The organism is Synechococcus sp. CS-1326 (genome assembly GCF_025128115.1).
In the GTDB taxonomy this organism is placed as follows: domain Bacteria; phylum Cyanobacteriota; class Cyanobacteriia; order PCC-6307; family Cyanobiaceae; genus Regnicoccus.
In genome coordinates, this window is record NZ_JAHLYV010000013.1 from 1 (window position 1) to 55,162 (window position 55,162).

Consider the following 55,162-nt stretch of genomic DNA (forward strand, 5'->3'; position numbering starts at 1 on the left):
GGGGCACCACAAAGAGGGGATAATGGGTTCAAAATCAGCGAAATAGGCTGAATTTGTCAAAATTCCGCAACAAGTCGTTTGGTTTGAACATTTTGCCGGCGTAAGGCGCCGCCAAAGGCTTGTTGACCAGAGCTTCCCTAGGCCAAGAATTGCCGGATCTTCACCAATCCTTTCCTGAAGCCACTTCTCATCAAGCTCGGGATGAGCTTTAAGCCAAATCCGTTCTGGCTTGGCGTATTTCAGTGGGGCCATAGGGTCTTAAGGAGATTTCATCCAGTATGCCTAACGTGCCCCTGAGTGGCAGGCAAGAAGCTATCGCTATCGATGCAGACTCGCCGGCGGCCTGTCCACTCTAGGGGCTTGTTCGAAGGTGTCGCTTCTCAACAGGCAGCGTCTGCGGACCTTGGCCTCGCCAGCAGAGCTCAGACAACCACCGCTTGAATTCTCACACTGGCGCCCAGGTTCCGGTTCATAACCGAGACAATCTTGCGGACGGTGTAGAGGCTTGGGCAATGCTCTCCTGGTACTTACTGGAAAAGGCTCTACATGGAAAGGCGTGAGTTCTGGCCGAGTTGGTGATCCCTTGTGACCAGCAGATGTCGTCCATGCTTTCTCACCACAAGCCTCTTGACCGGTGACGTAAATAGGCTTGAAGCCACCGGTTTGCCAGAGAATGAAGCCTCTGACTCAGGTATGAACCATAGGTCGAGACATCTGATCAGGACGCATCTCATAGCAGTGGGAGAACAGCTCTGCATGGCGGACTTCAAACATGCTTCTCCTGTAGCTGCGTAGCCAAGGTCACGCAACGCTGCCTTGCTGGCTCCCATCAACGACGACACATCCCTCGAACGTTGGTCCTGAGTGGCAGGCGGGGAGCTTGGGTGGCGAAGCTGAGATTATTTGGTGGCCTGTTCGCTCAAGGGGCTTGTTCGAAGAGTCGCGTCCCCAAAGGCAACGTCCGCTGACCTCGGCTTCTGGTCGACCATGTACATCGTGATCGACCAGAAGCCGCTCAATGGCGATGTTTGTCCCATAGTGAGGGTCAGCGTGTACTTGTTGGCATTAATGAGCACTTGTTGGCTGGCAGATCACCAAGGGATTGGGGACGTACGGAATCGGTGGTCGCCTCCATGGCCAAGGCGGCCCGTCAGCAGGGGCTGAGCATCGTGACCGGTGACACCAAGGTGGTGGAGCGGGGCAAGGGCGACGGGATCTCCGTGCACACCAGCGGCATCGGCCTGGTGGAGGCGCCCGAGCCGATCGATCCGACGCGCATCGAAGCGGGCGACGTGGTGCTGGTGAGCGGCGACCTGGGCCGCCACGGGCTGGAGCTGCAAAGGCCCCTGGCGAGCGACTGCACCCACTTTTCTGGCCCCTGGTGGAGCGGCGGCTGGCGGAGGGGGTGCGGCCGCACTGCCTGCGGGAGCTCACCCGCGGTGGGCTGGCCATCGCCCTGCACGATCTGGCGAGCACTCGGGGGGGGGGTATGCAGCGGAGAGTGCATCAGTCGAGCATGGTACAGTGGGGTGTTGTGCTCGCATCCATGGCTCCAGAGCACCAGAACGTGCTGCAGACAATGTCGGATCGGGGCAACATCGGTTTGTCGTTCTCGGGTGGCGGCTACCGCGCCACCGCCTTTTCGCTGGGCACAATGGCCCTGCTGCAGGACCTCGACCTGCTCGGGCGGGCCCGGGTGATGTCCAGCGTGTCGGGGGGCTCCCTGGCTTTGGGGGCCTACCTGTGCGCCAAAGCCGGGGCGAATCTCAGCCAGGAGGCGGATTTCCATTTCTATGAGCGCCTTTGGGAGCCGCTGATGGAGGCCTTGGCCACGGAGGATCTGGCCCGGGCCTTAATGCGGCTGCCGCTGCTGCTGGATGGCGGCAAGTTCATCCATGGCGCCGCTGATGAAACCCAACGTTTTCTCAACACCCTGCTGGGGCAGGAGGCTCGCCTGGGCAATCGAGCGATCACACAGATGCTGCGTAACCGTTCGCTGTCGCCGGATTACGTTTTCTTCAACGCCGCTAATATCTCCTCACTCGATCTTTTCCGCTTCGGCATCCAGCGGGGCGGCGAAGCGGAAGAGGCCGAGCCTGTGTATGTGTTGAATCGCTATTTCCTCCCCTCCAGCGGCGGAACCCCGGAGGCCAGAAAGCTGTATGACCATGCGAAGCAGCTGCGTCTTGGCGACTGCGTCGCCGCGTCCTTCGACTTCCCCGGAGGATTCGAGCCGCTGATCTTCCCCGACGACTATTTCCGCTCCGATGGATCGGCCGACGATGACGAGGCGACGGAGGAGGCATGCGCCCATTTCCGCCATTCGCTGATCTGCGATCGCCGTGCCTATGTGGCCCTTCTCGATGGGGGTCTGTACGACAATCTCGGCCTGGCCAGCGTGGAGGACATCCGCCGGTTCCTGGCCAAGCGCTGCGAGGACCTCGAACTGCGGCACCGCTTCCATCACGGCAGGGGGGAGCCTGAGGAGCGTGAGCAGCCGATCCACTACGTGATCGCCACCGACGTGGACAACATCCAGCCAGGGTTGGGCTTCTACGGCGAGCCCAGCCTTGATCAGCGCCTAGGTGTCAACCAGCCCAGCCAGAAGTCCGGCTCACGCGGCGCAGGCCGCCGGGGCCTGCCTTTCTGGATCCCCCCGCTGATCCTGGTGGCGGCGCTGCCGCTGCTGGGCTTCATCGTTGGGCTCGTAGCGACCCGCCTGGCACAACCGCTGGGGATGCTGCTGGTGTGGTTTGGAGTGGTGATCGCGATCGCGATGGTGGTGGGTGGCAAGCTGCTAGTAAGCCTCTCCCGCCCGTGGCTGGAGGGGATCGACCTGCGGCAAACGCTGGGGCTGTCGCCGGAGTTCGAACGCCAGAGCGGCGCGATTGATCTGTGGGTGTCGGTCTCCCGACTGCTGCGGGAGCTGCTGCAGAACCTGCGGCACATGCTGTTGCGCTCTCCCAGGCGCTCCAACAGCCTGGCAAACCTGTGGAGGGCCAGCCAAGAGCGGCGGATCGGGCAGTTGCTGCCCGCATTCAACGGCTATCTCAAACGCACCCGTTCGCTCACGTACGGCTACCTGGAGAAGAGCTACGAACCGGCAGATGGGCGCTTGGCCGAAAGCCAACGCTGCCATCTGATCCGCAACATGATCTTCGAGCTGCAGCCAGGGCCTGATGTGGATCCGGCCGAGGCCGTGGATCTGATTACCCTGCCGGTGCGTGATTATCGGCGGCGTGAAGACGAGATAACAATACAGCCGATTTTCCGCAAGCTGCGCCACGCGGCATATGCCCGGGATCTGCTGTTAGCCCTTGAGGGTGGAAGGGCGACGGCCGCTGTCCCAGAGCCGAAAGACTTTCCCAATTTGGATCTCGCCATGGCACTGCTGCAGCCACGGCAGGCCTCGCAGCGGGATGGTGATCTGGAGAGTAGCTGCTATGACCTGAAACTGGTACGGGCCGCCTGCCTGTGGGACTGGCTCACCAGCAGCCTGGAGATGAGGGCCCGCGATCCGTTGGATCATGGGCCGCTGGCGGACCACCCGAATCGAACGCTGCGGCAGCTGGTGATGGACGTGCGGCAGATGCTCGACCAAGCGATCGACGCAGCCGGCCAGGACAACACCAAGCTGGCGGATGCGCTGCGGGACCATTGCGCCGTCAAAGAGGGGGAGGACGCAGAGAGTTACTCCTGGATCCCGCTGATCTGCGAGATGGCCACCAACCTGAGCACCACGCTGTGGGTGAAGGGGTTTCATTGGTATGAGCCGAACCAGCTGGAGAATCAGCGGATCATCAAAATCGGCCGCTGGCACGTGCAGGAGCCCCCTCATGTGCCGGGTGCCCTGCCGCCGCTCGATCTCTCGATCTCTCGCCAGCCAGCGCCAGCCGCGATGATCACCGCCCTGGCGGGCTACATGAGCAGCTGCTTCAACCTGCTGGAATTCTTCTACGCCAGCTTGGGGGCGTCACGGCCGGTGCGGGCGCAACTGGTGCATCTGCTGGAGAGTCGCCAAGATGACGCGTGGTCGAAAGACAGCCTGAAGCAACTGGCCGACCTCCCCTTCGCCCTGCGCGAGGCGGCCCTGCGGGAGTGGCGGGAGCGGCATCGCCTCGCGCCGGGCGATCCCGCCACCGGCCATCTGGCGCTGCTGGAACCCTGGCTCACATGCCGTGATCGTTACCCGGAGGATTGATCATCCCGTAAAGAGTTTGCTATAGTTAGGGGTTGTGAGTCTGGGATGCATCATTCCATCCTCCGCATTGGGGCTGAGGCCACGGTCACACGGTTGAAGGTAGAACCCACAACAAGGCGGTGGCTGATAGGGATTAGGCGTTCATCCGTGGGCATGGCGGCGATGAAGGGCGCCGAGAGCTTCACGGTTTCCAGGCCATAGGTGGGTAATGAGCCATTGGTGGGTGCTGAGAAGATGAAGGCTGGATTGATATCCAGGGCTGCGATGTAGGGGTGTTGCGATCGGGGATGTACTGGAAGCCAAACTCCACGGGCAGGATCAAGGATGTGCCTGTTTTCAGGGTGTGGTCTGCCTGGATGTCCAGGGTGCGGGTGGATCGGGATATGGACTTGTCTGCACTGCTGATGACGTAGGCACTCTGATCCGCGCGGTTGACCGTGAGCTGGAGGCGCAGGGGCTGAGTGGCGAGATCCTGGTTAGGATTGAAGACAATGAATTTCATATAGGGTATATATTACGTCACGCTCAGACTCAGCTCGCACCCGCGAGAACCCCCGTTTGGACTGATGTCAAAGCCGTATTGGTAGCCGATGAGGCCACGCATATCAGGGTTGGCTTGAATGATGGCGGATAACAAGGGATTTGAACGGGCTTGCCCTTCATTTGGCCATTGGTGGGGTATAGCCGATTGTAGGGATTGATGCTGGATATTGAGCGAGGATACCTCCATTTTCTATGCGTGTAAATGTGGCGTACTACGCATCTTCGCTGTTGGTAGAGAAGGGTTTGATGGTTCTGGCAAAATCAGCGGTTGTGTAGCCGAAGTTGTCATCGGCAATGTAATTCTGTTCAAATTGTTGACGGCTCTGGCGCTGGGTGTCTTGCGTGCTTGGTGTGTTGGCTCGCCAAAATACCCTGTGGCTGAACGTGGATTGGCCAGCATTCACTACAGTGAGAAGGATGCCTTCTTGATCAACCTCAGCAAAAGAGTTTCTCACGCTGGAGTCATCGAGATAGCTGCGAATGGCGTCATAAATGGTGCTTTTTTTGACGATCGCGATCTGGCTGCGAAGGCCTGCTTTGGCTCTCTTCTCCGGCGTGAGCGCTGAGAGGTTTCCCTCCATCAGCCTCAGCACCCCCAACCCCCAGGGTGCCCCAAACCGTTGAGGCTTGCTCCAGCCCCTGCTCGGAGGGTTGGGCCCGGGCTAAAGGAGTGAGGGGGGCGAGGCTGGCTAGTTTGTGCGAGGTCGGCGGCCCCTGCGCATACGATCAGGATCCTTTGTGCTGTTTTCCCGAGATGCCAACGTAAACGCTGGGATGTATGCATTGATTGATAGGGCATCTGAATTGGATTGTGACCTGGGGCAGGGGGTGGATCTAATTGTTATTACTTTTTTACAAAGTGTCTGTTTTTGGCGGGCCGAATGGATTTCGAAACAATGGCCGACGCTCACCGGGCGAGCCAGTCGTGAGGACTCGGAAGCGCCACCAGATGGTCTCTTCTCATAAGACAAGCCACGATCCTTCGAACGCTGCCCCTGAGTGGCAGGCATGGAGCATAAGGCGGAGCTGCAGTCATCTGCTGGTGGCCTGTCCACTCGAGGGGCTTGTTGGGCAACGCTTGCATGTAACTGCTATGTTTCCCCTCTGGATTCATCATAATGTCTAGTCGAATGACGAATCTTGGTGTTGTTCAAGATATTCTCCCAGACAGTTAAAAAAGTCACCCGTGAGGTTCCGAAGCCTGGCCACGTCCTGGCCAAGCCGACGTATCACTTCGGCGTACGAGGACACTAACGATGAGCCCTTTGTAGAGTCAAATAAGCCAAGCAAGTATAGGGCATTACAACCTTCTGCGTTGAAATGTGGACGCCGTTCGGAATCTATACGATATATCGCCATTTCTCTAGGCTGGCCATTTTCATTTGTAAATTCTCGCCAATGTTGAAGTGCATCCAATACCGCAGCATATTCGTTTGGGTGGAACGAATATTTGTTCCGAAGGTGCCTCACCATGTTCATTTCAGGTGTTCCTTCTGCGGGCCGAGAGTGGAACTTCTGAAGTGCACCGACCGCTTCTCGCAGGTGAGTATCCGCTAAAATCTCCTCTCTGAAGTGAGTGCTGACCTTTCCCTTTTTTCTGAAGAACAAGTGTCCCTCTGACACTAGGCCAGCAAGCATCAAGATTGGAGCCGAAGTGTAGCAATTGTGTTCGTGCTCGATCAGAAGCTGGTGTATTTCGTCGAGCTGGTTAACTCTGTGCATCCAAGCAGACAGACACATAAACAGTGCGGTCTTATCGCCCCCCCAAACGCGGAGCAATGCATCAATGTCGGCATGAACAGCCAAACAGGAATTGGTTCTAATGACTCGTATCGGGTAAGCCATGATGCTGGCACTCACCATATTGATGTCGCGTCGACTTATTTAGCTTAGCTGGACGGCCGAATGCGGTTCGTGAATGCTGCTGCCCAACGCTCAAGATCAGAAGCGGGCTGTGGCTTTTGCATAGGCGACAACCTTCGCTCCCGTCTTCTGAATCTTGATGTTAGGCACCCTTCGCATCGCAAGTGGAGTGAGCTTCGACATATTCCTTAAGCACAGCATCCATACGGGCTTGCCAGCCAGCTCCAGAAGCTCTGAAATAGTCAATAACTTCAGGACTATATCGGATTGAAACCAGCTGCTTTTTTCTATGCCAACTTTGGACGGCCGCGCAGCGCTCGCATGGGGACCATCGCGCTCATCTGCTCGTCTGTAAGCGGAAGGGCATCAGGATCTGATTCCGCTGCCGCTGTAATCAACTGATCTTCCTCAAGTGTCGGCATCTTCAGGTTGACCTTCCTTAATGGCTCTGACATAGTGATTGACCTCACGGCGATTGGCTCTGCGTAGGCTAATAATTCTCCTTGCTGGCTCGCGTTCTACAAAGGCTACAAAAAAGAGTATGTCTCCAATTGGAGCCAAGGCAACCATCCTTACTTCTCCATAGTCAGCCCGATCATCAACCCAGACGAGTGCTGCATCCCAGCTGAGCTCAGCTGCAGTCGCCAAGGAGAGGCCGTGCTTACTCAGGTTGGTCGCGTCCTTGCCAGGGTCGAAATCGAACTGCACGCTTTATCGTAGCTACGGAAAGTCCGCCCGTCAACTTCGTCTAAACAAGCAGTCTTCAGGTGGGCCTAACGCTCAAGATCAGCGGCGGTCAGGAGCTTAAGGGTTCATCACACAGTTTTTGTCCCGGCCGCTGGATCTTGATGTTAGACATTCATTGGAAAATTGACGGCCGCATCCTAAGGCTTTCTCTTGAAGTGATTCATCAATGCCATGCTCTTAACGAACCGTTGCATGTACTGGTTATTGATCTGATTCAGATCCTGATGCATGCAGAAATATTCATGCCCTGCTGGCAGATGATTAGTCCCAAAGGCTCTGTAGTCTGGTTCTCTGAGAACAAATAATGCCCTGAGATGTCGAATAGTCAAACGAACGTCAGCAGTGGGAGCCGAATCAAACCATCCGGATGCTCGCCAGATATGACTATTGCGTCCCCGCTGTATTGCAATTGTCGAGTTCAACCACCCCAGGGGAAGGGTAAGCTGGACATTTCCTGATGTAGGTGTGTACCTAGATCTCTTGTCATTGAAGTTTTGAATTGAGACGCAGACCTCAATTGCAATAACATCTATAAACCCACTAGGAATATGAGAATAGATATACATGCCATCAGGACGTGTTGTCTGGGCGACTGCGCCAGCAGGGTGAATAAAAGGCTGCGGGGAATTCGATGGGCAAGCACGCATCCAATAGCCCGTGTATGCGGGGATTGGCCAAGTATTGGTTCTGCGTGGCCAACGCACATCAAGAATCGATTTGGCCTGAGCATCAGAGAGAGTTGTTGGAGTGGCTGTCATAGACATGTCTAACAGTATTTCGGCGGGTCCGGTATCCATCCCCATCCGGGCTCATTGGCCGCATAAGATGCCTCCATGGCCATCGGCCCTTGCGCAGGACGTACACCAGCGTAGGGCTTTTGGAAGATTTGTCTCCTCGGCGTTGGGTTCATGGGCGGGTCCGCGAACCACATGTTCACACCGAACGAAAAAGTCCGCTGGGCTCGTCACCCCACCTGGGTCTTGATCCAGAATGTGCACATTAATCAGTGCGACCTTCCCGTCAAAGTGAGCCAGTAATTCTGGGTATCTGTTCCCGGATCGTGATGGTTCCACTGGAGCCGTCATGTTTCGTTTGTCCCTTTGATGGCAGTATTTTTCCCACTTTGATCACCTGAAGCGATAGCCACCGATGACCAGGCCTCTCGCCTGCACTTCAGATGCGAACTGCATTGAATGCCTCGCCTCTGGGTCGAAGTTGCAGCACCCACCTGCACGACGACGGCATGGGATTTCTGGCATTCATTGGTCAAGTGAATGAACAACAGCACAGCAAAACCCAGTCATCGACGACCCAAGCTTCCTGAGAATCCATTCCCAGAGCCGATTCGCCAGATCAACTCACCCTGCCACCAAGCACTTGGAGAGCAGTTCTGGCTGGTTTCGCGCACGGTGGGGCGCAAGCCCTAAGGGATGTGACGCAGTGGTTCCGCAGGGCGGTCGTCTGCCTAGGTTCCGAATAGGTGAACTCCTTCCAATACCAACAGGAGACGGACGATGACGGCCATCAGCCAGTGCCCTTTCGCAGGCCGCTCCGGGGCCCCCACTACCGCCGGGGACCAATCCAACCGGCACTGGTGGCCCCACCAGCTCAACCTTTCGATCCTTCACCAGCACGCGCCGGCCTCCAATCCGCTCGGGGCTGAGTTCAACTACGCCCATGCGTTCAACGAACTGGATTTCGCTGCCGTGAAGCGTGCTCTGAACGCGCTGATGACCGACTCCCAGGACTGGTGGCCGGCCGACTGGGGCCACTACGGCGGTCTGTTCATCCGCATGGCCTGGCACAGCGCCGGCACCTACCGCACCGGCGATGGCCGCGGCGGTGGCGGCACCGGCAACCAGCGCTTCGCGCCGATCAACAGCTGGCCCGACAACGGCAACCTCGACAAGGCCCGGCGGCTGCTCTGGCCGATCAAGCAGACCTACGGCAACCGGCTCTCCTGGGCCGATCTGATCATTCTGGCCGGCAACTGCGCCCTCGAATCAATGGGCTTTGCCACCTTCGGCTTCGGCGGCGGCCGCGTCGACATCTGGCAGCCGGAGGAAGACATCTACTGGGGCGGCGAAACAACCTGGCTCGGCGATGAGCGCTACAGCGGCGATCGGGAGCTGGAGAACCCCCTCGCCGCCGTGCAGATGGGGTTGATCTACGTAAATCCCGAAGGCCCTAACGGTGAACCAGACCCGGTGGCATCCGGCCGGGACGTGCGCGAAACCTTCGCGCGCATGGCCATGAACGATGAGGAAACGGTGGCCCTGGTGGCCGGCGGCCACACCTTCGGCAAGGCCCACGGGGCCGGCAGTCCGGAGCTGGTGGGACCCGCTCCGGAAGGGGCCAGCCTCGAGCAGCAGGGGCTGGGCTGGCACAACCGTTTCGGCAGCGGCAAGGGCGCCGATGCCACCACCAGCGGCATCGAGGGGGCCTGGAAGCCCAACCCCACCACCTGGGACCGGGGCTACTTCGAGATGCTCTTCGGCTACGAGTGGGAGCTGGAGAAGAGCCCGGCCGGCGCCTGGCAGTGGCGGGCGAAGGATGTACGCGAGGAGCACCTGATCCCCGACGCCCACGACCCCACCAGGCGGCACAGGCCGATGATGACCACAGCGGATCTTTCGCTGCGCTTCGATCCGATCTATGAACCGATCGCTCGCCGCTTCCACCAGGATCAGCAGGCCTTCGCCGATGCCTTTGCCCGCGCCTGGTTCAAGCTCACCCACCGCGACATGGGCCCGAAGGTGCTCTACCTCGGCCCCGAAGTACCGGATGAGGATCTGATCTGGCAGGACCCGATCCCCGCCACGGGCCATCCACTGATCGGCGCCGCTGCCATCGCCGAGCTCAAGGCCCGAGTGCTGGCTTCGGGGTTGACGGTGCCGGAGCTGGTGGCGACGGCCTGGGCATCGGCCTCCACCTATCGCGGCTCCGACAAGCGCGGCGGTGCCAATGGCGCCCGCCTGCGCCTGGCGCCCCAGAAGGACTGGGAGGTGAACCAGCCCGAGCAGCTTGCGCGGGTGCTGGCTGTGCTGGAAGGGATTCAACAAAGCTTCAACGCGGCCCAGGGTGATGGCACCCGGGTGTCGCTGGCGGATCTGATCGTGCTGGCCGGTGGCGCGGCAGTGGAAGCCGCCGCTGCCGCCGCTGGCCACGCCGTTGAGGTGCCCTTCAGCCCTGGCCGCACCGATGCCTCCCAGCAGCAGACCGATGCCGCCTCCTTCGCGGTGCTGGAGCCCCAGGCCGACGGCTTCCGCAACTACCAGAAGCGGGCCTTCAAGGTGCGGGCGGAAGAGCTGCTGATCGACCGGGCCCAGCTGCTGGGGCTGAGCGCGCCGGAGCTGACGGTGCTGGTGGGCGGCCTGAGGGTGCTGGGGGCCAACACCGGCGGCTCAGTCCATGGCGTGTTCACCCACCGCGTCGGCACCCTCAGCACCGACTTCTTCGTGAACCTGCTCGACATGGACACGGTGTGGACGCCCAGCACAGAGTCCGGCGAGAGCTTCGAAGGACGCGACCGCCGCACTGGCGAGCTGCGCTGGAGCGGCACCCGGGTGGATCTGGTGTTCGGCTCCAACTCCCAGCTGCGGGCCCTCGCGGAGGTGTACGCCCAGAACGATGGACCCGCCAGGTTCGTGGCCGATTTCGTTTCGGCCTGGGACAAGGTGATGACGCTCGATCGCTTCTCCTAAGCGTTTGCGGAAAAACCGCCTACCGGAGCGTCGGGTCCTTCACGAGCCGGCACCGGCGGCGCGGAGCGAACGATCGCATCCACCATCCGGGCGGTCTGCACAATCGGCGCCACATCGTGCACCCGCAGCACATCGGCACCCTGGGTGATCGCCTGGGCGCAGACAGCCGCCGTGCCCCACAGCCGCGCGCGGGGTCTGGGTTCGTTGAGCACCGCGCCGATGAAGCGTTTGCGCGAAGGCCCCACCAGCAGGGGGAACCCTTCGCGGCGCAGGTCCGCCAGCCCCCGCAGCAGCGCCAGGTTGTGCTCGGTGGTTTTGGCGAAGCCCAGGCCCGGGTCCCAGATCAGCTGATCAGTCCGGACCCCTGCCAAGTGCGCCGCCTCGCTGGCGCGCAGCAACTCCTCGCGCACCTCGGCCACCACATCGGCGTAGGCGGCCAGCCCATCCATGCTGCGGCTGTCGCCGCGGCTGTGCATCAGCACGTAGGGACAGCCGAACTCCGCCACCACCGAGAGGATCCCGGGGTCGCGGCGACCGCCGCTCACGTCGTTGATCCAGTGGGCGCCGGCCGCCAGAGCAGCCGCGGCCACCGGGGCCCGGAAGGTGTCGATCGAGATCAGTGGGCCGCCGCCTCCCGACCCAGATGAGGCGCGGATCAGCTCCAGCACCGGCAGGACCCGGGCGAGTTCTTTGCTGGCGTTGATCTCCGTCGCCCCGGGGCGGGTGCTCTGGCCGCCGAGATCCAGCAGATCAGCCCCCTGGGCCACCATCTGCCGTGCCTGGCGCAGCGCCGCTGCCGGGGTGGGGTAACGCCCCCCATCGCTGAACGAATCCGGCGTGAGGTTGAGCACTCCCATCACGAAGGTTCGCTCGCCCCAGGGCAGGAGGGCCGCCGGAGCGGGGGGCTTGGGCACGGGCCGGATCATCCGTACATCCCGCAACCCTATGGACCCGGCTGGCTCAGGCAGCTGACTGCCATACGATCCGGGGAATCGTTCGCCTGCCGGGTCAGCTGCCGATGGTCACTGCGCTGATCACAGGAGCGAACCGTGGCATCGGCCTGGAGTACTGCCGGCAGTTGCTCTCCCGGGGCGTCGCGGTGATCGCGGTCTGCCGCCAACCCTCCAGCGCCCTGCTTGATCTCGGTGTGCGGGTCGAAGCGGGCGTGGATGTCACCAGCAGCGGGTCGATCGCCGCTCTGGTCAAGCGGCTGGATGGCCTGCCGCTTGACCTGCTGATCCAGAACGCCGGCATCCTTGAGCCCACCGGCCTGCAGCCCCTGGATTGCGACAGCCTCCGTCGTCAGTACGAGGTGAATGCGATCGCGCCGCTGCAGCTCACTGCCGCCCTGCTCGACCAGCTGCAGCCGGGCGCCAAGCTGATCCTGATGTCCAGCCGGATGGGTTCGATCGCCGATAACGGCTCCGGTGGCTCCTATGGCTATCGGATGTCGAAAGTGGCGCTCTGCATGGCCGGAAAATCCCTGTCCATCGACCTCAGGGGGCGGCAGATCGCCGTGGCGATCCTCCATCCCGGCCTGGTCAGCACCGCGATGACCGGGTTCAGCTCCCAGGGGATCACGGCCATGGAATCGGTGCAGGGCCTGATCGCCCGGATCGATGCGCTCAACCTGGAGAATTCGGGTACGTTCTGGCACGCCAATGGATCGGTGCTGCCCTGGTAGGAGAGCGGTTCGCTGACGAGACGTCGCTGTTGAGCGTGATCATCCCGGTGCTCGATGAGGCCGGCGAGATCGGCCTGCTGCTGCCCCACTGGCGGGCTTTGCGAGAGGCTGGCGCCGAGCTGGTCGTGGTCGATGGTGGCAGCGCCGATGCCACGGTGTCGCTGATCGAGCGGGACGGCTTCGCCGTGCTGACCGCGCCCCGGGGCCGGGCCCGTCAGATGAATGCCGGAGCCGCCTCAGCCAGGGGTGGCTTGCTGATCTTTCTCCATGCCGACACCCGCCTGCCGGCCGCCGGACTCGATCTCGTGCGCCAGGCGCTCCGGGGGTGCCATGGCTGGGGTCGCTTCGATCTGGAGCTGGACGGCGGCGGCTGGCGCCTGCGCCTGGTGGCGGCGTTGATCAACGTCCGCTCCCGGCTCAGTGGCATCGCCACCGGCGATCAGGCCATCTTCGTCAGCCGCCAGTGCTTCGAGGCCATCGGCGGCTTTCCCGATCAACCGCTGATGGAAGACATCGAACTCTCGGCCCGGCTGCGGCGGCGGTCGTCGCCTGTCTGCCTGCGGGCGAAGGTGGTCACCTCCAGTCGCCGCTGGCGGCGTCACGGCATCACCCGCACGATCGTCACGATGTGGTGGCTGCGGCTGGCCTATGCCTGCGGTGTGCCCAGCTCGATGCTGGCCCGCTTCTACCGATGAACCTGGCGCGATGAGCGGCCCCTCCCTCTGCCGGATCGTGATTCTGGCCAAGGCGCCGGTCGCCGGATCCTGCAAGACCCGCCTGATCCCCGCCCTCGGTGCCGAGGGTGCCGCCGCCCTGGCCAGGGCCTTCCTGTTGCGCACGGTGGACGCCGCCCTGGCGGCCGGGATCGGCCCCGTTGAGCTGTGCGTCACCCCGCCGGCTCGGCAGCCGATCTGGGCCACGCTGCCGCTGCCGCCGACCCTGGCCTGGAGCGATCAGGGCCCGGGTGATCTCGGCCGTCGCATGGAGGAGGCAGCGGTTCGCACCCTGGCCGGTGGCGAGCGGGTGATCCTGATCGGCACCGACTGTCCAGCGCTTGGTGCCGCCGTCCTTTGCCAGGCCGCCGCCGATCTGATCCACCACGACGCCTCGATCGTGCCGACCGCCGATGGCGGCTATGCCCTGCTCGCCCTGCGGCGCCAGCATCCGACGCTGTTTCGGGCGATGCCCTGGAGCACCGACGCGGTGCTGGCTGAAACACGCTGCCGCCTGGCCGCCCTGGGCTGGTCGTCGCTCTACCAGCCCCTGCTGCACGACATCGACGTGCCCGCTGATCTGCGCCATCTGCCGATGTCTCTCAGGCAGGAGGCGATCAGGGTCCAGCAGTGTCTTCCCCCGGTCAGCATGATGAACACAGGCGTTGAACCTGATCCTGCGACCGGGGGGCTGCAGGCCTTTCTCGATCCGATCGAGCCCCTCAGCGGTAGTCCATCAAGCGGTTGTGATTCGTGGTCGCCTGGTCAGGAGTGAGCCGATGATCGCCCCGCACTCCCCTTGCGGGGCTGGGCTGCGCTATGGCCTCTGGGCCGCGGGGCCCCTGCTGGTCGCCCTGCTGGCCACCCCCCGGGCAGGGCTCCCGGCCTGGGCTCCGGCCCTGGCGATCACGGTCTGGGCCGTGCTGCTGGCCAGGCGGCCGGAGCAGTCGCTGCCGCTGGCCGCCCGTCGCTCCGCCGTGCTGGTGATCAGCCTGCTGGGCGGGCGCTATCTGATCTGGCGGATCGGCTCCACCCTCAACCTCACCAGTGCCGCCGGCACGGCGCTGAGCCTGACGATGCTGGCGGCTGAACTGATCCTGCTGGTCACCGGCCTCCTGCAGCTCTGGCTCACCTGGGCCCGCCAGCCGCCCGTGGCCGAGGAAGCGGCCGCCGCCGAGCGGGCGCTGCAGCGGCGGATCGCCTGGCAGCCCGCCCAGGTGCCCTCGGTGGATGTGCTGGTGCCGAGCCGGGGTGAGCCGCTGGATCTGATCGAGCGCTGTCTGCGCGGCTGCCTCGGCCTCGATTACCCGCGCCACCTGGTCTGGCTGCTCGATGACAGCGGTCGCGAGTCGCTCCGCCTGCTCTGCCGTCAGCTCGGTTGTCGCTACCTCAGCCGCCCGGACCACAGCCATGCCAAGGCGGGCAACCTCAACCATGCCCTGCCCTGGCTCACCGCTGATCTGCTGGTGGTCTTCGATGCCGACGTCGTTCCCCGCCGCTCCTTTCTCCGTCGCACCGTCGGCCTGTTCGACGATCCCCTGGTGGGTTTCGTGCAGACGCCGCAGTCGTCGATGAACGCGGATCCGGTGATGCGGAACCTGCGGCTCGAGCCCTGGCTGATGCCCGATGAGGAGAGCTTCTACCGCTGGATCGAGCCCACCCGCCAGGCGATGGGGGCGGTGGTCTGCGCCGGCACCTCCTTCGTGATGCGCCGCTCGGCCCTGCTGCAGGTGGGAGGCTTCGAGACCGGCACACCCTCCGAAGACCTGGCCACCGGCATCCGCCTGGCCGCCGCCGGCTACCGCAACCTCTATCTCGACAGCAAGCTCAGCGCCGGCCTGGCACCGCTGTCGATCGCCGCGATGGCCCTCCAGCGCTGCCGCTGGGCCGGCGGCACCCTGCAGACCCTGCGCACCGGCGCCAGTCCGCTCAGCATCCCCGGCCTCACCCCCTGGCAGCGGATCGCCTATCTGGAGGGCATCCTGCACTGGTTCAACGTGGTGCCGCAGCTGGTCCTGCTGCTCATGCCGCTCAGCTTCGGTCTGCTCGGGGTGCTGCCGATCGTGGTGCGGGGATCCGGGCTGCTGAGCATGGCCCTGCCCTTCTACCTGAGCCAGTTGCTGCTGGTGCGCTGGTTCAGCCGTGGCGCCCGCAACGCCCTGCTGCCGGAGCTTTACCGCTGGATCTTCCTGATGCCGCTGGTGACGGCCGTGCTCGGCGCGATCGCCGGCAGGCCGCCGCGCTTCCGGGTGACGCCGAAGACGCTGGCGCCGGCTGGGCAGAGGGCTGTCGATCCCGGCCTGCTGGTCCCCCTGCTGCTGCTGCTCGGCCTGCAGGGGCTCAACCTGGCCTTGCTGATCGTCCGGCCGGGAGCGTTCGGTTTCAGCAGCCAGGCGCTCGGCCTCAACTGGGCGGCCCTGGGCACCGCCAGCCTGCTGCTGGCGCTCCGCACCTGCTGGGACCGTCCCCAGGAGGACGCGATTCCCTGGTTTTCGCTCGATGCCCCGCTGGTGCAGCTGCGTGGCAAGCGGGGGCTGGGGCCCGCCCGGATCCTGGCGATCAGCGAGCAGGGGGTGGAGCTGGTGATGACAGCCGAAGCCGAGCTGGGTGCGCCCGCTGCCCTGCTCTGGCCGGGCCTCGACCTGCCCCCCCTTCCCCTGCATCTGGAGCGGATCCAGCCAGGCCGCCGCGGCTGCCGAATCGGTCGCCGGCTCGGTTGTCGCTGGGCTCCGTTGAGCCACTCCCAGAGCGAAGCGCTGGATCGATTGCTCTACCGGGGGGAGGGCACCTGGCCCCGGCGTCAGGCCCCGTTCGAACCGTTCGCTCTGGTGGCGGTGCTGGCCCAGCTGCTCAGGCCCGTGCCGCCCCAGGGCTGGTTTCGACGCAGTGTGCTCCCAGGGGTTGCAAGATGAAGGACCTCGCCGGATTTGCACCATGGAAGCCCGCTGGAACGATGCCGTCCTGGCTGTCAGTGATGACATCGTCAAGCTGGAAGGCAATGCGTACTTCCCCGCCGAAGCCCTCGTCCAGGACCATTTCCGCCCTTCCAGTCACCGCAGCGTCTGCGGCTGGAAGGGGGAGGCCCACTACTACGACGTGGTGGTGGGCGAGAAAGTGAATGCCAACGCCGCCTGGTTCTATCCCGAGCCCAAGGAAGCCGCCGCCGAAATCAAGGGCCGCATCGCCTTCTGGAAAGGTGTTCAGGTGCGCGGCTGAGCCTCCGCCTGCTCCGGCCAGCCCACGATCATCCCGGCGATCGGGATGGCCAGAAACACCCCCAGCAACCCCGCCACCCGTTCGCCGATGAACAGGGCAAAAAACACCACCACCGGGCTGATGTTCAGGGCTTTCCCCATCACTCTTGGATGGATCAGGTTGTCTTGAATCTGCTGCAGGATGATCGAGGCAACCACCACAGAAAGGGCCATCCATGGCCCCTGGGTGAGCAACACGAGGCTGGTGATCGTGATCACACCCAGGATGGCGCCGATGCCGGGAATGGCATCGAGAACCCCCACTACCAGTGCAAGCACCAGGGAGAACTTCACACCAAGCAGGGCGAAAATCAAAAAGCTGGTTACCGATAGAAACAGCACCAGGGTCATCTGGCCGCGCAGAAAGCCGAGCACATTTTTCTGCACGCTCCGGTCGAAACCCTCACGATGATCAATCGGCACCAGTCCCAGCAATGAGGTCCATAACCTGGTGCCATCGGCGAGCATGTAGATCGTGATCACCGGCAGGATGATGGCCGTGAACAGGTTGGCAACTGCACCTCCAAGCACGCCAAAGCCGGTGCCGAAGCTGGTCCTGATCACGGTGATGATCTGATCGATATTGAGCTGCTTGAAGTAGCTGTGAAAGGGAAAGTCCGAATCTTTCAGACTGGCCAGAAGATCATTGATCAAACTGCTGCCCTGGTTGAGCAGTTGAAACCCAAGGATCGTGATGGATCCAGTCAGGACGCTGACCACTCCAATGCAGACGATCACGATGGCCAGCCAGCGTGGCAGCCAGGCGGTGAGGAAACGAACGGGGTAATCCATCAACACGGCCAGAATTGCCGCCAGGATGAAGATCGAAAGAACAGGATAGAAAAAGGCGATCAGGGCCACTCCTGCCCAGCCACAGGCAAACAGCAACAGGAAACGAACGAGATTGGAATTGTTGATTGAGGCCCAGGGGGCGGACTCTTCCCGATTCATGGCGTTCAGCTGGCTGGCAGCAGCGTAAGCCCGCCTGGCCTGAGCGAAGCCTGATGGGGCGGTTCAGCGGCTGCTCGAATCGAGGCGAAGGCCGGTTTTCAGGCCGTTGCAGGTTCTGCGCTGATGGCTATGCCGCACTCTGTCATGAAAGGCTTGTGGAGAGGATCCCGGAGGCGCCCCTGAATTGCCTGCCAAACGCTAGACTAACTACGTGGATAGTTCACATAAACCCTGTCACCCACCAAACCGCCGGTTTTTGAGTTGAATCTCTGAGCCATTGGTGGAGCCAAGCTCCCCGTTGCTTTCGTTCCCCACTCCTTGTTTCCGTCACCCCCCTTGGCGAATCCCAGCGATCAATCCGTAGCCCTGGCCGAGCCAATCGCCAGCCAGAACAGTGAATCTGGTGGCAGCAGATCGGTGCAGCGGGCTGATTTCGTTCTGGCTCCCTATGTGAGGAGCAACAACCTCTGGGCCACCTGGCAGATCGCCAACACCCTGGTTCCCTATGCCTTGCTCTGGTATCTGCTGGTGCAGGCGGCGCAATTCTCCCCATGGCTGGTGCCGCCGTTGCTGGTGCTGACGGTGTTGTTCTCGGGGCGTTGTTTCTCCCTGATGCATGACTGCGGTCACCAGTCCCTGTTCCGTTCCAAGGCCGTGAATCGTGGAGTGGGTTTTCTGTTGGGAGTGGTCAATGCGATTCCTCAGTATCCCTGGTCCCGCGGCCACGCTTTCCATCACAAGCACAATGGAAATTGGGATCTCTATCGCGGTCCCTCGGCTTTGGTGAGCTCCGAAACTTTCCTGGCGATGGGGCCATTTCAGCAGGGATTTTATCAGTTTCTACGCCACCCCCTGATGCTCTTTCCAGGTGGCTTTTTCTATCTGGTGATCAAGCCAAGGCTTGCCCTCCTGCTCGGCAGCGTTGATTTTGCCGGCCATGCCATTCGTTGCTGGCGCAGTGATCTGGGCATCGGCTTCAAGCAGATTCGCAGCACCTACAAGCCGAAGTATTGGTACACCGATCTGGAATTTCAGGATCTTCTTCTCAACAACATCTGCGTGGTGGGGAGTTGGATCCTCCTCAGCCAGCTGATCGGAACTGCTCTGTTCTGGACTCTTTATTCGATTGTGATGGCCTGCTCGGCCGCTCTGTTCATCTGCATCTTCTTTGTGCAGCACAATTTCGAAGGGTCCTATGCCCATCGCACTGAGGGTTGGAGCTCACTCACCGGTGCGATTGAAGGCACCAGCCTTTTGAAGCTTCCCGCCATTTTTAACTGGTTCACCGCCGATATCGGCTACCACAACATTCATCACCTCTGCTCAAGGATCCCGAATTACCATCTCCAGGCTTGCCATCAGCGCAATGCCTCCCTGCTCAGCAGCGCCACCACACTCACGATCCGGCAGATCCCCGAATGCTTCAAATTCATTCTTTGGGATCGAGACACCGACAGTCTGCAGTCGGTGGCTCAGGTGCAGCAGGCTGCCCAGGCCGCTGGGGCCTGAGCCCCGCGGCCCTGGTGCCGGGCTGAATGCAACAGCTTCTGTTCAGCGTTCACCCAGCAGCTCTGCCCAGGTGGGGGCTGTGCTGATCGGCGTGAAATCGTCGCTGGCTTTGGCTTTGACAGGCTTGCTCAGCGAGGTCCGGCTGAATGGACTGGCCACTGCGCCCGGGCGTTGGCGGCGGTGCCGGCGACCGGGAGCGGCTTGCTGATCTGGGTGGATGAACTTGGTTTTCATGGGTTGAGAAGGGGGTATGGATCAACATCCGCTGGCTGGTGCTCCCAGGCTCTGGCCTGGTTTCAGAACATGATCAAAAGAGAAACCCGGTCAGGGGTTTGGCCTGTCGCTGAAGCGCTGCGATCAGGGGATCTGACTGGTGTCCGCTGGCTCGCTGGTGCCTGGAAGGCGGGCGCGGGCTTGAGAGTGACTGTTGGCTGAACGTGACTGCTGGCTGAACCGGAATGTTGGCTGAACGTGATCGGCCCCTCGCGGAGCTTCGGCCGATTCCATTGACCATAGTCCGTGGCAAGGCCTTTGCAACACGAACAGCAACTGGATCAGATCAGATCAGATCAGATCAGTTCTGGATGGAGGGGGTCCCCTTTGAACGGTCCGGCCACATGGGAGGTGATCCAGCCGCCGTAGAAGCCGCCCTGCTGGGGACGCACCGCCTCGCCATCCACCCAGCAGCCCTCCATCCGGCCCGGGTAGAGGGCAAACCAGCCGGCCAGGGGCGCGTAGGCCGGCGTTGGTGCCGGGTAGTTCCAGACGGCCCGCTGGATTCGCCGTTGGCCCACCACCAGATCGAAGTAGCAGGCCACCCCCTTCCATTCGCAGAAGCTCCCGCCCGCCACCGGCTGCAGCAACTCCAGCCGCAGGTGGTCCGGGGGCAGGTAGTAGGTGGGGGGGTGGAAGGTTTCCAGCACCCGCAGCGAACGGCGGGTGTCACAGAACAGTTCGCCCAGGGCGCGCACCACCACATGGGAGTCGCAGGCCACCAGGGCCGGAGGGCGCGGATAGTCGGCGGCCCGCTCCACATCCCCCGCCTGGCTGGAATGCCGTTGTTCAGCCCGGTCCATCAGCCCAATCCCCCTGAATTCCGTGCCACCGGAGCGCCTCATCGGCAACCATCCTTGACCACAATGTCGTGAGCATGGCCTTCCCTCCTTCCGATCGGCTGTCGATCCGCCTCGACCGGGCCCTGGCCCGGCTGGGGGGCACCGCCCTGATTCCCTTGATTCCGCTTGGCTTGGCCTGGGGTCAGGAGCTGGCCGATCAACTCCTCTTCGGCGGCCGGTGGAACCTGCCGATGCTGCCGGGGGGGAGCTTTCTCGGTGTTCTCACCGCGCCGTTCAGCCACAGCGGCTTCGATCATCTGATCGGCAACAGCTTCTGGTTCCTGCCGCTCTCCTGGCTGGTGCTGCTCAAGAGTCGGCGCGACTACCTGGCCGTCTGGCTGGGGACCTACCTGCTGGCGATTCCGGTCTGGCTGTTCTGGCCCGCTGGCAGCCACGGGCTCTCCGGGGTGGTGTTCGGCCTGCTGGGCTATCTGGTTGTGATCGGCTTCCTGGAGAGGCGGCCCCTGGCGCTCGCTCTCTCCGTGTTCAGCCTGATCAGCTACGGCGGCTTCCTGCCTGGCCTGCTGCCCTTCTTCTCCCCACCGGGAATCAGCTGGATCGGTCATGCCTCCGGCTTTGCCGGTGGCGTGCTCGCCGCCCTGGCTGTCTACCGTGAGCCGAGCCGGCCCAGTCGATCCTGAGTGGTCTCGGCCACGTCCTCCACCTTTCTGTCGCGCTTCCTGCCGCTGTTGCCGATGTCCTGTCCCCGCTGTGGCAGCTGGAATGTTCGCCGGGATCGCAGCCTGGCCGGTCGCATGGTCTGCGGAAACTGCAGCATGCCCCTGGGCAAGGGCCAGGCAACCTCGCTGGGCGGCCGGCGTCGCCGCCTCTCGGGGATCGGCGCCGGACGTGGAAGGATCTGGCGCTGGGCCTTGCCGCTCGGCCTGCTGCTGCTGGTGGGCGCCCATCTCGCCCAGCTGAGCGGGCGGGATCAGCCGTCCTGGCCCCCGGCCCCTCAGACGCTTCGCTGAGCCCGGAGCACTGGGAACTGCGCCCGTTCAGCCGTGGATGAAGCTGCGCAGACGCCGGGCCTCGGCGCCGGCCCGCTGTTGCAGCTCGGCGGCCGTGCGCTGGGCCTCATCCCGTTCCCTGGCCTGAAGCAGGTCGGCTTCTTCGACCTCAAACCCCTCCCGCCGGGCCAGGGCCAGGAAGCTGGCCAGATCGAGCGGTTCAGCGAGCTCGGCCGAGATGGCTGGGCTGAGCTGGGCGTGGCGCAGGAAGGCATCGAGTTGGGGCAGGCCCATGGATCTTCCGCTTTCACACGACCCGTTTTAGCGGATCGGCTCACGGCGTTCCGGCGGGTCTTCGCCGGAGCCCTCCCGGACCTCCTGCATGGTGAAGCGGCTGATCAGCAGACCCATCACCATCGCCATGTAGATCGGTCCGATCACGCTGAGGGCGATGCTCGTCATCTGGGCCATGGGGGTGCGGGGCAGCACATCGCCGAACCCCACGGTGGTGAGGCTCACGAAGGCGAAGTAGTTGAGGTACACGAAATCCAGCTCCCACACCTTCGTCTGCGGGTAGCCAGTCGCTCCGGCGGCCTGCAGCAGGCCCTGCGGATTGCTCAGGCTGGAGAAGCTGCCGGGCTGAACTGTTTCCAGCGCTGTGACCAGCAGTCCGGCCGTGAGCCCCAGCAGCAGATAGCCGGCCGTCGCACCCATCAGCACCTGTCCGTTCACGGTGCGTTCCTCGGCCAGGAACCCCACCAGCCGCACCAGGCTCAGTCCAATGAACAGGGTGATCAGCACCAGCAGGGGCAGGCCGCTCTGCCGGTTCGCCACCGGCGTGACGTACCAGAACCACTGGGAGATGATCGCCGCGGCGCCGAGCAGCCGGTAGGGCAGATCCCAGCGCTTCGCTTCGGCTGCCTGGCGCGACCGCCCTCCCAGTTCGACAACCAGCAGAAAGCAGATCAGGTTGTAGCCGATCGCCCCGAGCACCCGCAGGCTGGACGGCACCGCCAGGCTGATCATCACCAGCAGGGTGAGAACCAGCAGGGTTCTGTAGAAGCGGTGGCGGCGGCGCAGCCGCGCTCCAGCAGGAAGGCTCTGGTCGTAAGGAAGCGGCACCGATGGGGGTGTGCAGACGTGGCCCCATTCTCGGAGCGCGCCGCTGCCGTTCAGTCGAACAGGTCCCGTTGGCGAGGCGGGGCGAGTCCCCGGGGCAGCGCTTCCCATTCCCGGGGGTCCCAGCCCACCATCAGCGGTTCGAGTGCCCGCAGCCCCGCGCCGTCGGTCTGGGCCAGCCAGGCCTCCTCCAGGCCATCGGGAAGGATCACCGGCATCCGGTTGTGGATCGGGGCGACCAGGGTGTTCGGGGCCGTGGTCAGCACGCAGCAGCTCTCCACCTCACTGCCGTCCGGTCCGATCCAGCGATCCCAGAGGCCGGCCAGCCAGAAAAGCTGCCGGTCGCGTCGCTGAATCAGCCAGGGTTGTCTGCCCAGTCGGCCGCGGGGGGATGTCCACTCGTAGAAGCCATCGGCGGGCAGCAGGCAGCGACGATGCCGCCAGGCCCCTTTGAAGGTGGCTTTCTCGGCCACCGTTTCACGGCGGGCATTGATCGGTCGTGCTGCCGCCAGGGGATCCCGGGCCCATTCAGGCAGCAGGCCCCAGAGCAGCAGGGCGCTGCCGATCACCCCGTGTTCCTGGCGCAGGGCCAGCACCGGCTGGCCCGGGCTGACCTGCGCAACCGGGGCGTAATGGGCGGCGAGCTCGCCTGGAAGGCTGCCCCTCAGGCGGGGCAGAAGCCGATCGAGTTCGGTGCTGAGGGAATAGCGACCGCACATGGCAGCAGAAGATCACGTTCGGTTCTCACTCCCCGGGTCAGGGGCCGGGGCCCGGGCAGCTCGGCCTAGCTTGGCCCCAGTGAGCAGCGGCAATTCATGGCCATCCGCCAGGACGACAATCCCCCGAACAGGCGATCCGGCATCATCAACCTTGTGCTGATCGGCTTCGGCGTCCTGTTGCTGCTCAGCAACTTCCTGCCGAACCAGTCCGCCCAGGTGCCGCGGGTTCCCTATTCCCTGTTCATCAACCAGGTCGACGACGGCAACGTCAAGCGGGCCTTCATCACCCAGGACCAGATCCGTTACGAGCTGAGCAACGCACCGGAAGGCAGCCCCTCGGTGCTGGCCACCACGCCGATCTTCGACATGGGTCTGCCCCAGCGCCTGGAGCAGAAGGGGGTGGAGTTCGCCGCCGCACCGCCGAAGCGGCCCAATTTCTTCTCCACCCTGTTGAGCTGGGTGGTGCCGCCGCTGATCTTCATCCTGGTGCTGCAGTTCTTCGCCCGCCGCAGCGGCCTGGGCGGGGGCGGTGCCCAGGGGGCCCTGAGCTTCACCAAGAGCAAGGCCAAGGTTTATGTGCCCGATGAGGAATCCCGGGTCACCTTCGCCGATGTGGCCGGCGTGGATGAGGCCAAGACCGAACTCAACGAGATCGTCGATTTCCTCAAAACCCCCGAGCGCTATACCGCCATCGGCGCCCGCATCCCCAAGGGTGTGCTGCTGGTGGGGCCTCCGGGAACGGGCAAAACCCTGCTGGCCAAGGCCGTGGCCGGTGAAGCCAGCGTGGCCTTCTTCATTATTTCCGGCTCGGAGTTTGTCGAGCTGTTCGTCGGCGCCGGCGCCGCCCGCGTCCGCGACCTGTTCGAAGAGGCCAAGAAAAAAGCGCCCTGCATCATTTTCATCGACGAACTGGATGCGATCGGCAAGAGCCGCTCCGGCTCAATGGGCGTGGTGGGCGGCAACGACGAGCGGGAGCAGACCCTCAACCAGCTGCTCACCGAGATGGATGGCTTCACCGGCCAGGACAAACCGGTGATCGTGCTGGCGGCCACCAACCAGCCCGAAACCCTCGATGCCGCGCTGTTGCGGCCCGGTCGCTTCGACCGGCAGGTGCTGGTGGATCGCCCCGACCTCTCCGGCCGCCGCAAGATCCTCGACATCTACGCCAAGAAGGTGAAGCTGTCCTCGAGCATCGACATCGACAAGATCGCCCAGGCCACCAGCGGCTTCGCCGGCGCTGATCTGGCCAACCTGGTGAACGAGGCGGCCCTGCTGGCGGCCCGCGCCTACCGCACCGAAGTGGAGCAAGCCGATCTCAATGAGGCGATCGAGCGGGTGGTGGCAGGTCTTGAGAAGAAGAGCCGCGTGCTCCAGGACGACGAGAAGCGTGTGGTGGCCTTCCACGAAGTGGGCCACGCCATCGTCGGGCACCTGATGCCTGGCGGCAGCAAGGTGGCCAAGATCTCGATCGTGCCCCGGGGCATGAGCGCCCTCGGCTACACCCTGCAGCTCCCCCAGGAGGAGCGGTTCCTCAGTTCCAAGGAAGACCTCGAAGGCCAGATCGCCACCCTGCTCGGTGGTCGCTCGGCTGAGGAGATCGTGTTCGGAGAAGTCACCACCGGCGCGGCCAACGATCTGCAGCGAGCCACCGACATCGCCGAGCAGATGGTGGGCACCTATGGCATGAGCGACACGCTCGGCCCGCTCGCCTACGACAAACAGGGCGGCAACCGTTTCCTCGGCAACGGCTCCAACCCGCGCCGCTCGGTGAGTGATGCCACCGCCCAGGCGATTGACAAGGAGGTCCGCGGCCTGGTCGACCGGGCCCACGATCGTGCTCTGGCGATTCTGCAGAGCAACCGGGGCCTGCTCGATGACATCGCCAGCAAGATCCTTGAGAAGGAGGTGATCGAGGGCGATGAACTCAAGGCCCTGCTCTCATCCAGCAACCTGCCTGAATCCGCCGTCCTGGCTGAACCGGTGCCGGTCGGGGCCTGAGCGCTGCGGCCCCTCCCCTTGACGGAGGGGCCCCTGATCCCGGATAAGGGTTGTTTGGTGAAGGGGTCATGAACCCTCCGTTCTCCAGCCCCGATCCAGCCCTGGCGCCCCTCAAGGGTCGCGACCTGCTCTCCAGCGCTGATTTCAGCCGTGACGAAACCCTCGCTCTGCTGCAGCTCGCGGCCGATCTGAAGAGCGGCCAGCGCCGCATCGATCTACAGGGCAAGGTGCTGGGCCTGATCTTCACCAAGGCCTCCACCCGCACCCGGGTGAGCTTCTCGGTGGCGATGGCCCGGCTCGGCGGCCAGACCCTCGACCTCAACCCCGCCGTCACCCAGGTGGGGCGCGGCGAACCGATCGCCGATACGGCCCGGGTGCTGAGCCGCTATGTGGATGCGTTGGCGATCCGCACCTTCGCGCAGCAGGATCTGGCTGATTACGCCCACTGGGCCTCCATCCCGGTGATCAACGCCCTCACCGATCTGGAGCACCCCTGCCAGGCCCTGGCCGATTACCTCACCGTGCAGGAAGCCTTTGGAAGCCTGGCCGGCCTGAACCTGGCCTATGTGGGCGACGGCAACAACGTGGCCCACTCCCTGTTGCTCTGCGGCGCCTTGCTGGCGGTGAATGTGCGGATCGCCTGCCCAGCTGGATTCGAGCCGGAGCCGGCCGTGCTGGCTGTGGCCCGGCAGCTGGCGGCGGGGCGCTGCAGCATCACGGTGACGCAAGACCCGCTGGCCGCCGTGCGCGGTGCCCAGGCCCTCTACACCGATGTCTGGGCGTCGATGGGGCAGGAGGAGGAGCAACGGGAGCGGCAGCAGGCCTTCGAGGGGTTCTGCCTCGATGAGGCCCTGCTGGCCGAAGCCGATCCCCGCGCCATTGTTCTGCACTGCCTGCCGGCCCACCGCGGCGAGGAGATCAGCGCCGGTGTGATCGAGGGATCCGCCAGTCGCGTCTTCGATCAGGCCGAGAACCGCCTGCACGTCCAGCAGGCCCTGCTGGCCGCCTTGCTGGGCGGCCTCTGAACCCCCGGCCAGCCGGCGGGGCTGGAGCGGGGCTGGACAAATCAGTCGATCAATGGCACAAATGTACTGACGGCGCCTGAACCCAGACGGTGATCTCTCTGAATGCTCAGGCCCCTGAGCCCCACACCAGCCTCACACCCGCCCAGCAGGAGCTCTACGACTGGTTGACCGGTTACATCGGCAGCCACCGCCACAGCCCCTCGATCCGCCAGATGATGGAGGCGATGGGGCTGCGCTCGCCGGCACCGATCCAGAGCCGGCTCCGCCACCTCCAGCAGAAGGGCTGGATCACCTGGCAGGAGGGTCAGGCCCGCACCCTGCAATTGCTCGGCGGCCAGCTCCAGGGCATCCCGGTGCTCGGAGCCGTAGCGGCCGGCGGCCTGGTGGAGCCCTACGACGACATCCAGGAGCGGCTCGATCTGAAGCCGCTGCTCGACACCCGGGGCCTGTTCGCCCTCACCGTCAACGGCGACAGCATGGTGGATGCCCACATCGACGACGGCGATGTGGTGCTGATGCAGCCGGTGCCGGAGCCGAGCCGGCTGAAGCCCGGCACGATCGTGGCCGCCCTGGTGGAAGGCAGCGGCACCACCCTCAAGCACTTCCATCGCCAGGGCTCCCAGGTGCGGCTGGAGGCCGCCAATCCCGCCTATGCGCCCATCCTGGTGGAGGCCGATCAGGTGTCGGTGCAGGGCCGGCTGGTGGCGGTCTGGCGCCAGGTCTGAGCTGCCCGCCGGCATGTATGTTGGCGAATGAAGGGGCCATAGCTCAGCTGGTAGAGCACCTGCATGGCATGCAGGGGGTCAGCGGTTCGAATCCGCTTGGCTCCATTCAAGAAAGGCAGTCGTTGCCAGTGGTTTCGGGTTCACACTCGAAACCTTGTGCGGCATGAAATGGCCTGCTCGCGCATTCCTGCGCCCGCTTCTGCGCTCCCTTCTGCGCTGCCGTGGACCACCCCTCAACCCAGCGGCGGCCCCGACCCAGCAGCGGCCCCGACCCAGCGGCGAAAAGTCTGACAACTGGAGAGTTCCGGCTGATCCAGAAACTGGCCCTACAAGGACTGCTCAACCCAGGGTGGGAAGGCAAGCGAGAGGTTTTCGAGGCTTGCAAGGATCTCCCCAGGCGCCTTCCCGAACATTGATCAGGTGGAGCGGTGTGGCGGCAGGATGCATGCCTTCACTCCGAGCAGACGCCCGCATGGCACAGACGCTCTCCGGCATCGGCGGCCTGGCCCACATCGGCATCCGCGTTCACGACATGGAGCGATCAGCGGCGTTCTACGCCAGGCTCGGCTTCCAGTTTGTGGCCGGGCCGATCGGGCCGGAACCGGTCGCGATCCTCAGCCACCCCAGTGGCGTGGAAATCAATCTGATCCTCAATGCCCCCACGGCCGCTGAACCAACGTTCTGATGGACGGCCCGGAGAAGCCCGCGGGTATCACCCACTTCGCCCTGCTCTGCAACGACCTCGACACCGCGATCAAGGAATTGCGGGCCCTGGGCCTGGAGCCGAGCGCCGGGCCGGTGGACTTCGGTGGCAAGGCCCAAGGCCTGTTCCTGCGGGATCCCGACCGCAACGTGATCGAACTGCACCAGCGGCTCTGACTTCGCCGCCGAGGCGGGGCCATCGGCGCCGGACATTCGGGGGAGGTGTTTTGCTTACTGCTCTGTGGATTGAAAGTTGGCCGATATATTTTAAATGTTTTGGATGACTTGGCTCAAGTGTCGCTCCGATCCCATTTCTCTTCGATGGCGGTGACACTAATCTCACATCCGTCTCCAAAACTGTAGACGGCCTTACACTCACCTTCATCAACTTTTAGCCGACTGCCACAACCATTGCCGATGATGATGGCCTGTGCCTCACTTTTTCAGGAGTCGGCCTGGCCTTCTGACCCTGATTAATCAGTTCTCAGTTGGCCTTTTCGGCGCCTGTCCAGCTGATCTCCTACGAAGTGGGTTTCATTTCGGAAGGTGCCAGTGGGCAGGTGTTCACCTTAAGCCAGGCTGGTGACACCTCGATCGAATCAAACTTTGTGATTTTGCCACAACGAGTTTGAGCAGCCAATTTGTTGCAGAAGCGGGTACACCGATCTCCGTAGCACGCACCACTCACCAATCGACGATTTTGTATGCCTTCAGTTCCGCCGGCTCACCGTGGAGAGCAGCCATGGTCCTGTTCAGGGGCTACTGCCGGTTCTGGGCGGAGCTGCCGCCATTGCTGCCAGCCGTAATCTCAGGGACCGAATCCGATCGGCCCTACCTTTCGCCAGCCGTACCCTCGGCTTATCGATCGTTATCTGTCCTGCTGGTGATTCCGGCCCATCACTCCCCGATCAACACGGTTCCGCAATCGAGGTTGTAGAAGCCTCCAACGATCTTCAGCTGTTCGGTTGCAAGCCTTTCGGCCACAGGCGCCGCGCTTTTCAGTTGTTCCACCACCAGTTCAATGTTGGCGCGAACGGCATTGTCGAGCAGATCTCCCGGTTGATCCCTGGCCCGATCAACGGCTGGCTGGATCGCCCTGAGCAGGGTGCTCACGTGGCCGGGGATCTCGGCGTGTTTGAGGGTGGCGGCCACGGCGCCACAGCGCTCATGGCCCAGCACCACCACCAGGGAGGTGCCGAATTCCTCTGCCGCATATTCGATGCTGCCAAGAATTGCATCATCAAGGATGTTGCCCGCCACCCGGATCACGAAGAGGTCACCGAGGCCCTGATCAAAGATGATCTCGGGTGGTACCCGCGAATCGGCGCAACCGAGGATGATCGCGAACGGGTGCTGGCCTGCTGCGATCACCCGCATCCGGCTGCCTGATTGATGGTGGTGGGAGGCATCCCCGCTCACGTAGCGATGATTGCCCGCCTTGAGCCGCTCAAGGGCGTGGTTGGGGTTCATGAACAACCGATCCCAGGCATGGCCGATCCTGCTGACCCAATGGTGAGGGCTTCGCGGCGAACCTACCGTTCCTGGCTGCGACCAACGGTGTTGATCGCAGCCGCCACCACCTTTCCCTCCATGGCCATCGGGCAAGACTCCGTGGGCTCGGCGTAGAGGCCCCGCAGGCCCGCCTCACTCGCCGGTGCCACCCCCCGCTCGGTGATCAGGGCCGTGACCAGCCGGGCGGGGGTCACGTCAAAGGCGGGGTTGAAGCCGGCGCTGCCATCGGGGGTGAGTTGCACCGTGGTGGCGGCGGATTGGGCGGCGGCAGGGTCTGCGGAGCTCCCCGCCGGCTTGCCGCTGATGTGGGTCACCTCCTCGGCTGAGCGCGCCTCGATCGGGATCAGGGCGATCCCGTCGTCGATTGTCCAGTCGATCGTGGAGGACGGCAGGGCGACATAGAAGGGCACGCCGTTGTCGTGGGCGGCGAGGGCCTTGAGATAGGTGCCGATCTTGTTGCACACATCGCCGCTGCGGGTGGTGCGATCGGTGCCCACGATCACGGCATCCACCTCGCCGTGCTGCATCAGGTGGCCGCCGGCGTTGTCGACGATCACGGTGTGGGGCACCCCTTCCCGCCCCAGCTCGAAGGCCGTGAGGCTGGCTCCCTGGTTGCGGGGGCGGGTTTCATCCACCCACACATGGATCGGCATCCCGCTGCGGTGCGCCTTGTAGATCGGCGCCAGGGCCGTGCCCCAGTCGACGGTGGCCAGCCAGCCGGCATTGCAGTGGGTGAGCACGTTGAGAGGCTCGTGCTGCCGCTCGCTCGGCCGTGCCGTGGCGATGGCGCGAAGCAGCGCCAGGCCGTGGTCGCCGATCGCCTCACACATCTGCACGTCTTGCTCGGCGATTGCGGCGGCTTCGGCGCGGGCAGCCTCAGCCCGCTGCTCCAGCGGCAGCGGCAGCACGCGCGTCCGCACCCTCTCCAGCGCCCAGCGCAGGTTGATCGCCGTGGGCCGGGTGGCGTTGAGCTGCTCGAAGGCAGCCGCCAACGCCGCATCGCTGGGATCGTGCTGCAGGGCAAGCATCAGCCCGTAGGCCCCGGTGACACCGATCAGCGGCGCCCCCCGCACCACCATGGTGGCGATCGCTGTCGCCGCCTGATCGAGCGTGGCGAGCGAGCGGGTTTCGAAGCGGTGCGGCAGCAGGGTCTGATCGATCACACCGACTGAGCGCCCCCCCTCCTCCAACCAGATCGTGCGCCAGGGCCGGCCTTCGATGTTCATGCGGGAAGCGGGGGGTGCGGGCATCGGCTTCATTCTTCCGCCCAGCCGCTCCCGCCCAGCCGCTCCTGCTGCCCGGTGGGCGCTGGGAGGTAGGCCAGAACACCGGCCGGCAAGACTGATCAGCGGCCGAAGATACAATCCGAACTGCCCCACTGCCGCCCCGGCCATGGCACCCAACCCGGTCACCTGGTTCGAGCTGAACGTGTCCGACATGGAGCGCGCCAAGGCGTTCTATGCAGCCGTGTTCGAGGTGGAGTTCGAGGACATGTCAAGTCCGGAGATGGCCTACTGGTGCTTCCCGATGGATGACAGTCGGGTGGGGGCCGGTGGCGCACTGATGCAGATGGCGGGCTGTGAACCGGGCCAGGGCGGCACGATGGTGTATTTCAGCTGTGAGGATTGCGCCGTGGAGGAAGGCCGTGTCGTTCCCGCCGGCGGCCAGGTCTGCCGCCCCAAGATGGCGATCGGTAAGTTCGGCTTCATCTCGGTGGTGATCGACACCGAGGGCAACCCGATCGGCCTGCACTCCTTGGGCTGAACTCGTCATGGCGGCAGGCAGCAGAGCTTTGCCAAGCCTTTCCTGTTCAGGCAGTCCCAGGTTTTGATTGGTAGAGATAGCGCTGAAAACCCGTAAACAACAGGCCGATCTCCTGGGGCTGGCCAAGCTCGGCAACGGCATCGGCGATCGAATTCTGGTAGCGCAGCAGCAGAAGCGGTTGGAGCTTCTCGCTGGCCAGTTCCTGCACGCCCACGGTCACGTAGTGCTGGAGCACGAAATCCAGAAAAAGCTGCTGCTTGCTGGTGAATTTCGAATGGATGTAGAGGCGGGCCTGCTTGGCGCGCTCCTGGCGGGGGATCGGCGGCAGGGCGTAGGCCACATGGGCGAGTACATCGAACAGATCGCTGTTCTCGGCTGCGATGATCCTCTGCATCTCGGCCAGCTGCTCGGCCCCAAAGCCCTTCTCCGCCAGCCCCTGCAGCAGCTTGAGGCGTGTGTCAGGCAGGCTCCAGAGGGTGCGCAGTTCGGCCTCATCTTTCACAAACTCCGGCAACTGGCCGTAGAGCAAGGTGATGAACTGCTGAGCGCTCATCGGCGCCCCGTCGGGATGCCAGAAGCTGGTGACCAGCATGTGCTGGATCGAGCGTTCTTTGCCATCGCCCAGCTTGATCCGAACCCGCTTCCTGCAGATGCAAGGAAGCTGATGGCATTTCGGGCAGGGCTGCGAAGGGCAGATGCAAGGGTCTTGCCTGCAGACCGAGCACGGCTTGGGAGGTTTCACACAGATGCATAGGGCCTGGCCGCATTGTTGGCAGATGTCTGGTTCCTCGGGTGGAAGGGGATCGCCATCCCACTCCGGATCACTGAAGTGATGATGCGCCTTCACGAAGTCGTAGATCGTGAAGTAGTCCTTGCCGTCGTAGAGGCGGGTGCCACGGCCGATGATCTGCTTGAACTCGATCATCGAGTTCACCGGCCGCAGCAGCACGATGTTGCGTACGTTGCGGGCGTCCACGCCGGTGGAGAGCTTCTGGGAGGTGGTGAGGATGGTGGGGATGGTTTTTTCGTTGTCCTGGAAGGCACGCAGGGCCTGGTTGCCCAGTTCGCCGTCGTTCGCCGTCACGCGCTGGCAGTAGTTGGGATCGGGGCTGGCCTTGAGCTGGTTGATCAGATCGCGGATCGCCAGGGCGTGGTCCTGGGTGGCGCAGAACACCAGGGTTTTCTGGCGTTGATCGATCTGAGCCATGAAGATCTCCACCCGCTGCTGCTCGCGCTGTTTGATCTCGATGATCCTGTTGAAGTCGGCTTCCTTGTAGAGCTTGCCGGCTTCGATCTCACCTTCCACCACCGTGTCATCGGGGGTGTAGACGTAGTCATCGAGGGTGGTCGTGACCTGCTTGACCCGAAAGGGGGTGAGGAAGCCGTCGTTGATGCCCTCCCTGAGGGAATAGGTGAACACCGGTTCGCCGAAGTAGGCGTAGGTGTCGGTGTTGTCCTTGCGGCGTGGGGTGGCGGTGAGGCCGAGTTGCACGGCGGGGGCGAAATACTCGAGGATGCCGCGCCAGGTGGATTCGTTGTTGGCGCCGCCGCGGTGGCATTCATCGATCACGATGAAGTCGAAGAAATCCGGCGGGTACTGGCCGAACCAGGGGGAGGGCTTGCCATCCAGCGGCGGCCCGCTCATGAAGGTCTGGAAGATGGTGAGGAAGACGCTGGCGTTGGTGGGCACCCGGCCCTTCTTGCGCAGGGCATCCGGCTCCAGGCGGGCGAGGGCCCCCTCTTCGAAGGCGGCAAAGGCGGTGAAGTCGTTGAAGGCCTGATCGGCGAGGTTGTTGCGATCAGCCAGAAACAGGAGGCGGGGCCGGCGGCTGGGTTGGCCGGAGAGATTCCAGCGGGCCTGGAACAGTTTCCAGATGATCTGAAAAGCGATCGAAGTTTTGCCGGTGCCGGTGGCCAGGGTGAGCAGGATGCGGTTCTGGCCGGAGGCGATCGCCTCCAGCACCCGGGTCACGGCGATGTCTTGGTAGAAGCGGATCTGCCAGCTGCCGCCCTTGTCGGGATAGGGGATGGCAGCGAAGCGATCACGCCAGGCGTTGTCCTCGGCAAAGGTTCGGACCCACAACTCCTCAGGGCCCGGAAAGGCTGCCACCGGGCCCTCCTCACCGCTGGCCATATCGATGGCGTAGACGCCTTTGCCATTACTGGCGTAGGTGAAGCGGATCTGCAGTTTGGTGGCGTAATCCTTGGCCTGGGCCACCCCTTCGGTGAGTGGCAGGCTGTCGGCCTTGGCCTCCACCACCGCCAGCTGGGTGTTGCGGTAGGTGAGCACGTAGTCGGCGATCAGTGGCTTGCCGCGGCGGCCACCGCCCTCGATCCGGCCCGGGGTGATCGAGTATTCGCGGCGGATGCGGCTGCCCTCCACCACGCCCCAGCCGGCCGCCGCCAGCAGCGGATCAATCAGCTCGGCGCGGGTTTCGGCCTCGTTCATGCGATCAGCGCGACCACGTCACGATGGTGAGCCGGCATGGAGTTCTCTGCCGTGGCGATAGGCCTTCGTCACCACGTGCTGCCTGTACTGATGAAGCCGATCCTGTACTTCCTGGTGCGAATACAGAAGGAGATCGATGGGTATGCGGTGATTGGCCAGCTTCCAGCCCAGATCACCCGTCTCTTCGAAGCGCGAGTGCGTGGCGAGCCAGTCGTCAGGCACCGTCACCAGCAGGTCGATGTCGGAGTCGGGCCGGGCGGTGCCGCTGGCGCGGGAGCCAAACAGGCGCACCTCGGCGCCGGGGATCGCCGCCTGGATCTCGGCCGCGATGGTGGCCAGCAGCGGTTCATCCACCACGTAGCGGTACGAACTCTGTGGGGCCGTGGGCGTCATGGGGCCAGTTTGGCTCGCTCTGGTTGGATTTGCCTGCTGCCTGATCACGGCCCCAACGCCCCCACCGGCACCACGGCGACGCCATCCGCCCGCCGGTAGCCGTAGCCGCTGCCGCACACCACCGCCAGAAAGGCAGGTTCGCCAGTGCGGCGGCAATCGATCTGCTGGCGAAAGCGCAGCAGGCCGGCGGCGGCGGCCTCCACCTGGCCCGGGCCAAGCTTGATCTCGATCGCACCCCAGCGGCCATCGCGCAGCTGCACGATCGCGTCCACCTCAACGCCGTAGTCATCGCGGTAATGAAACACCTCGCCATCGAGCGCCTGGGCCAGCACCCGCAGGTCGCGGATCACCAGCGACTCGAACAGAAACCCCAGCCATTCCAGGTCGTTGAGAAGTCGATCGGGGCTGCCGCCCAGGGCCGCCACCGCCAGGGAGGGGTCGCAGAAATGGCGCCGTGGCGCCTGGCGCAGGGCCGCCTTGGAACGCAGATGGGGCCGCCAGGCGGGCTGGTTGTCCAGCACCATCAGGCGCTCCAGGGCCTGCAGGTGGTCGGCCACGGTGCGCGGGTCGAGCGGGCCATCCACGCCACCGGCATCGGCCGCCAGGGTGGAGAGCTTCACTTCAGTGGCCACGTTGCGGGCGAGGGAGCGCAGCAGGGCCCCCAGCCGCTGGGGATCCCGCCGCCGCCCATCCACCCGCTGCACGTCCACCTGGCGCACCTGCTCCAGGTAATCGCGGGCGGCCCGACAGGCCGCCGCCAGGGGACGCTCCAGCTGGGCCGGCCAGCCACCGCGGCACACCAGCTCGGCCAGATCCGCCACCGCCAGCCCTGGATCGGTACAGCTCACCGGCTCCCCTTCCAGCAACGCCGCCAGCGAGACACCGCCCTGGCCGGCGCCACTTTCGACCAGGCTCATCGGCCGCAGCCGCAGAAATGAAAAGCGCCCCGCTCCGGTGTGACGGTCGGCGTCATCGGCTGGAACCGCCGAACCGGTGAGCAGAAATTGCCCAGGCGCCTCAGCGGCATCCACGGCCCGCCGCACCTGGTTCCAGAGCGCCGGCTCCACCTGCCACTCATCCAGCAGGCGCGGCCGAGGCCCCGCCAGCACCAGAGCGGGATCCACCGCCAGCGCCTGGCGGGCGGCGATGTCCACATCCAGCAGCACCGTGGAGGCGGCCAGCTGCTGGGCCAGGCGGGTTTTGCCGCAGGCTTTGGGTCCCTCGATCACCACCGCGCCGGCGGAGCCCAGGCAGGCGCGCAACTCGGCATCGGCGATGCGGGGACGGTAGCCGGAGGCCATGGGGCGGCAGCCAATGCAGTGGATACCGGGATCCTAATGCAGGAAAAACGGAACTTCTGATGCAGATCAAACGGACTTTCTGATGCAGGAAAAACCGAGCATGGCTCACAACCCCTTCAGGTTGCTCAGGGCCGATCCCCACGCCGGTAAAACACCACCCCCGCTCGCTGGATGTGATCGATCAGCTCGGGGGACTGGAGCGCGGCCAGGAGCGAGAGGTCGAAGCGCCAGGGCAACAGCAGATCGTCGAGGGCGACATCGAGGCGGGCAAGGGTGCGCTGATCGAGGTCGACGCCGGAGAGGGTGAGGTCGATGTCGGAGCCGGGACGGTGGCGCCCGAGGGCCCTTGAGCCATAGAGGGTGGCTTGCTCGATGGCAGGAAAGGCGGCGAGGGTGGCCTGGATCCTGGCCACGGCGGCGATGGGCAATCCGTAGCGGGTGGCGGAAGCCTGGGAGGTCATGGCCGGGCCTCCTCTGCCTGGAGCCGTGATTTCAGCACCGTCGCCTCGTCGTAGGTGTGGGCGCTGAGGTTGCGATGGCGGATCATCTCCATCCAGATTTCGCCATCGTTGATCAACCCCTGGGCAAAGGCTTCACGGGTGGTGTCGCGGGAACCGAAGAGGTCGGACACACCGCGGGAGACCAGGAAATCCTTGAGGGTTTTCCAGCTGAGTTCATGGGTGAACTCGAAGGCCTTGATCAACCCCTGCCGTTCCAGGTCACTGAGGCTGCGCTGCTGGGAGAGCTCCACCGCTTCCCTCAAACGCGCCAGTGCCTGGCGGAAGTTGCCGAAGCGTTGCTGCCAGCGGATGTCGACACCTGTCATGGGTTCAAGGTAGGGAATGGCGCCCGTTCATGCCCTTTCGGCACCACGATCCAGCCCGTCTGCGGCTCCCCGTAGCCAACGCACGCGCCACCGATCGCCAGCTGCTGGGCGGCGACGGCACAGAGGGCCGCATCGATCCAGTCGATGTTGGTGAGCTGGCGGCCATCGAGGCCGAGCCGTTTCAGCAGAGCCCGGCGCTCCTGGACTTTGCGGCGCGCCTGGGGAGGGGGAAGCCCGAGGGCCTGGTGCAGGTGCCAGGTGATGGCGTGGGGAAAGGTTTCGAAGCAGCAGCGCGTTCCGGCTGCGGGCAGGGATGTGAGCAGGTGATGGCTGGGCTCCAGGGCTTGGTAAAGCGCTTCGCCGCGCAGCATCCAGCCGAAGTAGTTCGTTGGGTGCTCGAGGGCCGTCTGGCGGCTGGGGCTTGAGAAGCACTGGATCCGCTCGGCCATCAGCTGGCGTTCGGCGGGGCGGCTGCGGCCATCCGCGCTCCAGCGGCAGGGGGCATCCACGGCCACCACCTGGGCGCCGATGGTGTCAACGCACCACTGGGCCAGGGCCGCTGCATCGGTGCTGGTGCAACGGGAGTGATAGGCACCACCGCAGAGGGCCACGGCATGGAAGCCCTTGCGGGCGCCGCCCACATCAATGCCGACGGTGATCAGAGGCGGCAACGTTTGAGAGTGATGAGCGGCCAACGGCTTTGGATTGATTTCAAGAATCCTTAGACCAGTCGTTGAGCTGTTGCGAGAGAACTGGAAGATCGCTTTGCACGATGGCCCAGATCACCGAAAGGCTGAGACCGAAGTATTCATGAACGATGCGGTTCCGTAAGCCCTTGATGGCGGCCCAATCGATCTCAGGCTTCAGTAGCTTCTCCTCGTCTGGGATGCCATTGGATGCTTCTCCAATGATTTCAAGATTGCGAACAACGGCATCGACCGTTCGTGGATCAGCCTGGAAGTCTTCGAGTCCCATCCCTGTGACATAGCCGCTGATCTTGTTGCATGCCTCTTTCATGTCGGCGACGAACAGGCTCCAGTCACGGCGCGACATGGACCAGGCTGCTCAAGATGAACGGGCGACGGTTCTCCTTGATCCCGTCGGCAGCCACCAGATCAACCTTGCGACCCAACAGGCCTTCCAGGCGATCGGCCAGGTGCATGAAGCCGAAGCCGATGGGCTCGACAAAGCTCACAAGGATGTCCACGTCGCTGCTGGCCGTCTGCTCATCGCGGGCAAAGGAGCCAAACAGGGCCAGCGTGCTGAGGCTGAACTCTCTGGCCAGATCTGGGTAATGCTCACGCAGTACCGCCACGACCTCATCGCGGCTGGAGCAGGGGTTGATGACCTGGGCGACCATAGGAGAACGCAGCTCAGAAGCTCACTGTAGGAACGGAGGCCAGGAAGCCAACCCGCATGGCTCAGAGCGCGCCGCTGAAGGCCTGGTGCAGCAGCGACTTTTTCAGGGCCTCCAGCGCGGCGAGTTTGCGTTCATAAACACGGGCGAGGCGTTTGGTTTCTTCGCGGAGGTCTTCGACCATCGCGACGATGATGCCCTGCTCTGGAATTGGTGGAACATGGAGCATCACTTCCTTGGCCGCTGTAATGTTGAAATGCTTCTGCGCCGCTCCGACAATTTTACCTAAGACAAGCTGCTTTCCGAAAGCGGAGTTGAAAAATGCAGCTAGGAAATGTGGATTAATTTCCTGGCTCGGGCGGACGATCACCAAGTCGCTACAATTTGAATCCGGCAAATCTGGCGGAATGACGGCAGCAGTTCCCGGATAGCCAGTTCTCACAATAGCGAGGTCGCCGGGGCGTAGTTGAGATTTCTTGAGAGCACGATGGAATGCCTCGTCAATGTACATCGCGTTCTCCATCGAAACCTCAAACGGGCGGATGTTCTGCGAACGAAGAAAGGGGGTGCCGCTATCCTTGTATTCCTCCTTCATCGAACCGACGTGGCCCACGGTTATCTCGACGCAGAGTGAGGAAAGCTGCCGATCCACCCACCCTGGGCCTTGCTGAGTGAACACGGATTGGAGGTGGCTTTCGAAGAGGGCGCGGGCGTTTTGGAGGTTCTGTTCGGCGTTGGCTTTGGCAGCGGCGAGGCCCTCAAACGCTTCGTCGAGTAGGCCGACGATCCGCTGCTGTTCAGCCAGCGGGGGAAGGACAAAGTCTATTGCCCGAATCTGCTCGGTCATCAGCCTGTGAACTGTCGCGCCGCGACTGACCATTGAGAGAAGCGCGTCCATCTTCCAGTTGAGCAGATGGTAAAGAAACCGAGTGTCTATAGCTCCGCTGGGACAAAGTGCTTTCAAATCCTGATTAATGGTGAGGTCACACCCGGTGATGGCGATGGGAACGATCCTCGCGAGGATGCCAGACCGAACAACCATCAAAACTGAGTCTTTCGGAATAAGTGAGGTGGCACTGTCTTCAATCGATTCCTGCGAGATGTGGTCGATTGAATCGGATATAATGTCGAACTTCATGTCCTTCGGCGAAACCCAAGGAATGTCGCCACGCCAATATTGCTCGACTGATTTTGATGGCGTGCCCCCGCCTCGGAACTGGCAGACTTCACCAAGAGTTTTTCTTGGCCAACCCTCCCTCATAACAGCGCTTTGATCTTGCCCAACACTTCCGCACTCTCAGCATCCAGCGCCGCAATCTCCTCCATGATCTCTTGAGGGCTGCGGTGCGCGATCTCCTCGCTGCCGTTGGGGTTCTTCACCGACAGATCAAAGCTGTTCGGGTCGATGGCCGCCACGTCCACGCTCCAGCTCTTGGGCGAGTCGGCTTTGGTCTTCTGAAGCGCGATGAACTCGGCGAGGTCGGCGTCGTTGAGCGGGTTGGTCTTGCCCAGGTTGCGGCCGGGGTCGAGCTGGTAGAACCACACCTTGCGGGTGGGCGAGCCTTTTTCGAAGAACAGCACCACGGTCTTCACGCCCGCCCCTTGAAAGGTGCCGCCGGGGCAATCGAGCACGGTGTGGAGGTTGCACTCCTCGAGCAGCTTCTGGCGCAGGGCCACAGAGGCGTTGTCGGTGTTGGAGAGGAAGGTGTTCTTGATCACGATGCCGGCGCGGCCGCCCGCCTTGAGCACGCGGATGAAGTGCTGAAGGAAGAGGAAGGCGGTTTCGCCGGTGCGGATCGGGAAGTTCTGCTGCACTTCCTTGCGCTCCTTGCCGCCGAAGGGCGGATTGGCGACGATCACATCGAAACGATCCTTTTCCTCCACATCGGCCAGATTCTCGGCAAGGGTGTTGGTGTGAAGGATGTTCGGCGCTTCGATGCCATGCAGGATCATGTTCATGATCGCGATCACATAAGCCAGGCTCTTCTTCTCCTTGCCGATGAAGGTGCGGGTCTGAAGGGTTTCGAGATCGGCGGTGGAGAGATCCCCGCGGCTACGCATGAAATCAAAGGCCTCACACAGAAACCCGGCTGAGCCCACCGCTGGATCGCAGACCGTTTCCCCGATCAGTGGATTCACCACCTGGATCACGGCGCGGATCAGCGGCCTTGGGGTGTAGTACTCCCCGCCGTTGCGGCCGGCATTGCCCATCCGCTTGATCTTTTCCTCATAGAGCATCGAGAGCTCATGCTTCTCGGCCTGGGAGCGAAAACGCAGGCCATCGATCACATCGATGATTTCGCGCAGGTTGTAGCCGCTGCTGATCTTGTTGCGCAGTTCCCCGAAGATCTCGCCGATCTTGTACTCGATCGTGTTCGGCCCGCTGGCGCTCTGCTTGAAGCGCTCCAGGTAGGGGAACAGGCGCTGGTTCACGAAGTCGCGCAGGTCGTCGCCCGTGAGGGCGGCGTGGTGGTCGAGCTGGCCGCTGGCGTTCTTCGGTGCTGCCCAGCTGTTCCAGCGGTAGGGCTCATCGAGGATCGGCGTGGTGCTGCGGCCCTCCAGGGCGGCCACGGCGGCCTTGTCGTCTTCGAGCCCGTCGAGGTATTTGAGGAACAGCAGCCAGGAGGTCTGCTCGGTGTAGTCGAGCTCGGTGCCGCAGCCGGCCTCCTTGCGCAGGCAGTCGTCGATGGCGCGGAACGCCTGCTCAAAGGAGCTGGGGGCGGCGGCGCGGGCACCGCTCGGGGAAAGGGTGCGGCTGGAGGGGGCAGAGTTGGCGGCCTGGCCATTGGTGGAGACCTCTCCCGCAGACCAATCCGCCAGGGCCACCGAGCCACCCCTGCCACGGCCGGGCACGATCAGCCTTCGGCTCAGCAGGTCGGCCTTCACTGCTTCGTAGCTGGCTTCGTCCCACTCCAGCGTTTCCCGCAGGCGGCCGTTGCCCGCTGATCCGCCCAGGGCTTCCAGGGCGCCGAGGAACTCGTCGTGGAGGTCATCGTTGGTGCCGGCGTCGCTCTGCGGGCTTTCAGCGGCGTAGGTCAACGGGTGGGGGAGTTTTGTCCCCTCAGGATGCCAGCAGGCTCACGAGCTGGGCAAGGCTGAGCGGAGCTCGGCTCCGGCCAGGACGGGCGCCTGACGCTCACCGTGAAGCCCGGCGCTCGCGGCGATCTCTACGCCGTGCTGCAGATTGTCACCCCCAGCGTGATCAGCGAGAAGGAGAAGCAGCTGTTCGAGGAGCTCGCTATCAGCGCCAGCTTCGATCCCCGCGCCCACCTCACCGGAGAACCCAGCCATGTCTGACCTTCCCCTGAACCCCACCGGGCCCGAGGAGGTGATCGAGCAGCTGGAGCAGCGCCTGCGGGTGCTTGAAGCCAGCCCCACCGCTCCCTGTGAACCACACGGTATCGAGCAGGTTCTGGAGCTGCTACGAGGCCTTGCCTGCTGTTGTTCGGGATCTTGCCGACAAGAACTTCAGGCTGCTCAAGCCCGGCGCACAAAGTGCCACGGGCTGTGGCCCCAGGCCCAGCTGCGGATAAGAACGATGGAAGGCCAGCATCCGCTTGATGTTGCGCTCGGAGAAAGCCTTTTCCTCCGGCAGCTCGTTGTGCAGGTCGCGGGCCAGGCGAGGGATCACCCCCGCGCCCCAGCCCTCCTGCTTTGGGAGCGAGTCGATGAGGGAGCGGACCTCTCAGCAGAGCTGGATCAATTCCGCGTTGACGGCCATCACCGCGTGGGTCTGCGCCCGGCTTACCTGCTGCCGGATGTCAGTCAGCAGGCTGACGTAGTTGCCTGGGTGCGAAGTCATGGACAACCCAGCCATTCCTGGGCGATCTGGGCCAACGGCCTGAATTCCGGGTCCTTGTGCACCAGCACGGCGTCCTGCTGCTGGGCGGCGGCGGCGATCCAGGCGTCGGCCACAGAGAGGGGATGGCAGGCCTTGATGGCGGACGCCAGCTCGAGCAGCGCATCGCTGCAGGGCACCCAGTGGATCGGGAGAGATTGCACCTGGGCATCGGCGAGGCGGGCGTGGCGTTCGCCTTCGTCTTTCCAGACGCGGTAGAGCACCTCCATGCGGCTCATGAAGCAGACAAAACAGACTGCCTGGCCGCTCTGGGCGGCCTGGAGCAACTGGGCCACCCGCTCGGCACCGTCCTCGTCGTCGCGCAGGGCGAGAAGGGCGGACGTGTCGAGCAGCCAGCTGGCGGCCATCAGCCCTCCTGCTGCCGGTCGCTCCGTCGTTCCGCCAGCAGCCGTGCGGTGCTACCGCTGGTGCCGGAGCCACGGAAGGCACGGATGGAGTCAAGGTCCACAGGCACCACGCGGATAGACCCGTCGGTATCAACGATCCACTCCAGGCGGGTGGAGGGCCCGAGGCCGAATCGCTCGCGGATCGGTGCGGGCACCACGGTCTGGCCGCGGGCGGTGATCGTGCTGCGCATAGCGTGAATTACCCCAATGCCTCAATAGTAATTCGCCCTGAAGGATCCGGCTTCAAAGAAATCAGCGGTGCGGTAGCGGGCAGCCACCTCCTGCCGCAGGCGGGTGTCAGTGTCCTGGTCGACCGGCTCGAACGGCAGCCGCGGGAAGGTGGCATTGGCGTCAAAGCGGGCCAGTGCCCCTAGTCCAACAAAGCTACGCCGAAGGCAGGCACAAACAAGTCAAACAGGTTGGTGCAGCTCAGATCCACAGTTGGATCCAGGTGTTTGCCGTTGATATCGCTTTTCCCAGGCTCTGCTCGTCGATGGCTTCGGCCTGCAGGCAGCAACTACCCAGCCATTGGCTTTGATGCGCTTAATGCGGCTATGCTCATAGCAGTTGGTGAATGAACCTGTCCATGGCCGTCGCTGCTGCGCCCTTGCTCTCCCTGGCCGCCGCCGCCGGCGGCGCGCCGCTGCTGTTCCGCCAGCTCTTCGATGCCGACACCGGCACCTTCACCTACCTGCTGGCCGATGTGCCCAGCCGCCAGGGGGTGATCATCGATTCCGTGTTCGAGCAGCACGGCCGTGATCTCTCCCTGATCCGCGAGCTGGGCCTCGATCTGGTGGCCTCGATCGACACCCACGCCCATGCCGACCACGTGACCGGGAGCTGGCTGCTGCACGAGGCCACCGGCTGTGCCATCGGCCTGGCCGCCGCCGCCGGTGCCGACAACGTCACCCGCCCGCTGAGCCATGGCGATCAGATCGCCTTCGGCGGGCGGTACCTGGAAGTGCGCGCCACCCCGGGCCACACCAATGGCTGCCTCAGCTTCGTGCTCGACGACCACGCCCTGGCCTTCACCGGTGATGCCCTGCTGGTTCGCGGATGCGGCCGCTGCGATTTCCAGCAGGGCAATGCCCACACCCTCTGGGCCTCGATCACCGGGCAGATCCTCAGCCTGCCCGACACCTGCCTGCTCTATCCCGGCCACGACTACACCGGCCGCAGCGTCACCTCGGTGGCAGAAGAGAAAGCCTTCAACGCCAGGCTGGGCGGCAACGCCACCGAGCGGGATTTCGTGGGGCACATGGAGGCCATGAAGCTCCCCCATCCCCACAGGATCGCCGAAGCCTTGCCCGGCAACATGCGCTCCGGCAAGCCCCGCCAGGCGGCAGCCGCGCCCGCCTGGGCGCCGGTGGCCCGCAGCTATGCCGGCCTGCCGGAACTCAACCCCGCCTGGGTGGTCGCCCATCAGAGCGATCTCACCGTGCTCGATGTGCGCTCCACCGAGGAATTCAACGGGCCGGACGGCCGGGTGGCCGGCAGCCTGCTGATCCCCCTGCCGGAGCTGGAAGGCCGCTTCGGCGAAATCCCAGTCGATCGCCCGCTGGTGGTGGTCTGCCACTCCGGCAGCCGCTCAGCCCTGGCCACCCAGCAACTGCTCAAGGCCGGCCGGCAGCAGGTGGCCAACCTCCACGGTGGCCTCAGCCGCTGGGCGGCCGAGGGTTTCCCGCTTTCCCACTCCCCCTATCAGCCATGACCACCACGGCAACTCCAACCCGCATCAGTGCCCACGACCTCGCCGACCAGCTGGCGGCACGAGGCGTCACCGTGATCGATGTGCGCGAACCGATGGAATATGCCTCCGGCCACATCAGCGGCAGCCTCAATGTGCCACTGGCGCGCATCACCCAGGCCGATCTGCCGCGGGGCCCGCTGGTGCTGGTCTGCCAGAGCGGCAACCGCAGCACCAAGGCGATCGGCCAGCTGCTGCGTGATGGTCATTCCCAACCCGTGGCCGACCTGATCGGTGGCGTGCCCGCCTGGCAGCAGGCCGGTTTTCCAGTCCGCAAACTCAGGGGCGCCCCCCTGCCGCTGATGCGCCAGGTGCAGATCGCCGCCGGCAGCCTGGTGCTGCTGGGGGTGATCCTCAGCCAGAACGTGGCCCCAGGCTGGATCTGGCTGAGTGGCTTCGTGGGCGCCGGCCTCACCTTCGCGGGAATCAGCGGCTTCTGCGGCATGGCCCGGCTGCTGGCCGCGATGCCCTGGAACCGGATCGATGCCGCCTCCTCCCTGCAGGAACCTAGGAAGGTCTGACCTGTCTCCTTCGGCTGCCCCATGAGCGAACCCTTCGATCTGATCGTGCTCGGTGCCGGCTCCGGCGGCCTGGCAGCCGCCAAGCGGGCCGCCTCCCACGGCGCCCGCGTCGCCATCGTGGAGGGAGACCGGGTGGGAGGCACCTGCGTGATTCGCGGCTGCGTCCCCAAGAAGCTGCTGGTCTACGGCTCGGCCTATCGCCACCTGCTGGCCGATGCAGCCAGCTATGGCTGGCAGCTGGGCTCCAGCCGCCCCGATCCGGCCATCCTGCTGGCCAACGTCCGCGCCGAGGTGGATCGGCTCAACACCCTGCACATCGGCTTCCTGGAAACAGCTGGCGTTGAGCTGGTGAGCGGCTGGGGGCGCTTCTGCGGACCCAGTGCCATCGAGGTGACCCTCTCCGGTGGCGGGTCGCGCCAGCTCACCGCCGAGCGCATCCTGATCGCCGTCGGCGGTCGCCCCCATCGTCCCGCCATCCCCGGCAGCGAACTGGGCTGGGTGTCCGACGACATGTTCCTGCTGGAATCACTCCCAGCCACCGTGGTGGTGGTGGGTGCCGGCTTCATTGCCTGCGAGTTCGCCTGCATCCTCAACGGCCTGGGGGTGAGGGTGGTCCAGCTGGTGCGCGGTGATCACCTGCTGCGCGGGTTCGACCGGGAAGCCGGCAAGGCGGTCGAGGAGGCGATGGCGGCGGCTGGAATCGACCTTCGCTTCTGCCACAGTCCGGCAGCCATCACCGCCACCGCCTCCGGCGAGCGGGTCGTCACCACCCAGAGCGGTGAGACCATCGCCTGCGGTGGTGTGCTGCTGGCCACGGGCCGCCGCCCCTTCCTGCAGGGACTGAACCTTGAAGCCGCCGGGATCGCCACGGCTGGCCATCGCATCCCGGTCGATGCCGATCAGACCACCAACCTCCCCCATGTCTTCGCGGTGGGAGACGTGACCGACAGGATCTGCCTCACCCCTGTGGCGGTGGATGAGGGACGGGCGTTCGCGGACACGGTGTACGGCGGCAGGCCGCGCCGGGTGGATCACGCTCTGGTGGCGAGCGCCGTGTTCTCCCAGCCGGAGCTTTCGGGCGTCGGCCTCAGTGAGGAGCAGGCGATCGAGCGCTGCGGAGCCGACGGCATCCGGGTGCACCGGGCCCGTTTCCGTCCGATGAGCCAGGCGTTGCCCGGCCGTGGCCCTCGGGTTCTGCTCAAGCTGATCGTCGAGCAGGCCACCGACCGGGTGCTCGGCGTCCACATGGTGGGCGAGCATGCCGCCGAGATCATCCAGATGGCCGCCATCGCGATCGGCATGGGCGCCACCAAGGCCGACTTCGATCGCACCATGGCCCTGCACCCTTCGGTGGCCGAGGAGTTCGTCACCATGGCCGGCTGACAACGGCCTGGCGTGCATCACCCCCGCGGCGTTCAGCTCTGGTCGCTGCGCCGCGGCACCGAGCCCATCGCGTGGAGTTCCATCACCTGCTCGGGACTGAGATCAAAGTTCAGGATCGCCTTCGTGCCGGTGACCGTCAGGTGGAGTGGCAGGGCTTCACTGGGCCGTGGCATCAGGGCATCGAGATCGAACTGGGCTGATCCGCTCGGAACCGCCGAGCCATCCCTTGGCACGATCTCTTCGCTGCGGTTGGGCAGGCTCCACTCCTGGCCGATCGAATCGCTCAGCAGCAGGTCGGCGCTGTGGTCCAGGCTTGTCTGGGTGTCGATGGCGTTGAGGCGGATGCGCAGGCCGGAGGCGTAGTCCGGGAAGGGCTGCTCGAAGATCTGGGCGCTGAGGCGATGGCCGGCCTGGTCCTTGAGCGACCAGCCATCCGCCGCCTGAGCTGGAGCTGCCCCCAGCAGAACGGCCATCAACAGCGGCAGAACGCCGAGCACTCCCCGCTTCAGCAGCGCCCCAAAGCGATTGTTCAATGCCATGATTTTAACGACATAATGACTTATCAATAGTAGCGCGATTCCCAGGGTGGGGCGGTTCGTCTTCTGGGCTCGGATCGGCTCGGCGGCCTGCTTGCGTTTGCGCCCTTTATGTTGCTAGCGTCATAATTGTCAGCGAGTGCTTGATGGCCTTCTCTGTTGCTCACCGGAATCCCCTGCGGCCCGGGAGCTCCGACCGCTCTCCAGGCCGGTTCAGGCTCCGCCTGCCCATCACCAGGGCGGATTTCTCCAGCTGGCGACAGCCTCCCCCGGGCCGGATGGTCTGGAGCAGGGTGTCGATGTGATCACCTCCGTTCTGGTTCTGCTCGGCGTCGGGGGGGCCGTAATCGGTTTCCTGCTCGCCGTGCTCGGTGCCGGCGGCTCGATCCTGCTGATGCCGTTGCTGATCAGTGGCGCGGCGCTGCCCACCCGGGAGGCCGTTCCCCTGTCGCTGCTGGTGGTCACGTTGATGGCCCTTGGCAATCTCGGGCCCTACCTGCGGCGCCGCCAGGTGGCCCCGAAACCGGCCCTGATCCTCGGGGTTCCGGCCCTGGTGGGCAGCTGGATCGGCGGCAGCTTCGTGAAGGCCGGCCAGGTGAGTGAACCGGTTCAGCTGGGGGTGTTCGCTGCGGCGGCGCTGCTGGCCGCCTGGTTGCTCACCCGGCGCAGGGCCACCGGTCAGGTGGCGGCGAGGCGTGAGGTGGGTTCCCTCCTGCTTCTGGGCAGCCAAGGTGTGCTGATCGGCCTGCTCACCGGTATCGCCGGGGTGGGTGGTGGCTTTGCGATCGTGCCTGCCCTCGTGCTCCTGGCTGGCCTGCCGATGCCGCTGGCCAGCGGCACCAGCCTGCTGCTGATCGCCATCAACAGCCTGGTGGCCATGGCCGCCCTGGGCCACTGGCCCGCTGCCAGCCTGCCGCTGATGCTCCCGCTGCTGCTGGGTGGCTTCGTCGGTGCTGTGATCGGCCAGCGGCTGGCGCCCCACCTCCCCGACCGCCAGCTGCGCCGTGGCTTTGCCGCCCTGCTGATCGGCTCCGCCCTGCTCACCGGCGGGGAGGCCTGGCGGCGGCAGTCCAGGACCGGTCATCAGGCGCTGCTGATCAGCGATGGCGTCGCCGAGAGCAGGCAGCTTGCCGTCACGAGCCCCTACAGCTGAAGGGCATCAGAAATTCCGGCTACAGAAACGTGCCTGACGCAGATGTGGCGATTCAGCTGAGCTGGGTGGTTTTGGCTGTCGACATGTGCTTGCGCAGGCGGCGGCTCCAACTGAAGGCTGCTCCCAGCTGGTGATCGTGGCCGGTGTGGCCCTCGGCACCGCCAGGTTGTCGTGATCGGCGAGCCGATCGATCAAAGCACTCCCGCACCAGCATCGCTCAGGGATGCAGGCATCCGGGACTGGTGCGCTGACGGCCATCAGCCCCACAATCGACTGAGCCAGATCGTCAGCCATGACGACTTCAGGCCATCAAGTGCTCCAATTCGTCAGTTGCGGCGGCCCAAGCAGCAGGCCAGGCCTGGTCAGGGCTGAAGGAGGGTTAAGCGGTGGCTGCTCTGAATCTCGCTCCAGGTGGCCTCAGGCACTCCCGCTTCCGCCGCAAAGCGGGGCCAAGCTCGCACCGCGGTGATGACCTGCTCGGCAATGGTTTCGGCGCGGCCACGCTTGAGCTGGGCCGTGCGGCCAACGGCTTCAAGATCGGCGCGGTTGAATTGATCGCGCTTGCCATTGACAGACATCTGATGGGTGGCCGTCCAATCGCCCTGGGGATTGAAGCTCCAGGTGACATCAAAAGCCGGTGAAAGCGACCACTGGCCTTGGCGATCCATCAGAAAGGCGATGTTCTTGACGTGATCATCCTGGTTGCGGGCGGCAAGATTGAACACCATGCGGCGGAACTGCTCTTCGGTGGCCTGCATAGGCAGGCGCAGCTGGCGCTTCACGAGAAAGGCCTGCTCGTAGCTGGAGCTGCCCGGTTCGTTGTAGTCAAGATGGGCCATGGCGCCAAGCGATTGCATGTGGAGCCTGGCTCCAGCGGCATCACGATCAAAGCGTCGCGTCATGAAATGGCGGCGGTTCTTTTCCTCCAGCAGGCGACATTCACTCATCGTGATCCCGGCAGCCTCAGCCATCTGGTTGTAGGCGAACTCGATCACCCCATAGCCCTGGGGATCCTCCAGCTCCTTGTCTTTGTTGCCGCTCACACCATCCAATTTCAGCAACCAATGGCCGACTCCTGGAGGTTGACCGTGATCGAAACCCCGGAAGTGATGGAGGCCTACCTGCTGCGGGCCCAGGTCCAGGACGACCTCAAACGCCGTGCCAAGCGCTCCGTCGTGGCGGTCCAGGAAGCGGGCCGGCTGGCCAGGATCCGGGGCTGGCTGACTCAGGCATAAAGGCCTATTGCCCCAGCCAGCCGGCTGGCCGATTGTGAGTTCATCGGCAACCGGGAGGCTCCAGACCATGGAAGACACCCCACCTGAGCATCACCCAGGAGCGAGCTGACGATCCGGTCCCTGCTCCAACACGCTCGACGGATCGCTGACTTCCCTGGTGTGTCGCGGCTGTCTGATCAGCCTCGGCATCGTCCATTGCACCGTTAACGGCTCTGCCTCAGGTGCCCCGGGCCCAACGGGAGGTCCCACTTGTCAACTGGCCCCAGGCGCCAGCGTCAGCAGCTCCGCCCCCACCAACCAAACTGCTTCAGAGCCCGGTGCCCTTGTCGCCGGGCTCTTTTCATGACTGTCCACCCTGCCCTCAGCGATGGCCAGGCCGTCTTCCAGCAGCGCCAGGTTGATGCTCACCCCTCAATGGTCTCCTGCTGATTGTCGGACGAACGAGAACGGCTCTGTCGACTGGCGACCATCACAGCAGGGATGACTACGCCTGTGCGTTGAGGCCTGTGTGTTGAGACCTGTGTGTTGAGGCCTGTGCGTTTAGTCCTGTGTTTTGAGTTTGTTGCCTGGCAACGCCATGGCCCTCTCCTTTCATTGCGTCGGTTTCACTGCGTCTGATCTGGTGATCCGGCTTGTCGCTGGGATGGCAGAGACATCGGCAACTGCGGGGGAGACGTCTGGCCGGCAGGATCAGCCTTTGCGTCGAAAGACCTGATGGCCTGGTCGATCGCTGATCCGGGAGGCGTGGGATTGGGCTTGGCAGGGGCGCCACTCAGCCTTTCCAGCACACCCAGAATGTTGGGGGAACTGAGCGGCTGGCCGCCTCCGGCCCCGGGCTTGACGTAGTTGTCGTAGATCTCACCCTCTCTTGGGGTGGTCCCGAAGGTCTGGCCGTAGCCCTTCTGCTGGGCCCAGCCAGGATCGCAGGCCAAAACGGTGATCAGGCTCACGCCAAGCTGGGCGGAGATGGTCTGAACGGATGGTCGCGCCATGGCCAGAAGTCAGATGCCGGATGTCAGTAAGCAGCGAAATGGTAATCAGCTGTTCCACGCAGCAGCTGATCGAGTCAAGAGCCCCTGTCAACTTCCCCGCCAACCGCAGGCAACAGCAGCAGCCCAGCACCGTCAGCCTGATGCCGTCAGCCTGGCCTGGCCCCTGCCTTGGAGCCGGTGGTTTGGTTGCTCAGCAACAATGCAGGCCGACCCTTGTCGGGCGCCCATCTGCTGTACAGAAGCCATCTGCTGCACAGAAGCAAAGGGCTCGGACCGGTTGCAGGGTCTGGGCTCGCTCTCCGCCCTGGTTGTTCCTCCTGATTCATGGATCGTGCCGTTTGGCCGTTGTGTCAGTACGGCAACCCTCACTCCTGGGCCACACCCCATCACCACTGGTGCTCAGAGCGCCCCCAGCCCCGCCTTCAACCCCTCGGTGACAGACGCCAGGAAGGGCAGATCAAGGGTGTCGATGGTGTCGCTCATCTGGTGGTAGTGCGGGTTGCGCAGGAAGGAGGTGTCGGTGACCATCACGGCGTCGTAGCCCGCATCCCAGAAGGGGCTGTGGTCGCTGAGGCGTACATCGGGCAGCGAGCGGCCCCCGTCGGGCACCGGCAGCACCTTGGTGATCACGTGCTTCCCCATGCGGCTGGCCAGGCCAGGCAACATCGTTGCGGTGCCCAGGTTGCCAACCACGGCGATGAAGTCGCCCCGATCGCCGTAGAGCGCCCGCATCGCCGGGTGGGGATACCTCTGGGTGGGAGCGGTGTAGGCGAGCATCTCCAGACTCACCATCAACTTGAGCTTCTGGCCGCTGCTCTGGAGTTCGCGGGCCAGGGCGCTGCTGCCGAGCATGCCCCACTCCTCCTGATCAAAGGCCACGATCCACACCGGCCTACGGGGCGGCTCGGCGGCCCAGTGGCGGGCCAGTTCGATCAGGGCCGCCAGACCGGAGGCGTTGTCGTCGGCACCGATCGAGTGCAGGGGGCCGTCGTAGTGGGCCGCCACCAGCAGGGGATCGAGCTCCGGGCGCTGGCCGGGGAGCTTGAGGATCAGGTTGGCGCCCGCATCGATCCCCTCGCGGAAGTGGTGCTCCTCCACCAACCCCAGGGCGCCGAGCTGTTCACCCAGGTAGGCGCGCACCGCCATCAGGCCCAGGGGATCCCAGCGGGCGTGGCGGGGCCGGGCCAGATGCTGCAGGTGCTCCAGCAAGCGGGTGTGGCCTTGGGCGGGGGCGTGGTCGGGGTGGTTGATGGCGAGCTGGTCACTGGGAAACCAAGCCTAATCGCTTGACACCTGCAATGCAAGTGTGCATAATGGAGCGATGGTGAAGGTCTCCACTCCAGCTGACGCCCTCTACGGCCTCGAGGAACTCCTCCTCGTTGCCGGCAAGCTGCTGGGAGAGGTGATCTCATCTCGCACCGTGCGTCTCTATGCCACCCAGGGGTTGATCGATCGCCCCGGCAAGGAGGGGCGCAGTGCGGTCTATTGCCATCGCCACCTCCTTCAACTGGTGCTGGTGCGTGCCCTGGCCCGGCGCGGTCTCAGTCTTTCGGCCATTGCTCCCCTCTGCGTTCTGGCCGACGCGGAACTGGAGCAACAGCTGGAGCAGCTCGATGGGGTGGGGGCGGCGGCCACCGTTCCTTACCCGCCGGCTTCCCGTGCCGCCCTCGACTACCTCCAGGATCTGCAGTCCTCAAGGGAATCCACCCCAACCACCGACGCCTTCCCTGCCCACCTGTTGAGCAAAACCCATTCGCTCAGTCCCGTTCTCGGGATGCTGAGCGAACCCCTCTCCACCCAGGCCCGTTCGGAACGCTCTCCCTCTGGCTCCCGCTTCGGGGGCAGCACTCGGGAGGCCTCCAGCCGCTGGCTGCGCTTCACCCTCGCCCCCGGGATCGAAGTTCACGTCCGCGAATCCGTTTCCCTTCCGCCTGCCGGTTCCCGCCGTCAGCAGTGGCTCAAGCGTCTGCTGGATCGGCTCAACGAACTGATCGACGACCCCTTCAGCTGAATCCCTTTTTCCTGGTACCACCGCCAACCCAGCCATGACCCAACCCACCCTGCGCTTCCGGCCCCTGCGGCCGGCGGTTGCTTCTGATCGCCCGTCAAGCCTTGATCTGCTGCTCACGATCACACCCCCAGCCCTGCTGGCTGAGCCCCAACGTCAGCAGCGCCCGCCGCTGAACCTGGCCCTGGTGATCGACCGCTCCGGCTCGATGGGCGGCACCAAGCTCAGCTATGCCCGCAAGGCAGCCCGCTTTCTGGCCGGTGAACTCACCAACCGTGATCGCCTCGCCATCATCAGCTTCGACGACGAGGTGCAGGTTGTCGTTCCTTCCACGCTTGTCACCGATCCCCAGCCCTTCATCGCCGCGATCAACACGATCCACAGCGGTGGCTCCACGGCCCTCTTTGATGGCTGGCTGGCTGGAGCCACCCAGGTGGCCGAACACCTCGACGCCGCCCAACTGAACCGGGTGCTGCTGCTCTCCGATGGCCAGGCGAATCATGGCCTCACTGACACCACCGAGATCGGCGTCAAGGTGGCGGGTCTCACCCAGCGGGGCATCAGCACCAGTGCCTTTGGCCTGGGGGCGGACTTCGATGAAGACCTGATGGGGGCCATGGCCGCTGCAGGCGATGGCACCCTGGCCCACATCGAAAGCCCCAGCCAGCTGGCCGATCTCTACGCCTCCGAGCTTCAGGGCCTGGCCACCACCATCGGGCGGCGGGTGAGCCTGGGGGTGCGCGGCAAGCATGGCGCCGAGGTGGTCGATCTGCTCAACGACCTCAGGCCCACCGGTGCGGGCAACCACCAGCTCCCCAACCTGCGCGCCGGCCAGGAGCTCAATGTGGGTGTGCAGCTCAAGCTGCCCGCCTGGATCCCCAATCAGGAGATCCTCAGCGTGCGTCTGGCCTGGGAGGCTCCCGGCAGCAGCGAACGCCAGACCCTGATCGAGCATCTGACCTTGCCGGTGATGGACAGCGAGGAGATCAAGCAGCTGGACCCCGATGAGGTGGTGGCTGAACAACTGGCGCTGCTGCGGGCCAACCGGGAGCGCAGACATGTGATCGCCGAGCTTGATCGGGGGGATGTCAGCAGCGCCAGCCTCAACCTGAGCCAGCTCTATGAGGAGCTGTCAGCGATGCCAGCCAGCCCCAGGCTCTCGCGGGAGCTCGACCTGCTGAACGAAAAGCTGGCCTTGCTCAAGAGCGACCCGAAGCGCAGCCGCAAGAACCTGAAGCGGGAGTCGCAGCGCTCCAGCCTGAACGTCTGGGAGGGCGACGATGAACAGACCTGAGCTGGTGGCGATCGGGGATGTGCACGGTTGCGCCTCCCTGCTGGAGCAGGAACTCAGGCCGCACCTGGACACGGGTGCGGAGCTGATCTTCCTGGGGGATCTGATCGATCGGGCCCCCGAAGCCGAGGGCGACCGCAAGGTGTTGGAGCGGGTCTGGCAGCTGCAGGAGAACCCTGGCGCCTTCGGCCTGGCGGCGGTGACGGTGCTGCGGGGCAACCACGAGCAGATGCTGCTGAAGGCGCTGGCGCCAAGAGCGCAGGACCAGGACGTGAACTTGTGGCTGTGCAACGGCGGCAACCCCGACCTCCTGCCCCTGGCCCGCGAGCGCCGGGACTGGTTCGAGCAGCTGCCGTTCACAGCCATCCGCGGCAACTATCTGTTCGTCCATGCCGGCGTGCGCCCCGGCATCCGCCTGGAGCACCAGGCCACAGACGATCTGATCTGGATCCGGCGGCCGTTTCTCACCAAGCCCCACGGGTTGCCCTACACCGTGGTGCATGGGCATACCTTTCGGCATGACTACAAGGTGACGCGGTTGCCGCATCGGATTGGAATTGATACGGGGGCGTTCTGCAGTGGGGTGTTGACGGCGATGCGGTTTGAACTTTCACCAGAGCCAATTGAGGCGGCCTTATGAGGTAACCGGAGATCTGCACTACTTGGAATACTTCCCTGTGGAGTGAGAACTGGCCATCGACAGCCCCTTTGATTACCTGCTGTTTGATGAGGACCTGTCTCCAGTCCTGCAGGCCCTCACCCTCGATGAGATCCTCTGCCTGCATCCCACCGATGCAACCTTCCAGCAGCGTGTCTGGATCTGCGAAGACGTGGTGGCGTGACTCCCGTCATACGCCAAAAGTCACTGCACCGCAGTGGATCTTGTAACTGTATCGCTGTGACGCGCATGGGGAAGGAAAAGAGACCAAGAGCGCAGCTCCGCACTGCCCAGGCCAGGGCTGGTGGTGGTTGCGGTGTTAGCTGGGAGGTTTGTGCTGAGGCGTTTGGTGCGTTAAGCCCATGGGCTGAGCTTGGTGGCCAGTGGCGGCGAAACTCCGAGCGTGCTGCTCTCTGACGACGAAGAAAGCTCGATCTGGGGTGTGGTGATCCACGCGATTCATCACTTAAGTGGAAGCAGAGCTAGGAGTTGAGGGATGGAGCCAAGGTCCCTCATATCGCTTGAAAGTTCGCTTTGTGGTCATCAGAGGGCAAGCCCTCCGACCGACCTTCACGCGTCAGGCACTGTTCGACGAGTTGCCGAAGAGCATTGTGGTGACTCCGCTGTGGTCCTGCAAGATCCTGTGTCGCCACCATCAGCGTCTCCTTCGCGCCCATTGTCCCGATTGAATATCGCCGCCGGATCGGATCGGGAGGCAAGTCTCCATGATGTGGGTAGAGCAGCACGACGTTCGGGCAGCGATAGAGCCTCCCGTAGGCCATTAGCTGGTAGACGTCCGCTTGGCTGACACCTTGCTTCGGGTCATCGATCCGCGAAGCCATGCGCTTCCACTTGGTGTCTATGATCAGTTTTACCCCGTCAGTGTTCCGGACGATAAGGTCCGGACGGGTCCGAAAACGACCAATATCACCTTCGTACAGGCAGTCGCGGTGCCCTCCCTGCGAAGATAGTCGGTAGCCCGTGCCGGCTAGTGCCCGCGAAAGAATCCGCTCAACATATCTCTCGAACAGAACATTCATCTCGAAGAGCAGTGCGTGCCCGTCGATGGCCCCCGCGCTGGTCGTTTGGTACCGGTCGGTAAGAAACAAGCGCGCGAAGGACAGGAGATTCCGCCACCGACCGTTAGTACGGTCAAGGACGATCCGATCCCACCGAAGTGCGCATGGTGGAACGTCGGCTACGTCGACATACACGAAGCTGAGCTCACGCAATGCGCGCTGGGTGTCCTGTGCGCCGGACAGGCGCGACAGCTTGCTGATTGCTGCTCGCATGACCTGATTCAGCGCAATGTCGGACGACAGGGAATCGAAACGGCACGCGAGTTTCTGTGGCGAGACCGCGAGTGTTGAGAATTGCCGTTTCACTTCGAGGCGTCCCCGAAGCGCAGGCAGGTCATCTTCGTGTTCGAGGTAGTGGCGCGGCATCCCTTGGCGGACCGCGTCGGTGAGCTTCGCGCAGAACAAGCGGATCAACAGCTCGAGCAAGGTATCGCGCTGCCAGCCAAGTTTCGTCATCGCCCCGGCTTCGATCGGCAGATCGAAGGTCACTGCGAGCATGTGGATGAGACGCGCCCGGAGGGTGGCATCGGACACGTTCGTTTCGCCGCCACCCTCGATCTTGGGAAGAATTTCGAGCTGGCAGCCCTGGGTGGCAATGACGCCGACGACACCCCGGGCGCGCAGCCCTGTCCGCCCATGTTCAAGTACTCCTTCACCCCCGCGGCCAGAAAAGGCCGAGGCCCGTGCGATTGCTGCAAGGCGATCTGCCTCTGCCTCCGGGATCTCAGCGTCGCCTGACCCGTAGCCGATGCGCTCCCATTCACGGATCGTGCGGCGGATCATGCCCCGACTAACTTCCCATAGTTGAACCCTTCATCCACGGAACGAACCTCCCAGCGATACCGGGGGACCGCATCGCCCTCTTCGAGACCGGGAGGTGCTTTCAGGGGCGATCGCGTGAGAAATCCGCCGGTGATCCCACCATCGTGCGATTCCAAGTCACCAAGTACCGCTGCGATCTTTGCCCAGTCCTCGAAAAAATATTCCGCTAGGAGTGGGATAACCTTGTGGCGCATGACCTCATCGACATCTGCTTGCGAGCGGCACGCGGTGAAGTAGGCGTGACCGATCTGATGCTCGCGGTCGTAGAGATACTCGATTCGCTCGTTGATCGTGGCGAGAAGTCGCGGCAAGTTGATACCGCATTTCTGGCCAGCCTCTTCAAGCACGGATGCATCCGGCATCATCTC

Annotated in this window: 59 protein-coding genes, 1 tRNA gene and 1 pseudogene (1 of these 61 cut by a window edge); 27 read left to right on the forward strand and 34 right to left on the reverse strand. The window is 63.9% G+C overall.

Annotated features, from left to right (window positions below):
- Both KQ307_RS04435 and KQ307_RS04440 read right to left on the reverse strand, forming a co-directional pair.
- Positions 1-252: pseudogene (locus KQ307_RS04435) on the reverse strand (hypothetical protein); the annotation flags it as partial.
- An 839-nt stretch (positions 253-1,091) separates the two neighbouring features.
- Positions 1,092-1,367 (reverse strand): hypothetical protein, encoded by a 276-nt coding sequence (locus KQ307_RS04440; protein ID WP_259727085.1) that lies wholly within the window; start codon positions 1,365-1,367, stop codon positions 1,092-1,094.
- 14 nt (positions 1,368-1,381) lie between these two features.
- Here KQ307_RS04440 and KQ307_RS04445 point away from each other — a divergent pair, with 14 nt between their 5' ends.
- Positions 1,382-4,201, forward strand: a complete 2,820-nt coding sequence (locus KQ307_RS04445; RefSeq protein ID WP_259727086.1) for a patatin-like phospholipase family protein — start codon at positions 1,382-1,384, stop codon at positions 4,199-4,201.
- Between the two features lie 181 nt (positions 4,202-4,382).
- Here KQ307_RS04445 and KQ307_RS04450 read toward each other — a convergent pair whose 3' ends face one another.
- The 4 genes from KQ307_RS04450 to KQ307_RS04460 form a co-directional block, all read right to left on the reverse strand.
- Positions 4,383-4,703, reverse strand: a complete 321-nt coding sequence (locus tag KQ307_RS04450; RefSeq protein WP_259727087.1) for a hypothetical protein — start codon at positions 4,701-4,703, stop codon at positions 4,383-4,385.
- Between the two features lie 253 nt (positions 4,704-4,956).
- On the reverse strand, positions 4,957-5,325 hold the full coding sequence (locus KQ307_RS04455) for a hypothetical protein (protein ID WP_259727088.1): 369 nt from the start codon (positions 5,323-5,325) through the stop codon (positions 4,957-4,959).
- 1,424 nt (positions 5,326-6,749) lie between these two features.
- Entirely contained in the window at positions 6,750-6,884 is a 135-nt protein-coding gene (locus KQ307_RS14875; protein ID WP_399241728.1) for a BrnA antitoxin family protein, read from the reverse strand.
- A gap of 131 nt (positions 6,885-7,015) precedes the next feature.
- The gene (locus KQ307_RS04460) at positions 7,016-7,315 is read right to left on the reverse strand and encodes a BrnT family toxin (protein ID WP_259727089.1); all 300 of its coding nucleotides are present in this window, start codon (positions 7,313-7,315) and stop codon (positions 7,016-7,018) included.
- A 59-nt stretch (positions 7,316-7,374) separates the two neighbouring features.
- Here KQ307_RS04460 and KQ307_RS04465 point away from each other — a divergent pair, with 59 nt between their 5' ends.
- Positions 7,375-7,659, forward strand: coding sequence for a hypothetical protein (locus tag KQ307_RS04465; protein WP_259727090.1), 285 nt, complete (start codon positions 7,375-7,377; stop codon positions 7,657-7,659).
- Between the two features lie 1,209 nt (positions 7,660-8,868).
- Complete coding sequence (gene katG / locus KQ307_RS04470; protein ID WP_259727091.1) at positions 8,869-11,058, forward strand: catalase/peroxidase HPI; 2,190 nt, start codon at positions 8,869-8,871, stop codon at positions 11,056-11,058.
- Here the strand turns inward: katG and folP are convergent.
- Positions 11,055-11,915 carry a dihydropteroate synthase gene (folP, locus tag KQ307_RS04475; protein WP_259727141.1) on the reverse strand — a complete coding sequence of 287 codons (861 nt, stop codon included), beginning with the start codon at positions 11,913-11,915 and terminating at the stop codon, positions 11,055-11,057. The two genes, katG and folP, sit on opposite strands and share 4 nt — an antisense overlap.
- A 161-nt stretch (positions 11,916-12,076) precedes the next feature.
- On the opposite strand from folP, the gene KQ307_RS04480 reads away from it, so the two are divergent.
- From KQ307_RS04480 to KQ307_RS04500, 5 genes are read left to right on the forward strand one after another with little or no spacing between them, the layout of a single operon-like run.
- Positions 12,077-12,742: an SDR family oxidoreductase gene (locus KQ307_RS04480; protein ID WP_259727092.1), complete on the forward strand. Its 666-nt coding sequence runs from the start codon at positions 12,077-12,079 to the stop codon at positions 12,740-12,742.
- A 35-nt stretch (positions 12,743-12,777) separates the two neighbouring features.
- Positions 12,778-13,437 (forward strand): TIGR04283 family arsenosugar biosynthesis glycosyltransferase, encoded by a 660-nt coding sequence (locus KQ307_RS04485; protein ID WP_259727142.1) that lies wholly within the window; start codon positions 12,778-12,780, stop codon positions 13,435-13,437.
- A gap of 10 nt (positions 13,438-13,447) precedes the next feature.
- Positions 13,448-14,230 carry a TIGR04282 family arsenosugar biosynthesis glycosyltransferase gene (locus KQ307_RS04490; protein ID WP_259727093.1) on the forward strand — a complete coding sequence of 261 codons (783 nt, stop codon included), beginning with the start codon at positions 13,448-13,450 and terminating at the stop codon, positions 14,228-14,230.
- Between the two features lie 4 nt (positions 14,231-14,234).
- Positions 14,235-16,367 (forward strand): glycosyltransferase, encoded by a 2,133-nt coding sequence (locus KQ307_RS04495; RefSeq protein WP_259727094.1) that lies wholly within the window; start codon positions 14,235-14,237, stop codon positions 16,365-16,367.
- A 22-nt stretch (positions 16,368-16,389) separates the two neighbouring features.
- Positions 16,390-16,671, forward strand: coding sequence for a DUF427 domain-containing protein (locus KQ307_RS04500; protein ID WP_259701503.1), 282 nt, complete (start codon positions 16,390-16,392; stop codon positions 16,669-16,671).
- Here the strand turns inward: KQ307_RS04500 and KQ307_RS04505 are convergent.
- A complete protein-coding gene (locus tag KQ307_RS04505) occupies positions 16,656-17,660 on the reverse strand; it encodes an AI-2E family transporter (RefSeq protein ID WP_259701502.1) in 1,005 nt (334 codons plus the stop codon). The genes KQ307_RS04500 and KQ307_RS04505 overlap by 16 nt on opposite strands.
- Before the next feature lie 336 nt (positions 17,661-17,996).
- Here KQ307_RS04505 and KQ307_RS04510 point away from each other — a divergent pair, with 336 nt between their 5' ends.
- The gene (locus KQ307_RS04510; protein ID WP_259727095.1) at positions 17,997-19,169 is read left to right on the forward strand and encodes a fatty acid desaturase; all 1,173 of its coding nucleotides are present in this window, start codon (positions 17,997-17,999) and stop codon (positions 19,167-19,169) included.
- Between the two features lie 42 nt (positions 19,170-19,211).
- Here the strand turns inward: KQ307_RS04510 and KQ307_RS04515 are convergent, their stop codons facing one another.
- Both KQ307_RS04515 and KQ307_RS04520 read right to left on the reverse strand, forming a co-directional pair.
- The gene (locus KQ307_RS04515; protein WP_259727096.1) at positions 19,212-19,403 is read right to left on the reverse strand and encodes a hypothetical protein; all 192 of its coding nucleotides are present in this window, start codon (positions 19,401-19,403) and stop codon (positions 19,212-19,214) included.
- Positions 19,404-19,738: 335 nt separating this feature from the next.
- Positions 19,739-20,245, reverse strand: coding sequence for a DUF427 domain-containing protein (locus KQ307_RS04520; RefSeq protein ID WP_259701499.1), 507 nt, complete (start codon positions 20,243-20,245; stop codon positions 19,739-19,741).
- A gap of 74 nt (positions 20,246-20,319) precedes the next feature.
- Here KQ307_RS04520 and KQ307_RS04525 point away from each other — a divergent pair, with 74 nt between their 5' ends.
- Together KQ307_RS04525 and KQ307_RS04530 are read left to right on the forward strand one after the other, a co-directional pair.
- Positions 20,320-20,925 (forward strand): rhomboid family intramembrane serine protease, encoded by a 606-nt coding sequence (locus KQ307_RS04525; protein WP_259727097.1) that lies wholly within the window; start codon positions 20,320-20,322, stop codon positions 20,923-20,925.
- On the forward strand, positions 20,926-21,255 hold the full coding sequence (locus tag KQ307_RS04530; RefSeq protein ID WP_259727098.1) for a hypothetical protein: 330 nt from the start codon (positions 20,926-20,928) through the stop codon (positions 21,253-21,255).
- Between the two features lie 27 nt (positions 21,256-21,282).
- On the opposite strand, the gene KQ307_RS04535 is transcribed toward KQ307_RS04530, so the two are convergent.
- The 3 genes from KQ307_RS04535 to KQ307_RS04545 are packed head-to-tail and all read right to left on the reverse strand — an operon-like array spanning position 21,283 to position 23,072.
- Positions 21,283-21,528, reverse strand: a complete 246-nt coding sequence (locus KQ307_RS04535; RefSeq protein ID WP_259727099.1) for a Nif11-like leader peptide family RiPP precursor — start codon at positions 21,526-21,528, stop codon at positions 21,283-21,285.
- A 27-nt stretch (positions 21,529-21,555) separates the two neighbouring features.
- Positions 21,556-22,356: a potassium channel family protein gene (locus KQ307_RS04540; protein ID WP_259727100.1), complete on the reverse strand. Its 801-nt coding sequence runs from the start codon at positions 22,354-22,356 to the stop codon at positions 21,556-21,558.
- Between the two features lie 50 nt (positions 22,357-22,406).
- Entirely contained in the window at positions 22,407-23,072 is a 666-nt protein-coding gene (locus KQ307_RS04545; protein ID WP_259701494.1) for an SOS response-associated peptidase, read from the reverse strand.
- A gap of 96 nt (positions 23,073-23,168) precedes the next feature.
- Here KQ307_RS04545 and ftsH point away from each other — a divergent pair, with 96 nt between their 5' ends.
- The 6 genes from ftsH to KQ307_RS04575 all read left to right on the forward strand — a co-directional run bounded on the left by ftsH (position 23,169) and on the right by KQ307_RS04575 (position 27,699).
- Positions 23,169-25,070, forward strand: coding sequence for an ATP-dependent zinc metalloprotease FtsH (gene ftsH / locus KQ307_RS04550; RefSeq protein ID WP_259701493.1), 1,902 nt, complete (start codon positions 23,169-23,171; stop codon positions 25,068-25,070).
- Positions 25,071-25,138: 68 nt separating this feature from the next.
- Complete coding sequence (gene argF / locus KQ307_RS04555) at positions 25,139-26,095, forward strand: ornithine carbamoyltransferase (RefSeq protein WP_259727101.1); 957 nt, start codon at positions 25,139-25,141, stop codon at positions 26,093-26,095.
- Between the two features lie 98 nt (positions 26,096-26,193).
- Positions 26,194-26,820, forward strand: coding sequence for a transcriptional repressor LexA (gene lexA, locus KQ307_RS04560; RefSeq protein ID WP_399234840.1), 627 nt, complete (start codon positions 26,194-26,196; stop codon positions 26,818-26,820).
- 32 nt (positions 26,821-26,852) lie between these two features.
- Positions 26,853-26,925, forward strand: a tRNA-Ala gene (locus KQ307_RS04565).
- Positions 26,926-27,292: 367 nt separating this feature from the next.
- Entirely contained in the window at positions 27,293-27,505 is a 213-nt protein-coding gene (locus tag KQ307_RS04570; RefSeq protein WP_259727102.1) for a VOC family protein, read from the forward strand.
- Positions 27,505-27,699 carry a VOC family protein gene (locus KQ307_RS04575; RefSeq protein WP_259727103.1) on the forward strand — a complete coding sequence of 65 codons (195 nt, stop codon included), beginning with the start codon at positions 27,505-27,507 and terminating at the stop codon, positions 27,697-27,699. The genes KQ307_RS04570 and KQ307_RS04575 overlap by 1 nt, the downstream gene beginning before the upstream one ends.
- A gap of 720 nt (positions 27,700-28,419) precedes the next feature.
- On the opposite strand, the gene KQ307_RS04580 is transcribed toward KQ307_RS04575, so the two are convergent.
- Complete coding sequence (locus tag KQ307_RS04580; RefSeq protein ID WP_259727104.1) at positions 28,420-28,992, reverse strand: carbonic anhydrase; 573 nt, start codon at positions 28,990-28,992, stop codon at positions 28,420-28,422.
- Between the two features lie 62 nt (positions 28,993-29,054).
- Entirely contained in the window at positions 29,055-30,260 is a 1,206-nt protein-coding gene (mtnA, locus tag KQ307_RS04585; RefSeq protein WP_259727144.1) for an S-methyl-5-thioribose-1-phosphate isomerase, read from the reverse strand.
- A 166-nt stretch (positions 30,261-30,426) separates the two neighbouring features.
- On the opposite strand from mtnA, the gene KQ307_RS04590 reads away from it, so the two are divergent.
- Complete coding sequence (locus tag KQ307_RS04590) at positions 30,427-30,798, forward strand: VOC family protein (RefSeq protein ID WP_259727105.1); 372 nt, start codon at positions 30,427-30,429, stop codon at positions 30,796-30,798.
- Positions 30,799-30,844: 46 nt separating this feature from the next.
- Here the strand turns inward: KQ307_RS04590 and hsdR are convergent, their stop codons facing one another.
- From hsdR to KQ307_RS04640, 10 genes are all read right to left on the reverse strand, one after another.
- Positions 30,845-33,247, reverse strand: coding sequence for an EcoAI/FtnUII family type I restriction enzme subunit R (gene hsdR / locus KQ307_RS04595; protein ID WP_259727106.1), 2,403 nt, complete (start codon positions 33,245-33,247; stop codon positions 30,845-30,847).
- 18 nt (positions 33,248-33,265) lie between these two features.
- Positions 33,266-33,640 carry a nucleotidyltransferase domain-containing protein gene (locus KQ307_RS04600; protein WP_259727107.1) on the reverse strand — a complete coding sequence of 125 codons (375 nt, stop codon included), beginning with the start codon at positions 33,638-33,640 and terminating at the stop codon, positions 33,266-33,268.
- Positions 33,641-33,684: 44 nt separating this feature from the next.
- Positions 33,685-34,941 carry an ATP-binding protein gene (locus KQ307_RS04605; protein ID WP_259727108.1) on the reverse strand — a complete coding sequence of 419 codons (1,257 nt, stop codon included), beginning with the start codon at positions 34,939-34,941 and terminating at the stop codon, positions 33,685-33,687.
- 125 nt (positions 34,942-35,066) lie between these two features.
- The gene (locus tag KQ307_RS04610) at positions 35,067-35,402 is read right to left on the reverse strand and encodes a nucleotidyltransferase domain-containing protein (protein ID WP_259727109.1); all 336 of its coding nucleotides are present in this window, start codon (positions 35,400-35,402) and stop codon (positions 35,067-35,069) included.
- Positions 35,399-35,767: a nucleotidyltransferase substrate binding protein gene (locus tag KQ307_RS04615; RefSeq protein WP_259727110.1), complete on the reverse strand. Its 369-nt coding sequence runs from the start codon at positions 35,765-35,767 to the stop codon at positions 35,399-35,401. The genes KQ307_RS04610 and KQ307_RS04615 overlap by 4 nt, the downstream gene beginning before the upstream one ends.
- Positions 35,764-36,438 carry a DUF429 domain-containing protein gene (locus KQ307_RS04620; RefSeq protein ID WP_259727111.1) on the reverse strand — a complete coding sequence of 225 codons (675 nt, stop codon included), beginning with the start codon at positions 36,436-36,438 and terminating at the stop codon, positions 35,764-35,766. Before KQ307_RS04620 ends, KQ307_RS04615 begins: the two co-directional genes overlap by 4 nt.
- 40 nt (positions 36,439-36,478) lie before the next feature.
- Entirely contained in the window at positions 36,479-36,820 is a 342-nt protein-coding gene (locus KQ307_RS04625) for a DUF86 domain-containing protein (RefSeq protein ID WP_259727112.1), read from the reverse strand.
- Positions 36,807-37,127 carry a nucleotidyltransferase family protein gene (locus KQ307_RS04630; RefSeq protein WP_259727113.1) on the reverse strand — a complete coding sequence of 107 codons (321 nt, stop codon included), beginning with the start codon at positions 37,125-37,127 and terminating at the stop codon, positions 36,807-36,809. The genes KQ307_RS04625 and KQ307_RS04630 overlap by 14 nt, the downstream gene beginning before the upstream one ends.
- A 61-nt stretch (positions 37,128-37,188) precedes the next feature.
- A complete protein-coding gene (locus KQ307_RS04635; protein WP_259727114.1) occupies positions 37,189-38,385 on the reverse strand; it encodes a restriction endonuclease subunit S in 1,197 nt (398 codons plus the stop codon).
- Positions 38,382-40,163 (reverse strand): type I restriction-modification system subunit M, encoded by a 1,782-nt coding sequence (locus KQ307_RS04640; RefSeq protein WP_259727115.1) that lies wholly within the window; start codon positions 40,161-40,163, stop codon positions 38,382-38,384. Before KQ307_RS04640 ends, KQ307_RS04635 begins: the two co-directional genes overlap by 4 nt.
- Before the next feature lie 102 nt (positions 40,164-40,265).
- On the opposite strand from KQ307_RS04640, the gene KQ307_RS04645 reads away from it, so the two are divergent.
- Positions 40,266-40,421: a hypothetical protein gene (locus KQ307_RS04645; RefSeq protein ID WP_259727116.1), complete on the forward strand. Its 156-nt coding sequence runs from the start codon at positions 40,266-40,268 to the stop codon at positions 40,419-40,421.
- A 124-nt stretch (positions 40,422-40,545) separates the two neighbouring features.
- Here the strand turns inward: KQ307_RS04645 and KQ307_RS04650 are convergent, their stop codons facing one another.
- From KQ307_RS04650 to KQ307_RS04660, 3 genes are all read right to left on the reverse strand, one after another.
- On the reverse strand, positions 40,546-40,794 hold the full coding sequence (locus KQ307_RS04650) for a DUF1016 N-terminal domain-containing protein (protein WP_259727145.1): 249 nt from the start codon (positions 40,792-40,794) through the stop codon (positions 40,546-40,548).
- A gap of 128 nt (positions 40,795-40,922) precedes the next feature.
- Positions 40,923-41,330, reverse strand: coding sequence for a PIN domain-containing protein (locus KQ307_RS04655; protein ID WP_259727117.1), 408 nt, complete (start codon positions 41,328-41,330; stop codon positions 40,923-40,925).
- Positions 41,330-41,560: an AbrB/MazE/SpoVT family DNA-binding domain-containing protein gene (locus tag KQ307_RS04660; RefSeq protein ID WP_259727118.1), complete on the reverse strand. Its 231-nt coding sequence runs from the start codon at positions 41,558-41,560 to the stop codon at positions 41,330-41,332. The genes KQ307_RS04655 and KQ307_RS04660 overlap by 1 nt, the downstream gene beginning before the upstream one ends.
- A gap of 395 nt (positions 41,561-41,955) precedes the next feature.
- Between KQ307_RS04660 and KQ307_RS04665 the strand changes: the two genes are divergently transcribed.
- From KQ307_RS04665 to gorA, 3 genes are read left to right on the forward strand one after another with little or no spacing between them, the layout of a single operon-like run.
- Positions 41,956-43,080 carry a rhodanese-like domain-containing protein gene (locus KQ307_RS04665; protein WP_259727119.1) on the forward strand — a complete coding sequence of 375 codons (1,125 nt, stop codon included), beginning with the start codon at positions 41,956-41,958 and terminating at the stop codon, positions 43,078-43,080.
- The gene (locus KQ307_RS04670; protein WP_259727120.1) at positions 43,077-43,637 is read left to right on the forward strand and encodes a rhodanese-like domain-containing protein; all 561 of its coding nucleotides are present in this window, start codon (positions 43,077-43,079) and stop codon (positions 43,635-43,637) included. The genes KQ307_RS04665 and KQ307_RS04670 overlap by 4 nt, the downstream gene beginning before the upstream one ends.
- A 21-nt stretch (positions 43,638-43,658) precedes the next feature.
- Positions 43,659-45,020: a glutathione-disulfide reductase gene (gene gorA, locus KQ307_RS04675; protein ID WP_259727121.1), complete on the forward strand. Its 1,362-nt coding sequence runs from the start codon at positions 43,659-43,661 to the stop codon at positions 45,018-45,020.
- Between the two features lie 32 nt (positions 45,021-45,052).
- On the opposite strand, the gene KQ307_RS04680 is transcribed toward gorA, so the two are convergent.
- Entirely contained in the window at positions 45,053-45,553 is a 501-nt protein-coding gene (locus KQ307_RS04680; RefSeq protein WP_259727122.1) for a DUF3122 domain-containing protein, read from the reverse strand.
- 142 nt (positions 45,554-45,695) lie between these two features.
- Between KQ307_RS04680 and KQ307_RS04685 the strand changes: the two genes are divergently transcribed.
- Entirely contained in the window at positions 45,696-46,709 is a 1,014-nt protein-coding gene (locus KQ307_RS04685) for a sulfite exporter TauE/SafE family protein (protein ID WP_259727123.1), read from the forward strand.
- 362 nt (positions 46,710-47,071) lie between these two features.
- On the opposite strand, the gene KQ307_RS04690 is transcribed toward KQ307_RS04685, so the two are convergent.
- The gene (locus tag KQ307_RS04690) at positions 47,072-47,851 is read right to left on the reverse strand and encodes a type II toxin-antitoxin system HipA family toxin (protein WP_259727146.1); all 780 of its coding nucleotides are present in this window, start codon (positions 47,849-47,851) and stop codon (positions 47,072-47,074) included.
- Here KQ307_RS04690 and KQ307_RS04695 point away from each other — a divergent pair.
- Positions 47,792-47,944, forward strand: a complete 153-nt coding sequence (locus KQ307_RS04695; protein WP_259727147.1) for a hypothetical protein — start codon at positions 47,792-47,794, stop codon at positions 47,942-47,944. The genes KQ307_RS04690 and KQ307_RS04695 overlap by 60 nt on opposite strands.
- Positions 47,945-48,549: 605 nt before the next feature.
- On the opposite strand, the gene KQ307_RS04700 is transcribed toward KQ307_RS04695, so the two are convergent.
- Entirely contained in the window at positions 48,550-48,936 is a 387-nt protein-coding gene (locus tag KQ307_RS04700) for a hypothetical protein (protein WP_259727124.1), read from the reverse strand.
- 399 nt (positions 48,937-49,335) lie between these two features.
- A complete protein-coding gene (locus KQ307_RS04705) occupies positions 49,336-50,145 on the reverse strand; it encodes a M20/M25/M40 family metallo-hydrolase (RefSeq protein WP_259727125.1) in 810 nt (269 codons plus the stop codon).
- 112 nt (positions 50,146-50,257) lie between these two features.
- Here KQ307_RS04705 and KQ307_RS04710 point away from each other — a divergent pair, with 112 nt between their 5' ends.
- The 3 genes from KQ307_RS04710 to KQ307_RS04720 are packed head-to-tail and all read left to right on the forward strand — an operon-like array spanning position 50,258 to position 52,875.
- Positions 50,258-50,947 carry a MerR family transcriptional regulator gene (locus KQ307_RS04710; RefSeq protein WP_259727126.1) on the forward strand — a complete coding sequence of 230 codons (690 nt, stop codon included), beginning with the start codon at positions 50,258-50,260 and terminating at the stop codon, positions 50,945-50,947.
- A gap of 34 nt (positions 50,948-50,981) precedes the next feature.
- Positions 50,982-52,238, forward strand: coding sequence for a VWA domain-containing protein (locus KQ307_RS04715; RefSeq protein WP_259727127.1), 1,257 nt, complete (start codon positions 50,982-50,984; stop codon positions 52,236-52,238).
- Complete coding sequence (locus KQ307_RS04720) at positions 52,225-52,875, forward strand: metallophosphoesterase family protein (RefSeq protein WP_259727128.1); 651 nt, start codon at positions 52,225-52,227, stop codon at positions 52,873-52,875. Before KQ307_RS04715 ends, KQ307_RS04720 begins: the two co-directional genes overlap by 14 nt.
- A gap of 530 nt (positions 52,876-53,405) precedes the next feature.
- Here the strand turns inward: KQ307_RS04720 and KQ307_RS04725 are convergent.
- A complete protein-coding gene (locus tag KQ307_RS04725; protein WP_259727129.1) occupies positions 53,406-54,755 on the reverse strand; it encodes an McrC family protein in 1,350 nt (449 codons plus the stop codon).
- Positions 54,752-55,162 carry the final stretch of an AAA family ATPase gene (locus KQ307_RS04730; RefSeq protein ID WP_259727130.1) on the reverse strand. The gene runs 1,482 nt beyond the window's last position, so only the last 411 of its 1,893 coding nucleotides appear in the window; its start codon lies off the right edge, out of view — the gene reads right to left on this strand; the stop codon is at positions 54,752-54,754. Before KQ307_RS04730 ends, KQ307_RS04725 begins: the two co-directional genes overlap by 4 nt.

Bases quoted from the DNA above. Each gene is read 5' to 3' on its own strand.
- KQ307_RS04635 (WP_259727114.1), bottom strand. From the start codon at position 38,385: ATGAGGGAGGGTTGGCCAAGAAAAACTCTTGGTGAAGTCTGCCAGTTC.
- KQ307_RS04615 (WP_259727110.1), bottom strand. From the start codon at position 35,767: ATGACAGGTGTCGACATCCGCTGGCAGCAACGCTTCGGCAACTTCCGC.
- folP (WP_259727141.1), bottom strand. From the start codon at position 11,915: ATGGGAGTGCTCAACCTCACGCCGGATTCGTTCAGCGATGGGGGGCGT.
- KQ307_RS04665 (WP_259727119.1), top strand. From the start codon at position 41,956: ATGGCCGTCGCTGCTGCGCCCTTGCTCTCCCTGGCCGCCGCCGCCGGC.
- hsdR (WP_259727106.1), bottom strand. From the start codon at position 33,247: ATGAACGAGGCCGAAACCCGCGCCGAGCTGATTGATCCGCTGCTGGCG.
- KQ307_RS04625 (WP_259727112.1), bottom strand. From the start codon at position 36,820: ATGTCGCGCCGTGACTGGAGCCTGTTCGTCGCCGACATGAAAGAGGCA.
- KQ307_RS04590 (WP_259727105.1), top strand. From the start codon at position 30,427: ATGGCACCCAACCCGGTCACCTGGTTCGAGCTGAACGTGTCCGACATG.
- KQ307_RS04505 (WP_259701502.1), bottom strand. From the start codon at position 17,660: ATGAATCGGGAAGAGTCCGCCCCCTGGGCCTCAATCAACAATTCCAAT.
- KQ307_RS04450 (WP_259727087.1), bottom strand. From the start codon at position 4,703: ATGAAATTCATTGTCTTCAATCCTAACCAGGATCTCGCCACTCAGCCC.
- KQ307_RS04500 (WP_259701503.1), top strand. From the start codon at position 16,390: ATGGAAGCCCGCTGGAACGATGCCGTCCTGGCTGTCAGTGATGACATC.
- gorA (WP_259727121.1), top strand. From the start codon at position 43,659: ATGAGCGAACCCTTCGATCTGATCGTGCTCGGTGCCGGCTCCGGCGGC.
- KQ307_RS04600 (WP_259727107.1), bottom strand. From the start codon at position 33,640: ATGACGCCCACGGCCCCACAGAGTTCGTACCGCTACGTGGTGGATGAA.
- KQ307_RS04725 (WP_259727129.1), bottom strand. From the start codon at position 54,755: ATGATCCGCCGCACGATCCGTGAATGGGAGCGCATCGGCTACGGGTCA.
- katG (WP_259727091.1), top strand. From the start codon at position 8,869: ATGACGGCCATCAGCCAGTGCCCTTTCGCAGGCCGCTCCGGGGCCCCC.
- KQ307_RS04515 (WP_259727096.1), bottom strand. From the start codon at position 19,403: ATGAAAACCAAGTTCATCCACCCAGATCAGCAAGCCGCTCCCGGTCGC.
- KQ307_RS04710 (WP_259727126.1), top strand. From the start codon at position 50,258: ATGGTGAAGGTCTCCACTCCAGCTGACGCCCTCTACGGCCTCGAGGAA.
- KQ307_RS04455 (WP_259727088.1), bottom strand. From the start codon at position 5,325: ATGGAGGGAAACCTCTCAGCGCTCACGCCGGAGAAGAGAGCCAAAGCA.
- KQ307_RS04495 (WP_259727094.1), top strand. From the start codon at position 14,235: ATGATCGCCCCGCACTCCCCTTGCGGGGCTGGGCTGCGCTATGGCCTC.
- KQ307_RS04520 (WP_259701499.1), bottom strand. From the start codon at position 20,245: ATGGACCGGGCTGAACAACGGCATTCCAGCCAGGCGGGGGATGTGGAG.
- KQ307_RS04670 (WP_259727120.1), top strand. From the start codon at position 43,077: ATGACCACCACGGCAACTCCAACCCGCATCAGTGCCCACGACCTCGCC.
- KQ307_RS04535 (WP_259727099.1), bottom strand. From the start codon at position 21,528: ATGGGCCTGCCCCAACTCGATGCCTTCCTGCGCCACGCCCAGCTCAGC.
- KQ307_RS04545 (WP_259701494.1), bottom strand. From the start codon at position 23,072: ATGTGCGGTCGCTATTCCCTCAGCACCGAACTCGATCGGCTTCTGCCC.
- KQ307_RS04720 (WP_259727128.1), top strand. From the start codon at position 52,225: ATGAACAGACCTGAGCTGGTGGCGATCGGGGATGTGCACGGTTGCGCC.
- KQ307_RS04570 (WP_259727102.1), top strand. From the start codon at position 27,293: ATGGCACAGACGCTCTCCGGCATCGGCGGCCTGGCCCACATCGGCATC.
- KQ307_RS04630 (WP_259727113.1), bottom strand. From the start codon at position 37,127: ATGGTCGCCCAGGTCATCAACCCCTGCTCCAGCCGCGATGAGGTCGTG.
- KQ307_RS04525 (WP_259727097.1), top strand. From the start codon at position 20,320: ATGGCCTTCCCTCCTTCCGATCGGCTGTCGATCCGCCTCGACCGGGCC.
- mtnA (WP_259727144.1), bottom strand. From the start codon at position 30,260: ATGAACATCGAAGGCCGGCCCTGGCGCACGATCTGGTTGGAGGAGGGG.
- KQ307_RS04480 (WP_259727092.1), top strand. From the start codon at position 12,077: ATGGTCACTGCGCTGATCACAGGAGCGAACCGTGGCATCGGCCTGGAG.
- KQ307_RS04715 (WP_259727127.1), top strand. From the start codon at position 50,982: ATGACCCAACCCACCCTGCGCTTCCGGCCCCTGCGGCCGGCGGTTGCT.
- ftsH (WP_259701493.1), top strand. From the start codon at position 23,169: ATGGCCATCCGCCAGGACGACAATCCCCCGAACAGGCGATCCGGCATC.
- KQ307_RS04575 (WP_259727103.1), top strand. From the start codon at position 27,505: ATGGACGGCCCGGAGAAGCCCGCGGGTATCACCCACTTCGCCCTGCTC.
- KQ307_RS04490 (WP_259727093.1), top strand. From the start codon at position 13,448: ATGAGCGGCCCCTCCCTCTGCCGGATCGTGATTCTGGCCAAGGCGCCG.
- KQ307_RS04660 (WP_259727118.1), bottom strand. From the start codon at position 41,560: ATGCGCAGCACGATCACCGCCCGCGGCCAGACCGTGGTGCCCGCACCG.
- KQ307_RS04605 (WP_259727108.1), bottom strand. From the start codon at position 34,941: ATGGCCTCCGGCTACCGTCCCCGCATCGCCGATGCCGAGTTGCGCGCC.
- argF (WP_259727101.1), top strand. From the start codon at position 25,139: ATGAACCCTCCGTTCTCCAGCCCCGATCCAGCCCTGGCGCCCCTCAAG.
- KQ307_RS04655 (WP_259727117.1), bottom strand. From the start codon at position 41,330: ATGGCCGCCAGCTGGCTGCTCGACACGTCCGCCCTTCTCGCCCTGCGC.
- KQ307_RS04580 (WP_259727104.1), bottom strand. From the start codon at position 28,992: ATGAACCCCAACCACGCCCTTGAGCGGCTCAAGGCGGGCAATCATCGC.
- KQ307_RS04610 (WP_259727109.1), bottom strand. From the start codon at position 35,402: ATGACCTCCCAGGCTTCCGCCACCCGCTACGGATTGCCCATCGCCGCC.
- KQ307_RS04700 (WP_259727124.1), bottom strand. From the start codon at position 48,936: ATGGCGCGACCATCCGTTCAGACCATCTCCGCCCAGCTTGGCGTGAGC.